This window comes from Psychrobacter sp. FME5, assembly GCF_014861375.1.
Taxonomy (GTDB): Bacteria; Pseudomonadota; Gammaproteobacteria; order Pseudomonadales; family Moraxellaceae; genus Psychrobacter.
Window position 1 is genome coordinate 1 of sequence record NZ_RRYX01000009.1, and the last position, 53,022, is coordinate 53,022.

The following is a 53,022-nucleotide window of genomic DNA, read 5'->3' on the forward strand; positions in this document are numbered from 1 at the left end:
CTATTTGTTCAGGACTCCAGCTGTCTTTTAGCTTATCTGTGACCCAATCCCATACGTCAGCGATGATGCTGGGCGCATTGTTTGACCGTCTGTCACAAGCCTTGTTATTAGCATTCTTTGCTCGGTAACCGCGCAGGCCTTTATTACGCCTTAGCTCTCTTGATATGGTGCTGGGACTTCTGTTTAACGCCCTCGCTATAAATTTAATACTATGTTTTGCCCCTTTAAGGGCATAAATCTGGTATCGTTCACCTAGGCTTAGATGTGTATAGTTCATGGTTGCAATCTCACTTTGGTCGGTGGATAAAAACTTTGATGCTAGCGCATCTAGGTCTTTTTTTCACCTCACATTTGGTATTGCACTTCATGTGTTAATCTAAGAAACTATTAATAATCTAATATAAATACAACTGACTACCTTACTTGCCCCCTCATTCAGCTTTTTTAGCTCTTATCATAATAAATAAAAAGCAGATACTGATTATGGCATCTGCTTTTTATTGACTTGATTTTAAGAGAAGATAACAAGTCAGCATATAAGGATTATGCAGCTCCGACTTTAGCTCTTACATTCTATAAAGCACTTTAACCACATGCCAGCCAAACTTAGTTTTTACTAAATGCGGGGTGAAGAGCTCGCCATTGAAGCAGACTTTATCAAATGCCGGTACCATGGTCGCCTTTTTGAAACTCCCCTAAGCTACCGCCTTTTTTAGCTGATGGGCAGGTTGAGTGTTTTTTAGCCAGCACATCAAACTGGGCGCCTTTTTTAAGCTTGACAATAATGTCGTCAGCCAGTTCTTTGTCTTTTACTAAAATGTGTAATGCGCTAGCGGTACGAGCCATAATGTGAACCTTTCATGAAATATCGATTATCGCGGCATTATATCACTACTTACACAGAGCTAGTCTATTAAGCTGATACATACATTTATAGACTACTTAAAATAGCCCTCTCAAATTTGCACAGAACAGTACTATGACCCCTATTTCATTATTATGTGCACGTACGCGAGCATATTTTCTATAGAAAAACCTATGAACACATTGATAAATAAGGCGTACAAACAATTTTTTATAGCTAACTATGTACTGTAATCATAGATAAAAACAACATTTAGAGTATTTTAAGGCAATAATTGCATCGCCTACGCTTTATTAGTTTATTATGATATATTTATCCCCAAGGTAGCCTTGGGGATGATTATACCTTAAGCCTATTTATTTAAAGGGTTTTATGATTATAATATAATAATCAGTGTCCAATATGGTGTCCAATTATATTTCAATATTCGCAAAAAGTACTCTTCATAAGCTATGACGACTGCGAGAAGTATACTTGTAACTTGAGTATTAAATTAATAGATAAATATGCTTAATTTATCGTACCTACAACGTCCACGGATATAGATAATGGCTGTCAATAATATAAACGATATCAATGTTCTTGAATGTCGAGATAAAGATTACTCTGTCAGTATTTCTGGCATTGCGGGTTTAAGCGTACGCATTTACCCCAATGGTAAAAAGGAATACTACCTCCGTTATCCTCATCCGCATATTGAAGGTAAACGCCCTAGAATGATGCTTGGCCGAGTGGATGAGATTGGTCTGAATGAAGTTAAGTATAAAGCTGACTCTATACTGGCAATGGTTGCTAAGGGTGTTGATCCTAAGGCGACAAGCCAACAAGAAAAAGTAAATAAATATGCTCACTTAAAAAATGCAACGTTTGCCGAGATAGTTCGAGCTTGGAGAGACAATAAAATGGCCAGTCGTCGCACAGCCAAGTCTAATAAACTCTCGTTTAGTGAATCGACGCTAGAATATTGGGATTTATGCTTAGGATATATGTGTCGTGAAATTGGCGACTTAAGAATGAATGATATTACTAGTGAGATTATATTAAATGTCTGTGAGGCCATTCAAAATAATGAAAATCAAGCGGCCTTCGTTGGTGCAAGCACAAGGCTTTATACTGAAAAAGTATTCTCATTTGCTGTCGCAAGAGGACTCTGTGATAGAAATGTGGCTGTTGATACGCGCGGTGAGCTTGCACCTGCCAATTCAGGTAATCACCTGCCAGCCATTACCAAGCCTGAGCAGTTTGCAGTATTATTACGAGATATGGAGTCGTTTAAAGGAGCAAGTGTGATTACTTTAGAGGCAATGAATTTACTACCGTATGTCTTTGTGCGTAGTATCGATTTGCGTTCTATGCGCTGGCAAGATATAGATTGGGATAACAAGCTATGGGAGTTTTCTCCTACTAAAGGCGAAGGTCGTGAAGATATGGTATCGCACTTGGTTGCACCATTGGCTTCTCAGGTTATTACGCGCTTACTAGAAATGCAATCAATTACCGGTCATAAAGAATACGTATTTGCATCGATGCGTGCCTCAAGTAATACTTATATTAGTAAAGCCACGCTAGTACAAATATTTCATAGGCTGGGATATAAGGATATTCAATGCGCTCATGGCTTTCGAGCATCCGCTAAAACCTTACTGATGGAGCAACCTGAACTGCGTTATTCAGATATCGTGACTGAGCTGCAATTAGGCCATAGAGTAAAGGACACGCATGGCGGTGCCTATAATCGATTAGATGAAATAGATACTAGGGTGCAAATGATGCAAGATTGGGCAAACTATATAGATAAGCTCCGGAGTTGCTCCAAAGAGCAATTATAAAGCTCAAGCGGATAACTCTTCTTATCAAATAGCAAAATCTGTTCATAATAGCGCTTTTGTAGCTCCTGCAGCGCGTTTAATCAATAGCTCAACTGGAGCATCAGGGCTCAGTGTTCCAAAGGCTAGCCCGTGTTCGCTTGCGAGCCGTGAAAGACAGAATGCTTTTGCAATTTCCGTATTATCACTTAATAGTAAGATTGAAGCCTGGAGCATTAATGCTAAGCGTTCAATCACGTAGCGACTGCGAAACTCTAAGGTTTCAATGTCATCGAAACGTTCGGATAAAAGACTCAGCTCGTTATCGTAATGAGGGTTCTTGCCAGCGGCTTTCTGCAGTTCCGCAAATAGAGCGTCACGAGTTTCTGGCTCCTTTTTTAAAGCTCGAAGCACATCAAGACATTGCACATTACCACTACCCTCCCAGATTGAGTTTAACGGCGCCTGTCGATAGAGACGCGGCATAATATTCTCTTCAACGTAACCATTTCCTCCTAAGCACTCCTGCGCTTCATTGATAAGAACTGGCGCACGCTTGCATATCCAGTACTTACCAATCGCAGTCGCGATACGAGCAAGGGCGGCTTCATGGGGATCTTTTTCTATCATGCCGACTGCGCGTGCGATACGCATCGTAAGCGCCAATGCCACCTCCGACTCTAACGCTAAGTCAGCAAGCACATTACGCATAATGGGTTGGTCGATTAATAATTTACCAAAGGCCTCACGCTGGCTGGTGTGGTGAATAGCTTGCACAATCGCTTGGCGCATTTGTGCTGAGGAGCCAGTCATACAGTCCAGCCGAGTCAGTGCTACCATCTCAATAATTGTCGGAATACCACGACCTTCTAAGCCCACCAACTCACCAAACGCGGCTTGAAATTCGACTTCCGAAGAGGCGTTCGACCAGTCACCCAGCTTGTCTTTTAGACGTTGAATACGAACGGCATTTTTCGTACCATCAGGACGAAAACGTGGCACTAAGAAACAACTGAGGCCATTTTCAGTCTGTGCCAATACTAAATGGGCGTCACACATCGGGGCTGAAAAAAACCACTTGTGACCAATAAGCTCATAGGTTCCGTCCTCTTGCAGCAGTGCTCGCGTTGTATTGCGGCGTAGGTCGGATCCGCCTTGCTTTTCAGTCATGCCCATACCCATAGTACAACCCAGCTTTTCTTCCATGGGTAGACTACGCGGATCATAGTCCTGCGATAAGAGTTTAGGCAGCCATTTTTCTGCTAGCTCTGGTGAATGCCTTAGGGCAGGAATCGCTGCGTAGCTCATAGACATCGGACAACCAAACCCTGCATCAGCTTGCGAACCAAGATACATCACAGCGGCTCGAGCTACATGAGGGTTTTTATGACTTTCATTACGCCACGCAAAATTACTCATGCCATATTTCATGCCAGCAGTCATCAGCTCATGATAGGCTGGATGAAAATCCACCTCATCTATACGCCGTCCATAACTATCAAAATCTCGTAACTTAGGCGGGTTTTCATTGGCTAAAAACCCGCTAGCAATCATATCACCGCCTGTACGAGCACCGAATTCACTCAGGTGTTCCTCTGCCCACCCTGCTCCTTCTCTCGTTACAGCTTCGATAAGGGCAGCATCTGTTTCCCAAGCGTTGTAGTTAGCTAAGGCAAAGGGTTGATTATTTACTTCATGAGTATTAAATTGATTTATCATTGACATAATTGTTATCTTCCTCGATTTTGACTAACCTCTACTATTTTACAATAGCTAGTATTACATAATAAAAATTATTTCGTCAAGGTGTGTAATATGAATAAACCCAGTCCCCGACTTCTCCTCCTCCGTTTATTAACGGTAGCGGACAACAGTACTCTTACCGCTACTGAAGCTATTTTGGCAGGCTCAGTGTTTGGCATGACAGAGAACAGTATTCGCGTAACCATGGCGCGTTTAACCCAAGCAGAGCTCGCTGAGGCAATCGGGCCTGCTACTTATCAATTGGGGCCAGAAGCACAAAAATTAGGCGATGATGTCGCCTCATGGCATACCTCCGATAGAAAGACCATAAAATCAGACGGCTCATGGATAGCCGTGGCCACGGGTGGTCTACCTCGCAGTAACCGCACAATACTACGCGCACGTGACCGGGCTTTATCGTTATTAGGGTTTCGCGAGCTAGACAAAGGACTCTATATACGCCCGAATAATCTACAGGGCGGTATAGATAGCGTTCGTAAACGTCTATTGAATCTAGGGTTAGGAGCAGAAGCCATCGTATTTAAGGCTTGCGATTTTGATTCTATTCGCCAAAAAAAAGCCTTAGGACTTTGGTCTGACATGCAATTAGAGAGATATTATGAAGACATGTCTTATCAACTGAACAATTGGTTAAAACATATGGATAATTTGAGCCATGACGCGGCTTTACGAGAAGTGTTTACGCTTGGAGATGCAGGTATCCGCAGTGTGATCTTCGATCCATTATTGCCCGAGCCCCTAGTAAATGAGGCGGCACGGCAACAATATTTCAATACGGTGCGGCGCTTTAATGATGAAGGTCGTCGGCTTTGGCTTGATTTTTTTGACGCAAATATCGCAAAATAGATGAATCTTCTTAAGATTTAGTAGGCTTATACGTAAGTGCTGAACTGTAGGTGGTTGCTTATGAATGATTACTTATAAATAATTACTTGGGATTCTAATTCAAAAGCTCTATTGATTTTCATCACGATATAACACCTGCTTAGCTTCTACTCTAAAGTCCTCATTGCTGATGGTTCGGTTCATTGCCATAGCTTGGGTATTTAAGTGGGTATTTAAGTTTGCTGCTTGCATGTCTAGACTTTCTGGATCGCGACGTATTATGTTCTGCGCCTCTTGCCTAAAGTCATTTTCGCTCATGGTAGAACCACTCTTCACAGAGTTTACTGCTGGGTCACCATTTTTTTCTTGCGAGAGTGTAGCGTCGGCTACTAGCGCAATATTGCTTTGATTGGTAGATGCAACATTATTAACAGAAGATACTGGGTGACTCGCCAGCACTATTTGATCGCTCGTCGAAAAGGTTGAAAAAACACCATCGAATATAAAGACGCTTGCCAAGAATAAAGTACAAAGGATGCCTAGCACGCCAACAAACTCTATATTATTCGCTGATCTGCCCTTTGCGAATTTTGCTGATTGCGTCACTGTAGTCTCAATACTGTCTGAGTGTTTCATAGAACAATACCCAATCAATCCATGTCATCAGCAGTATATAACTGCATCCTCTATGTCATGATACGAGCACTCTGGTGTTATGCAATGGTTTTTGGTATGAGCGCTATGATTGACTGATAAGCGGTAAGAAAACTGGTTTTAGACAGTAAAAGTCAGCTTGTCATAGGACAACAGCCGCTTACTCCCTTACTATAATAAAGCCAGATTAATCATCAGTTTCACGATATAGCGTACTTTGCGACTCTTGTCTAAAGTCCTCATAAGTGATGGATGCGTCAGCTGGTTTATCATTGGATGGTTGCGGTGCTGGTTGTGCCTCTGAACCAATAACCTCACCTTGATATTGAGCTGCAGTAGCGTCAGCAGCAGGCTGAGTATCTTGCTCAATGGTTTCTACCACTTCAGCCTCTCTACTGGCATCGGAATTATTCTCTGCTATTACTGGTATTTCTGCACCATTCGCTATATCAGTCTTCGTTGAAGTCGACAGCACACCGGTAAAAACAAGCATCATGACGATGGCAGCGATCAGTAATGAGCCAAAAACCATACCAATGACGAGCGGTTTTTTGCTACTCGCTTGCTTGTCTTTGGATTTTATCGACTTCTTATTTGATATTTTTTCGTTTATGACTTCTTCGTTTATGAATTCATGGTTTTCAGGCTCTTTATTTTCAATTTCTTCTGAACCCCGATCCAAAGACTCGTCGGGGTTGGTTATTGTGACGTGCTTTGACGTTAAATCTTCATCTTCGTCAGAAAAATCTAAGTTGATACCTTTGTCGTTATAGACCTCTAGGGTTTCACCCTCTTGTACTTGAGTAGCAAATAACGCTAGCTCTGCTGCGCTTAATGGCTCATATGAGGACAGTTTGTTGGCATCTTTTACTGGCTTTAAGTCATTTGCTGTGGTGTCTTTTGACTCACCATCTTCATCAACACCGTCGACATTTTCAACACGTGTGATAAAACGTTCATAGATGTTATCTTTACGCATGCGCTTTCGTGGCTTAGTATTAGCAATTTTGGCTAAATTTGCCTCTAAATCTGAATTATGGCTATTTTTTTTATCACTCATGAAGTAATACCAAACCAGTTTGTACCACGAAAAAGAAGATGACTGCTAGAATTAAGGATAAAGATTTTATTGTTTGCTAAAGTGTAACACTATCGTTAACAAACAATATAGTGGGTCACTTCACTCGCTTCAAGCACAATTTTATGGTTACCCCTATTATTGGTATAAAATAGCCAAAAGCGCTCTTTAAAAAAATAACCATAAGCATCGATGACATTATATATAAGTGAGCATAAAATATGGATTTAAAACAGCTCAAGGCTTTTATTGCTATCGCAGATTTGCGTAGTTTCAGCGCCGCTGCTACCAAAACGGGATTGTCACAGCCGAGTCTGAGTCGCTTGCTCAAACAGCTCGAGACCGATATGGGCGTAGAGTTAGTCGACCGCTACAATAGACCATTACATCTCACCGAAGCTGGGGCATTCTTTTACGATAAAATCAGCGCCATACTAACAGAGATTGATACCGTCACCAGTATGACCCAGCGATTGTCTGCGCCCAGCAGCGCATTAAACATTGGTTTTGTACCGTCTGTCCTGTACGGGCTATTGCCAGAAGTCATCGCTAGTTTAAAACAATCCAACCCTGATATTGAGGTCAACCTAAAGGATATCAGCTCCTACCAGCAAATAGATGCGCTAAAATCTGGTGACATTGATGTTGGTTTTGGGCGTTTTGCCCACCAAGACCCTTGGATTCAGCAAATACTATTACGCCATGAGCGTTATGTGGTTGCGCTGCCTAAAGCACACCCATTAGCCAATGTGCGCGAGCAACGCTTGATAGATTTGGCAAATAACCGCCTGATTTTATACCATCAAACGCATTTGCCGATAGCCACGCCAGCAATAACCACGTCCATACCGAAACCAACATCGACCAATAAACTGCCTGCCCATACAAAAAGAACCAACTCAACAGGCCAGCCTCTATCGTTTAGTACGCTTAACGAGCCTGTCACCGAGCCTTTGCTGCATTTATTTGCACAATACGGTATCGCGCCACTGATGACTACCACGGTGAGTGACTTACAAGTAGCATTGGGACTAGTCGCTGCTGGTGAAGGGGTTACGCTTGTACCTGCCAGCCTACAAACGGTGCGTACAGAACAAATCAGCTATCAACGCTTGGTACACGAAAACGTGACCTCCCCTATTTATTTACATACCCTCAAAGACTTTGTCCACCCTAAAATCCCTGACTTACTCACTGCTACTTATCAGGTGTATGAACAGCGCGGTATCACCTATCGAAAACAAAAATTTGCCTCAAAGCTATAAATTATCAGCTATCAGCTGCGGATTATGGTATAAAGAACCGCCAAAAAATACTCAGTACTAACTCTTGATATTAATAATTAATTATGCTAACTATCAAGAATGGCAATGCAAACAAATAGTAATAATAATTAGAATAATCATTCTCCTGAATAGCATCGGTGTGCTAAAGTCGATACAAGATGAATCGTTTTGTATTTAACGTTATAAAATAGGCGTTATATATATTGTATAAAGCGATTTTCTAACGATCATTGGCAGACTGACACAGGTAAGTGATGATTTGCCGTTTTAACCATTTCGAGGTATTCATGTCCACACAACCACTCAACAACCCAAGCGCCACCGACGATACCGTCGCCCCGCAGCAAGAAGGCTTTAGCTGGCGTATTTTTGGTCCCGGTATCTTAATGGCGACAGCTGCTATCGGTGGCTCACATCTGATTTCATCGACACAGGCGGGCGCACTATATGGCTGGCAGCTGGCGATTATGATTATTTTAGCCAATATCTTTAAATACCCGTTCTTTCGATTTGGTACCGATTACGTCTACGACACTGGCGAAAGCTTAATCGCAGGCTATGCCAAACGCTCGAAAGCCTATCTATGGATTTATTTCATCCTATCCGTCTTATCGGCGGTCATTAGTACGGGCGCGGTATCTTTGATTGCGGCAGTTATCCTAGGCTTTATGCTGCCTGCCTCCCTCGGTTTGTCCACCATGACATTGGCTTTGATTATCGTTGCGGTCTCGTGGTTCTTCCTGATTGCTGGTCATTATAAGCTGCTTGATGGCGTGACTAAGTGGATTATGATTGCTCTTACCACTGCAACAGTAGCAGCAGTGATTATTGCCGCTGGCAAGCCGACGGTTATGGCAACCGATTTTGTCGCTGCCTCGCCTTGGAATTTGGCGACCTTAGGTTTTATCGTAGCATTGATGGGCTGGATGCCAGCACCGCTTGAGTTTGCGGCGATTACCTCGATGTGGACATCCGCTAAAGTCAAAGCCGAACACACCACGCACCGTCAGGGATTGCTTGATTTCAATGTGGGTTACTCGGTCTCTGGTGTCTTGGCGTTGTTCTTCTTATCGTTAGGCGTGTTTGTCCAGTATGGCTCAGGACAAGAGATTGAGATTGCAGGCGCCGCTTATATCAATCAGCTGATTAATATGTATACCAGTACCATCGGTGAATGGTCACGACTGCTGGTCGCCTTCGTCGCCTTTATGTGTATGTTTGGCACCACCATTACTTGTGCCGATGGTTATGGCCGTGCCAATGCTGAGTGCTGGCGCTTACTTAAAGGTGACGATGAGATCAATAAAAAGCAAATCGCCTTTTGGACCACTTATGCCATCGGTGGTGGTTTGGTGATTATCACTTTCTTTACCGGACAATTGGGCTCGATGCTAAAATTCGCCATGATATCGGCGTTCGTTTCGGCACCCATCTTTGGTTGGCTCAACTATACCTTGGTCAAAAACCATAAAAAACTGTCAGTAGGTATGAATGCATTGTCTATCGCTGGTTTGATATTCTTAGCTGGTTTTGCACTGTTGTTCTTAGCCAATCTTGCGGGTCTCTTTGGTTAGCTAGCTTAGGTATACATTCAGCTTTATACAAATCTACTTGATGCAAAAAAGCCCTTTTAGCGAAGCTATGAGGGCTTTTTTGTGCAATGGTTTAATCATTTGATGGTAGTAATTGTAAATAAATGTAAATATCTAGCGAGTGATTGGTGGTTGGTTTAAGCGATATGAATACTAATCTCAGTAAACCTCTAGATAATGGATAGTACTATTTACATATCGAATATGTTTATTAAAAATTAACTTTTAATTAAATTCACCTAACTAAAAGTATTGAAAGACCGCTTTGCAAGCATGGATAATTGGGTATAATCAATCACAACGATTCAATCAAATATGATATCCATAATATTAATAGTATCGATAAGATTACCCTCCACGTAAGGATTATGACATGACCTCATCAGCTGGCGCTCGCTTTCGCAGTGCAATGAAACAAAAAAACGATAACAACCAGCCGCTACAGATTGCTGGCGCGATTAACGCTTACACCGCTATGATGGCAACCCAAGTTGGTCACCAAGCGCTATATCTCTCTGGTGCTGGCGTGGCGAATGCCTCATTTGGTCTGCCTGACTTGGGTATGACTAGCCTTGATAACGTCCTAGAAGATGCGCGCCGTATTACTGATGCCGTTGATACGCCGCTATTGGTGGATATCGATACGGGTTTTGGTGGCGCGTTTAACATCGCTCAGACCGTCAAGAAAATGGAAAAAGCAGGTGTGGCAGCAGTACATATCGAGGACCAAGTCGCACAAAAACGCTGTGGCCACCGTCCCAATAAAGAAATCGTTAGTATCTCAGAAATGGTCGACCGCCTAAAAGCAGCACTTGATGCCAAAACCGATAAAGACTTTGTGGTTATGGCTCGTACTGACGCGCTGTCTGTCGAAGGTCTTGACGCAGCGGTTGAGCGCGCAGTTGCCTTTCAAGAAGCTGGCGCCGATATGATTTTTGCCGAAGCATTGACTGATATTGAGATGTACCGTAAATTTACCGATGTGCTGGATATACCGGTACTCGCCAACATGACAGAGTTTGGTCAAACTGACCTTTATACCACAGAGCAATTACACGGTGTGGGTGTCGATATGGTGCTATACCCGCTATCAGCATTCCGTGCGATGAATAAAGCGGCATTAAACGTCTATCAACATCTACTCGATGACGGCACGCAGGACAAAGTTGTCGATACCATGCAAACCCGTATGGAGCTATACGACTTCTTAAACTACCACGAATTCGAGCAAACGTTAGATAAACTGTTTGCTGATAATAAGTAGACTTAAGCAAGCAATACAGTGATTTAAGAAACGATTTATTAAAATTGGCTATCTAATAAACTTTACTACTAAAGCTACCAACAAAAGGAATTTAATCATGGCAGCAAAAAAAGAACTTTCAGGTGCAGGACTACGCGGTCAAGTCGCTGGCAAGACCGCTCTATCAACCGTTGGTAAATCAGGCTCAGGTCTGACTTACCGCGGTTATGATGTCTCAGAGCTTGCGGACAAATGTATCTTTGAAGAAGTGGCTTACTTACTACTTTATGGCAACTTGCCAACCCAAAGCGAACTTGATGCCTATCAAGCCAAGCTCAAAAAATTACGTGGTCTACCACAAGCACTAAAAGATGTACTTGAGCGTATCCCTGCTGACTCACACCCGATGGATGTGCTGCGTACGGGCAACTCAATGCTCGGTAACCTTGAAACGGAAACCGACTTTGAGCAAGAGAATGACAAAGCGGATCGTATGCTAGCGGTATTCCCATCAATTATTAACTACTGGTATCGCTTTACTCATGACAATGAGCGTATCGAAACTGAAACTGATGATGAGACTATCGGCGGTCATTTCTTGCATCTGCTTAAAGGCGAGAAGCCAAACGAGCTACATACTAAAGTCATGAACGTGTCACTTATCTTGTACGCTGAGCACGAGTTTAATGCGTCAACCTTTACCGCGCGCGTGTGTGCCTCTACCCTGTCTGACATCCATTCGTGTATTACTGGCGCGATTGGCACCTTGCGCGGTCCTTTACATGGCGGTGCTAATGAAGCAGCGATGGATATGATTGAAGGCTTTAGCTCACCCGATGAAGCTGAAAAAGAGATGATGGCGATGCTGGCACGTAAAGACAAAATTATGGGCTTTGGTCATGCTATCTACAGCGACTCAGACCCACGTAACGTGGTCATCAAAGGTTGGGCTGAAAAACTGGCCAACGATGTTGGTGATGAAGTGTTATACCCAGTATCAGTACGCTGTGAAGAAGTTATGTGGCGTGAAAAGAAACTGTTCTGTAACGCAGATTTCTTCCATGCTTCAGCGTATCACTTCATGGGCATTCCAACCAAGTTATTCACACCAATCTTTGTGTGTTCACGTCTGACAGGCTGGGCGTCACACGTCTTTGAGCAACGTGGTAATAACCGTATTATTCGACCAAGTGCCGAATATATCGGTGAAGAATTGCGTTCAGTACCAGAGATGAGTGCGCGTTAATTTGTAGCGCTTTCCTCTTCGCTCGAATAAATAAACTTGTAGGGTACGCATGGCGCACCCTACAACTACTCATTAAATGACTGTCAATCAAGGGCTGTTATGTTTAATACAAAAAATCTATCGTTTGCACTAATTGGTACCGGACTCCTATCAATATCTTTGGGTTCAACCTACGCCAGTGCGGCTACAGATTTAACTCCATTATTTAGTGTTTATGAAGAGGCATGCGGTTATATAGATAGCGACAAATCAACGAAGGCTGCCAATACTTATAACACTTTCAAAAATAGCTTTATTACCCACGAAGAATCGACAACCAATGGTGTTTATGACGGTACAGTATTTTCTTTAAAAGAAAACTATGTCATTCCAGCGCCTTACAAAAACGCCATTTCATCCATCACCATGGAAAAAGGCGATGACTATAGTAGTGATAGCGTCACTTACACCGTGAAATTCAATAATGCGACTTATAGAAACAAGCCTATATCGCACCTTGATATTTATGTCGTGCCCAACTCAGACATGTTCTACGATGCCTTATATCTAAAAACATCAATGCAAGGTTTAAAGCCGCATTTTAAATATGAGCAGCTTGATGATGAAAAAATTGGTGCTCATTTAGATCCTGCCAAGAAACTTATTTTATGCGACGGTATTGTCGGTAGTTATAAATAACATCAATGATAACCGCATATTAAAGTAATACTGTCATACAAAAACCATTCCAACCAGCCAACTGCCAAAGGTGACTTATGGACAACGCCCTAGTACAACCGATGAATGACAAGTTTAAAAAACCCTTACCTGATACCGAGCTTTATTACTTCGATACCCGTGAAGCGGTAGAAAGCATCGAAGCGGGCGCGTATGACAAGCTACCGTTTAGCTCAAAAGTTCTATGTGAAAACTTGGTTCGCCGTTGCCCACCAGAGGATTTAACCGCGGCATTGACCCAACATATACAAGGTAGGCAAGACTTAGATTTCCCTTGGTATCCTGCCCGCGTTGTTTGTCATGACATCTTAGGCCAGACTGCCTTTGTTGACTTAGCAGGACTGCGTGATGCCATCGCTGAACAAGGCGGTGATCCTTCTAAGGTTAACCCTATCGTCCCAACTCAGCTCATCGTTGACCATTCATTGGCAGTGGAACACGCAGGCTTTGAAGAAAACGCTTTTGAGAAAAACCGTGCTATCGAAGAACGCCGTAACGATGACCGCTTTCACTTTATCAACTGGTGCGAATATGCCTTTGATAACGTCAACGTCGTACCGCCAGGTAACGGCATTATGCATCAAATCAACCTAGAAAAAATGTCGCCCGTGGTACAGGTAGTAAAAGGTAAAGACGGTCATGAAGTGGCTTTTGCTGACACGTTAGTTGGTACAGATAGCCATACGCCAATGGTTGACGCCCTAGGCGTGATATCTATCGGTGTTGGCGGTCTGGAAGCCGAAAGCGTCATGCTAGGCAATCCATCGTACATGCGTTTGCCAGATTTCGTTGGCGTTAAGCTAACGGGTAAACTGCAAAAAGGCGTTACTGGTACCGATTTGGTACTCGCTATGACCGAGTTTTTACGTGATGAAGGCGTGGTTTCTACTTATATTGAATTCTTCGGTGACGGCGCACGAAATTTAACCGTTGGCGACCGTGCCTCTATCTCTAATATGACGCCTGAATATGGTGCGACGGCAGCGATGTTCTATATCGATGAGCAAACCATCGACTATCTACGCCTCACTGGTCGTTCTGAGGCTCAAATTAAGCTGGTCGAGCAATACGCCAAACAAACTGGCCTATGGGCTGATGGCATGGAAAACGCCGAGTATGCGCGCGTACTTGAGTTTGATTTATCGGCAGTGGTACGTAACCTTGCCGGCCCTTCTCGACCGCATGCCCGTGTCTCAACCACGGACTTGGTCAAAGAAGGTATTGCCCACGGCGCTGATGAGAAAATGCCCGAACCAAAAGATGGCTTGATGCCAGATGGCGCGGTTATTATCGCCGCGATTACCAGCTGTACCAACACCTCTAACCCACGCAATATGGTTGCTGCTGGCTTGGTTGCTCGTAATGCTAATGAAAAAGGCTTATTACGCAAACCTTGGGTCAAATCCTCTTTAGCACCTGGTTCTAAAACGGTCAAAATGTATCTAGAAGAAGCCGGACTGATGCCTGAGCTACAGGAAATTGGCTTTGACGTGGTCGGCTTTGCTTGTACCACCTGTAATGGTATGAGTGGCGCGCTCGATCCTGATATCGAAAAAGAAATCGTTGATAATGATTTATTCACCACTGCGGTGCTATCAGGCAACCGTAACTTTGATGGTCGTATCCATCCATATGCTAAGCAAGCGTTCTTAGCGTCACCACCATTGGTTATCGCTTATGCGATCGCTGGTAACATCCGTTTCGATATCGAAAAAGATGTATTAGGACAAGATAAAGATGGCAATGATGTTTACTTAAAAGATATCTGGTTCGATGATGATGAAGTCGATGCTATCGTTGCCAAAGCGGTGAAGCCTGAGCAATTCAATGCTGTCTATATTCCGATGTTTGATGAAGCCAAAAAGGACGCTGGAAAGGCTCTGAGCCCATTATACAACTGGCGAGAAATGACCACTTATATCCGTCGTCCGCCGTATTGGGAAGGCAAAATGGCCGCAATGAATAAGCTAAAAGGCATGCGCCCGTTAGCAGTATTGGGCGATAACATTACCACCGACCATATGTCACCTTCCAATGCTATTTTGGGTGACTCGGCTGCTGGCGAGTACCTAGATACCATGGGGCTGCCTGCTGAAGATTATAATTCGTATGCAACCCATCGCGGCGATCATTTAACCGCGCAACGTGCGACTTTTGCCAATCCTAAGTTATTAAATGAGATGGTACGTGACGAAAAAGGTGAAGTTATCCAAGGCTCATTAGCTAGGGTTGAACCACAAGGTCAGGTCATGCGCATGTGGGAAGCGATTGAAACCTATATGAACCGCGAGCAACCACTTATCATCATCGCTGGTGACGGCTATGGCCAAGGCTCAAGCCGTGACTGGGCTGCCAAGGGTGTGCGTTTGGCTGGTGTGGAAGTCGTCGTTGCTGAAGATTTTGAACGTATCCACCGTCAAAACCTAGTCGGCATGGGCGCCCTACCGCTACAGTTCGAAGAAGGTACGACTCGCCATACGCTAAATATTGATGGTTCAGAAACCTTTGATGTCACTGGCGAAGTCTCTGCTGGTGGGCTGATGACATTAGTGATTAACCGTGCTGACGGCAGCAAGACTGAAACCCCGATTATCTGCCGCTTAGATACCGCTGATGAGGTCAAAATGTATAACGCGGGTGGTATGCTCCAGCGCTTTGCCAAAGAGTTCATCGATGGCACGCTAGATATTGCTTAAGCATCATGATTATTGATTAATAAGTGAGCCGATGCTGTAGGTTTATATGGTGTCGGCTTTTTTATACTTATTGATATACTTTAATAAATAGCATAACATGTACTATTAATTGTACAAGTATCGGAGTATGTCATGAGAGTAATTAGTTTTTCAGAAGCTAGAAAGCATCTCAAATCGGTTTTAGACACAGTAAATGATGATGCAAATGCAACTATCGTTACTCGTCGTGATGCTGATGATGCCGTAGTCATGTCACTTGATTACTATAATAGCCTGATGGAGACCGTTTACTTATTAAAGTCGCCTGCTAATGCTGCTCATTTAGCAAAATCTATGGCTCAATATCAGGCTGGTAAAACGGTAGTTCGCGGTCTAATTGAACCTACAGACGAAAATTTTAATAAAAACGCTGAAGACGCCTAATATTAAGGGCTACAATTGTAAGTAGAAAGTTATGAGTGAGCAATTGGCTTGGACAGATGAAACTTGGAAAGATTATATATATTGGCAAACCCAAGATAGAAAAACTATAAAACGTATTAATAAACTTCTTACAGAATGTATGCGTAATCCGTTTGAAGGTATAGGTAAGCCTGAACCCTTAAAAGAGAACTTATCAGGATTGTGGTCTCGACGAATTGATGATACTCATCGGCTAGTATATAAAGTTGAAGATGATTATTTGACGGTTATTTCGTGTCGATATCATTATTAGGCTTAGTTTCTAAATTAAATCCTAATCTAACCAAGCTCAAAAGGCTCAACCTTACCAGCGTCCACCTCTGCTTGAGCGACTAGTAATTGACGCACAAACTCATAAGATAAATCAGGATTGTCTTGCATAATCTGCTTAATTTTAGCTGAGCTTTCGTTCAGCTTTTTATCTATTTCCATCATGTTCTCTATTGTTAGCTACTATACATATCTATTTATATTACCAATAAAAGTACAAACATATACTAACTGTAGTTAAAACATTTTAAAAACGCTACGGTACTGCTTGTATGGTTTTTTTGCAGCCTCTGTCTGCGTAGGCACAGCAAGCAAGGAAAAACTATACCAGCAGTATGTGGTGTATCGATATTACTTTTCATAGACTCTATCTCAAGGATTGCCAATAATGACTCAAACAACCTCAAACCAACCAAAATTCGCCCCGCAAATCTCAGTCTCCGCTACCTATATGCGCGGCGGTACTTCAAAAGGCACCTTTTTTAAACTGTCCGACTTACCGGAGCGTTGCCAAGTCGCTGGCGAGTCGCGTGATAATTTTCTATTGCGGGTTATTGGTAGCCCTGACCCTTATGGTAAACAAATTGACGGTTTAGGCAATGGCAGCTCTAGCACCTCTAAGACGGTTATCTTATCTGAAGCGAAACAAGCAGACCACGATGTCAACTATCTGTTTGGGCAGGTCAATATTGCAAAGCCGATGATTGATTGGGCGGGTAACTGTGGTAATTTAACCGCAGCGGTTGGTGCTTGTGCGATTAATATGGGTCTGGTTGCCGCTGATAAAGTTGCTCGTAGCATCAGTGCGGGTACGAACAGTGGCATTTGCGAAGTGCGTATTTGGCAACAGAATATCGGTAAAACCATTATCGCCCATGTGCCTGTCTATACCGACGCGCAAGGCAAGGTACAAGTACAAGAAACAGGCGACTTTGAGTTAGATGGTGTGACCTTCCCTGCTGCTGAGGTCAAAATCGAGTTTATTGATCCCGTTGATGCCTCTAGCGCTATGTTTCCCACCAACAATCTAGTCGATGATTTCGATGTATCAGGCTGTGGTCTAGCTACTGATAGCGTAAAAGCGACCTTTATCAGTGCGGGTATCCCAACGATCTTTATGAAAGCAGAAGACTTGGGTTTTACCGGCACAGAACTACAAGGTGATATCAATAGTGATAGCGAGCTACTTGCCAAACTTGAAAATATCCGCGCCAAAGGCGGCGTGGCGATGGGCTTGTTTAAAGATGTCAGTGAGGCGCAAAGCAGTCAGCATATTCCTAAAATTGCTTGGGTTGGCCCTGCGCAAAGCTATAGCGCCTCTAGTGGCAAAGCCGTTGATGTCAATGAGATTGATTTAGTCGTACGGGCGATGAGTATGGGTCAATTGCATCATGCCATGATGGGTACAGCAGCGGTCGCGATAGCCGCAGCAGCGACGACGCAAGGTACACTGGTCAATGAGGCAGCAGGTGGCGGTGAGTTAGGTGAAGTACGTTTTGGCCATCCCTCTGGAACGCTTTTGGTAGGTGGAAAAACAGAACAAGTCGATGGTCGCTGGCAAGCTAAAAAAGTCTCCATGAGTCGTTCAGCGCGTCGTATTATGGTTGGTGAGGTGTTTGTGCCAGCGGATGCTTTTTAACCGTTAACTTTAGTCTCACCATATATCAATAACATCCCGCCTATGGTAACTAAGGCTAAACCAGCGATTTTATAAATATCTATCGTTTTAACCTCTAAGCCAAACAAGCCAGTTTGGCTTAGAATCAGGGCAAAATACATTTGCCCAAGAAATACCCAAAGCAGGGTATTGCCTGCGCCTATCTTTGGCGCAGCAATAAATATGAATAAGATATAAAAGCTGCCCAGAAATCCTGGTAACCACATCCACCACGTCGCATTTTCAATCATTGGCGGTTTGATACCACCACTCATCACATACGACAGTACTAAAGAAGCTATTGCACCTCCTAAGTATAAATAAAAGGTGGATTGTATTTGAGAGGCTTGTGTACTTTCTCGAAAAGCATTGACAATAGCCAGTTGCAGCGGAACAATCGCACCACCTAAAAGGCTGATTAAGACGTATGGAAGAATTTTCAAATGACTGCCCCAAAAAATAAATAGTGTATATATAAACATTATCAATAATAAATTTTACCTTAATTAGGGCATAATAAGTTTCACCAATTAAATACTCAAACTGTTGGGTTTAATACATGCCAACCACTTCTAATCTCAGAAAACCCCCACTCGATAAGAAACCGCCGGTCGCAAAAAAAGAGCGCAGGGCATTGTTATGGGATATTCTCAAAAAGCTTGCGGTATTTGCTAAGCCCTATCGGCTATTAATCGTTGCTACCTTGATATTGACGGTGCTGGGTTCGTTTACCGCGCAGGTCAACGCCTTTGTGCTGCGCTATACCGTCGATACCTTGACCGAAATCGCTACCCTTGCCGACCCGTGGGAAGCTGGTATACGCATGCTCGGTATCATCAGCGCTGTTTTATTGACTAAAGAGATACTATCGATATTTATCTCATTTGGGCAGCGATTTTTCGGTGAAAAGATTCGTATCAATCTATCGCGTGATTTATCACAAAAAATCATCGAACGTATCTTGACCTATCGCATGGCGTTTTACACCAGTAGCGAAAACGATAGTGGTAAATTGCAAACCCGTATCGATTATGGTGTGAGTAGCCTTACCAGCTTGGTGCAAAACTTCTTTATCGATATGCTGCCGCTATTTGCCAGTGCCATCGTCTCACTGATTATTATGTTTTCGACCAATTTTTGGATAGGCTTGGTTGGTCTGGTTATCATACCGATTTACTTTTTTATTAGCCAAAAACAAGCGCGGCGTTTGCAAGGTTTTCGGCGGCAGATGCGCGGCTTTCGAGAAGCCAAAAGCGGGCTGGTTATCTCGCTGATTAATTCAATCAGCGTGGTTAAATCTTTTGTCCGTGAGCCTATCGAGGCGAAAAAGCACTTAACCATTCAAAAAGACATGACTGATAATCAGCTGCGTATTCGTAGCATTGGTTTTATTTATGATGCGGTAAAAACCTTTATTGAACAAATCGGTGTGGTAGCGATTATCTTACTGACCGCCTACTTTGTGCTAAACGGTCAGATGACCATTGGGATGATCTTATTTCATGTCATGCTGTTTCAAAACGTCGCTGCGCCTATCCGTCAATTGCATCGTATTTATGACCAAATTAACAATGCCCTGACTTACGCTGAAGGTTTTTTTGAGATTTTAGAGGCTGACGAACAAGTTGAAAAAATATCGGGTTTGAGTAGTAAACACTTAAAAGGTCATATTGAGCTCAAAAATGTCGATTTTACCTATCCGAATGGCACCCAAGCGCTAAAAGATGTCAGCTTCACTATTAAACCCAATCGTATTACCGCGCTGGTGGGTCTAAGTGGTGCTGGCAAGAGTACGATTATCAATCTATTGGTGAGGTTTTACGAGCCAGATGCTGGCATGATATGCCTAGATAGGCACAATCTGGCCGACTATGATACTCATGAGCTGCGTCAGAATATCGGCTTAGTGCTACAAAGCAATCATATCTTTTCAGGTACCATCAGTGAAAACATCCGTTATGGGGATATGAATGCGAGCGATGAAGATATTATCATTGCTGCCAAAAAAGCCTCGATTCATGAGCAAGTCGTGGCGTTATCAGAAGGCTATGAAAGTACCGCTAAATCACTATCGGGTGGTCAACAGCAACGTATTGCGCTGGCACGAATGTTCTTAAAAGACCCACCGATTGTGTTTTTGGATGAACCAACCGCCAGCCTTGATGCCATTGCCAGTCAACAGGTGAAAAAGAGCCTAGATTTGATTAAAAAAGACCGTACGGTGATTATGGTCTCGCATAACATTGCCCAGATCATCGATGCTGATGATTTGGTGGTGATAGAAAATGGGCGTGTGGTCGAGACAGGTACTCACGAGGATTTATATGAGCAGCGCGGTAAATACTTTGAGATATTTAGTGCCATGTCTGATAGCTTAAATTTGGATAAAATCAGTCAAACCTTAAATAGTTAATACAGGGCGAAATCGTTATAATGCTCACACTATTACCTCGATTGTCCTTTAAATTGTTAGAAGCTACTGAATTATGACCTGTAATTTCTCTATAAAAACTTTTGATGAGCTGACCACAGTTGATCTATATCATATTTTAAAAGCGCGCTCGCAAGTATTTGTGGTTGAGCAAAACTGCCCATATCAAGATATGGATGAGCTAGACTTTGATTGCTTGCATCTTATCGCCCATCAGAACGAAGCGTTGGTGGGCTATTGCCGCATCATTCCACCTGAATTTAATCAATTAAAATCCAATCTATCGGTCGCTGACCCTGCCATCAAGTCCAATCATACTTCTATGCCTGCCATTGGTCGCGTGCTGGTACTATCAGAGCACAGAGGCGACGGCCTAGCACGGCAGATGATGACGCAAGCCATTGCCCACTGCCGTAAAAAGTACGGCAAAAAGCGACCGATTATCATCTCTGCACAAACCTACTTGCTCAGCTTTTATGAATCCTTGGGCTTTGTACCCGAAGGGGATTATTATCTCGAAGATGGCATTGAGCATGTAAAGATGGTTTTATACGTGATTAAAAAAACCAAGGTTAAGAAAGAAAGTGCAAATACCGCCTCTACAACGACCAAAATATTAAGTTTTTTGCTATTTATAATGGCGGCTTTATTTGTGTTAGGTTTGCTGTATTTAATGATTTAAGCGGCGTGCAAGGTTTTAATTCTTAACATAATTCAATTTGGTTGTTCCATATTGAGTATGCTACTTTTAAATGATGACCGAGATAGTTGGTCAATGAAGCAGCAAACCCAAGGAAGAGGAGACAACCATGTCAACCATATTAGATGGTTCAAATGACCAAAATGCGACGGTAGAGAGCAATGTCCGTCCAGAGTACGACGTTGAGATTCAAAAAATCGCCGATTATGTGCTCAGTTACTCTATAGATAATGACTCCCCAGATAGTGAGGAAGCTTGGAGTACGGCGCGTTACTGCCTGATGGATACCCTCGGCTGTGGACTACTCGCGCTACGTTTTCCTGAATGTACCAAGCATTTAGGTCCTGATTGCGCCGATCAAATCACCCCTAATGGTGCGCGTGTTCCGGGCACCTCCTACCGACTAGATCCTATCAAAGCCGCCTTTGATATCGGCTGTATGGTACGCTGGCTTGATTATAATGATACCTGGCTTGCGGCTGAATGGGGTCATCCCTCAGACAACTTGGGTGGTATCCTAGCGGTCGCAGACTATATCAGTCAGCAAAATATCAGCCAAGGCGATGCTGCGCTTACCATGAAGGAGGTGTTAGAAGCCATGATTATGGCGCACGAGATTCAAGGGGTGCTGGCATTAGACAATTCATTCAACCGTGTCGGGCTGGATCACGTGTTTTTGGTGAAACTGGCCTCAACCGCTGTCGTTGCAAAACTATACAAGCTGCCCCGTGAGCGTATTATGGCGGCCCTCTCACAAGCGATTGTCGACGGACAAGCACTACGTACCTACCGTCATGCACCCAATGCTGGTAGCCGTAAGTCATGGGCCGCAGGAGATGCGACCAGTCGTGCGGTACGCTTAGTCGATATTACTCGGCGCGGGGAAATGGGTATCCCTGGGGCTTTAACCGCCTCGCAGTGGGGGTTTTATGACGTGCTATTTAGCCACACCAATAAAGACCTAGCTCTCAAGCCCGAGGATGAACGCAAATTTACCTTCCAGCGCGAATTTGGTAGTTATGTGATGGAAAATATCTTATTTAAATTAAGTTTCCCTGCTGAGTTTCATGCGCAGACTGCATGCGAGGCTGCGGTTATTCTACATCCACGAATTGATGACAGAATTGATGAGATTGAAAAAATTGTTTTGACCACCCATGATTCAGCCATTCGGATCATCTCCAAGGAAGGGGCTCTGGCCAATCCTGCTGATCGCGATCATTGTTTACAGTATATGGTTGCGGTGCCTTTACTCACGGGTGATTTGATGGCGGAGAATTATGAAGACGATTACCACGCTCAGCATCATATTATGATTGATGGCTTACGCCGAAAGATGGTGGTAGAGGAAGACGAAAGTTATTCAAAAGATTACCACGATCCAAGTAAGCGCTCGATTGCCAATGCCATTCAGGTATTCTTTAAGGATGGTAGTAGTACCGATAAGGTGGCTGTCGAATATCCTATCGGTCATAAACGCCGCCGTGAAGAAGGCATCCCTGTGTTAGAAGCCAAGTTTCGAGCGAGTCTGGCAACACGGTTTATAGACAGTCGTTGCGCGGATATTTTTGCCCTTTGTAGCGACCAAGCGCGCTTAGAGCAAACACCGGTCAATGAATTTATGGATTTGTTTGTGGTGAACTAGGTATTTTAACCACTATCTGATTATCCAATAAAAGGGCGTGTCATTAATTTAACGACACGCCCTTTTCTTATCTATTCTATTAACAGTAACGGCTTCTAAAAACCCTACCAAGGTATTGACTCCCCTGCCCAATCCACAAAACTGCCTGATTGTTCTGCGGTCATTTTGCTTAACACGTCCAATAAGCAGTCGGCACTAAAGGCTGGCGAGAATAAATTTTCGTTAGCCACGTTACCCTGAAAAGGTGCTGATAATTGTGTGTTGACGGTTCCAGGTTGCATGACGACCACGCACACATCTTTAAGTGACCTACTCCATTCGATGCTGAGGTTTTTCATACCCATATTAAGCGCCGCTTTACTCATACGATAGCTATACCAACCGCCCAGCTGATTGTCGCTGATACTACCAACGCGTGCCGATATCGTCGCAAAAATTGCTGGCTGGTTATTAGTTCGTTTAGCGTTAGCCAAAAGTGGCTTTAAATGCTTCGCAATGAGCAGACTAGCCAAGGCGTTCACTTGCATATTCTGTAAGAAAAAATCAGCCTCAACTTGTTTAAGTGCTTTTTCTGGTTGCGATTGCTCAGTATGCAACAGCCCCACACAGTTAATCACCCAGTCTATATGAGTGGTTTGCTGCTTGATGATATCAGCTGCTTGTTTGATATTCTGCTCATCACAGATATTCATGGGTAACCAATGTAAGTTTTCCGCTTCATAATCAGGAAGGCTTTTATGGTAAGTGGCAAAGACCTGAATGCCGTTTTTTGCACTATCACTTTGATCGCCATCTTTATCACCATCTTTATCACTACTGGCATCAGAAATACCACTCAATAATTGCTCGATCATGGCCTTGCCGATGCCGCCTGTACCGCCAATAATTAGATAGTTTTTAGGGCTCATAAGAAACTCCTCCTTTTTTATTAAAATAGATTTCAGATTGCTTTTTTATATCTTGACTGAGTTTTTATGTTTTTACCATGATATCGGTGTGTCATTTGTCGAACAATATTTAATATCTTTAATAAAACACAAGATGAAAGACAATAAAAAAGCCACCGTCGAAGGTGGCTTTTTATACGTTAATATATTTTATTCTGGAGTTTGTAGCGTTGTGACTTTCTAAACACTCTAAATAATTAGTTTAGTGAGGAGGCGGTTGCTCAGCATCAACTGTTTCAACAGCCACAACAGGTACCTCATTATGGTCTATATCAAACAATTTACCTTCACTAAAGTAATCACCTTCAGTTAAATCGATGATCACTGCAGGGCGTACAGAGCGATCTTGGGTACCAGCGACAAATACCGACTGGTTCTCTGAGTTACCAACCTTTAAATGGTTGAATAGTAAGTTTAGAGCAATGGCCATAATAGCAGCAGAGCTGATGCCCGAATGGAAAATAGTGGCAAACCAGTCTGGAAATTGGTCATAAAACGCTGGTGCAGCGATAGGCAGCATACCAAAGCCGATAGAGGTCGCCACAATGATTAGGTTCATGTTGTTTTCATAGCTGACCTGTGCAAGGGTACGAATACCACTGGCAGCAACCGTACCGAACAATACGATACCCGCGCCGCCTAATACTGCAGTCGGAACGGTAGCAATAACGCGGCCCATGATTGGCATCAAGCCTAACACGACTAAGATAATACCGGCAAAAGCTACTACAAAACGACTCTTAACACCCGTAACTGCAACCAGACCAACGTTTTGCGCAAAGGCACTTTGGGTAAATGAACCAAAAATTGGTGCAACGATACTGGCAGCCATATCAGCACGAAGACCATCGCCTAAACGTTTTGAGTCCACTTCGGTATCGATAATATCGCCAACCGCTAAAATATCTGCTGAGGTTTCGACTAAAATAACCAATACGACGATGAACATGGAGATGATGGCTGCAAGCTCAAATTTAGGAGCGCCAAAATGGAATGGGCTTGGGAATGCGAAGATATCGCCAGTCAAGATGCCAGAGAAATCAACCAAACCAAACGCCCAAGCAGCAAAGGTACCGATGACCATAGCGAGCAGAATCGATAAACGGCTGATAGCGGCGTTACCAAGCTTACTTAATAGCAATACCACTGCCAATGTAAACGCGGCAAGGCCGATATTGGTCATACTACCAAAGCTTGGCAAGTTGCTATTACCGCCCATTGCCCAGCGTGCAGCTACTGGCATCAAGGTTAGACCAATGGTTGTGATGACCGTACCAGTGACCAGTGGCGGAAAAAATCTAATAATTTGGGAGAAAATGGGCGTGATTAAAAACCCAAGAGCAGCAGCTGCTATTACCGCACCAAATACTGCTGGTAGCCCACCCCCCGAGGTTACGATTGCTACAATAGTTGCAACACTTGCAAAAGATACACCTTGTACCAAAGGCAGCTGACAACCAAAGAAAGGTACACCCATGGTCTGCAATAAGGTTGCCAGACCACCAATAAATAAAGAAGCGGCAATCAACAAACCAATTTCAGAAGGTCCTAGACCGGCGGCCTGACCAACAATTAGTGGAACAGCAATAATGCCGCCATACATAGTAAGGACGTGTTGAAAGCCATAAGCAATATTTGCTACAAGACCCAGGTTTTCATCTTCTGGGCGCGCAAGTGTTGATTGAGAAGTAGATTTAATATCCATATTAAATAGTATCCTACATATTCTATTGTTAATATATTCTAGACTTGTTCTTTGACAACTTCTAGATTGGAATTCATGAGAATTACAAAAAAAACTTTTATCTATCTAAGATTTCACACACACAGCCCACGAAAAGGAGTATCAACCTCCCTTTCAATTAATCTCAATCAGTTTTAAGCTATAACTTTACGTTATATAGCGCTAGGTATTAGCTGAGTTTGACATTAGAATGTACATGAGTGTTTGAGCTAGATATTTAGAGTAAATTGCTGGTTCGATTTTAGCATACCGCGTATTTATCATAACTGCCAGTGATTATTGACCATATGGTCAGGATTTTTTGTCATTGGAAAGTATTTACCCAATATTAGTAACGATAATAACACCTATTTTTACACTATAATTGTTTATATGGACATCTAATCATGCTAGCACCCCAAGATCAGTTGACTGAGCTGGTACGTACGCTTGAGACTCAGCAGCATGTTTTTGCTACTGACCCACTTCTCATCACTGAAAAGCTGCAAGGGGAAGACGGCAAACCTCTGCAAAAGTTGCACCGCCGTGCCTCACGCATCGATAGTAATGGTGCGCTGGCACGAGTACTCGGTAAGATTGATGGTCGTATTAAAGGCATCATGGCGGTCATGAGCGTGGTCTGGTGTGTATCTGGTTTTTTGGGGTTGTTTACCCTTTTACAGACCAATGTCGTTAATTTCTTTTATGTGTTGGTCTGCTTATTAGGTTTTCATACGATCATGCTGTTAGGCTGGCTGGTGATGACTTTGATTAATCAAGGGAAGCATTCATCAAATTGGTTTGCCAGTTTTGTGAGCCCCAGTTATCTAATCCGTGGAAAAGATGATGTGACTAAGGCAGCAGTCGATTTATACGAACGTCAATTACAACACAGTGGGATGCGCTGGTATTTGGGACGATTTAGCCACCAGTTATGGCTTGCTACATTGACTGGTATGCTGCTGGCGATTATTTTTTTATTGATTGTGCGTCAGTATAGCTTTAGCTGGGAGTCCACATTATTATCAGATCAGGCGCTAATTACCCTCACCCAAGTACTCGGCTGGTTGCCAAGCATAGTTGGGTTTACGGTGCCAGACAGTACTGCTATCGTACAGAGCCGCTTGGTGACGGATGCGATGCCGTTAACTGTCGCGCGGCAATGGGCAGGCTTGTTGGTAGGTAGCTTGCTGATGTACGGCATTGTACCGCGAGCGATTGCTTGGGCGTTTTGTGCATTGATGTTCCGTCGTAAAAAAATGCGTTTGGATATCAAACTACCTTATTATCAAAAGATTTTAAATTTTTGGCAGCGTCATGTGGTTGATGCTGATGATTTTAATGAAGCACCTGCGCCTATCGCACCCAAAGCGACTGTCAGCGTCGGCAAGAAACTGGTAGCGTTACTTGAATATCCATCAGAGCAGAATAACTGGTGGCAGTTGGGTCTTGATACCGAGATGAATAACCATAGCGAGATTGAAGACTTTGGCATCCTTGATGACCGTGATGATTTGGCACGGCTGATAACTTATTTAGAAGGTCATCCGGTACAAGTGTTACTCGGCATTCACAGCAAAGCGTTGCCTGACCGTGGCACATTGCGTAAACTCGATCAAATTGCTAGTCACGCAAAAGACGGACTTATTGTACAGCTGCTTAGTGATAACCGTATTACTAAGGATGTTATTGATAATAATATGGTTACGGATGAATTGGGTTCAGCTCAAGCACAAGAGCAGTACTTAGCGAAAAAGGATGTTCGTTATCAACAATGGCAAACCGCCCTTGCCGCCCGAAAAATCGGTTTAGTTCGCCTTAGCGACAATGCGTAATTAACAATCCTTATAGGTATTAATACCGATACTCAACCAGATTGTTTTGATAATTTGTCATAATCAGCTAAGACATTTCTTGGATATTAATAATAACGATAAGATTTTATTATGAATAACGATGATAACAATCAAAATAATGCTCGGAGCGGTAGTCATGCTGATAGCCTTTTTGCGGATAAAGCTTATCCTGCTGATGCAACAAACCCACCAATGCCTCAGAATCAAGAAAACCACCAATCAGATCAAGTCATTGTTAATAACGAGGAACTGTCTTTAAGCAAACAAGCAGCGCCCATTAATACACCCCCTCATAAAAAAACAATTGCCAGTGGCGAAGCGCTTAAATTAGCAGTCGTTGGTCATACTAATACCGGTAAAACCTCACTATTACGCACGCTACTACGCGATGTATATTTTGGTGAAGTTAAAAATGAGGCCGCAACCACACGCCATGTAGAGCAAGCCCAGCTAACGGATAGCCAAACTGGTGAGGTTCTGGTGGCGTTATATGATACACCTGGTCTAGAAGATGCATCAGGGTTGATGGATTGGCTTGAAGACAATACGGCCAGTCGCCGGGATGGTATTGAACGCCTACAACAGTTTTTGGCCGCAGATATCGCTCAAAGCAACGGTAGTGATGTTTCGTATAATAGTCGCTCGAGTAAAGATAATCCACCAGGCTATGACTCGCAGAATTACGACTATAGCCAAGAAGCCAAAGTTATCCGTCAGCTGCTGGCTAGCGATATGGCAATCTACGTCGTCGATGCGCGTGAACCAGTATTGGGCAAATATAAAGACGAGTTAGCTATCTTATCTTGGGCCGCGATACCCGTTATGCCAGTGTTTAACTTCACGGACAGTCAGGATGCCAATATCGATGAATGGCAGACCATGCTGGCAAGACGTAATCTGCACATCTCTACGCGCTTCGATTCAGTTGCTTTCGAGTTTGAGGATGAGATGCGTCTGTGGCAAAACCTTGCCACCATGTTGACTCATTCTGAGCTGCTTGAACAGTTAATGGTGCGCCGGACTGAAAACTGGGAACAGCTGTATGACGAGGCGCATATTATCATCGCTGACTTTTTGCTCAATGTGGCCGCTTTCGTCCGTGATATTAATGAAGATGACGATCCGTTGCCTGTATTAGAGCAAATGCAAGAGGCTGTTAGGCAAAGCGAACGTACAATGCAAAACAACTTATTCAATTTATATAAATTTTATGATAATGCAGTAGCAGCAACACCGCTTGAGCTAAAAGCGTACCAACAAGATCCCTTTGACCCTGAACTGCTCAAAAGTTACGGTATTCGCACGACGTCTGGTGCGGCAGCTGGTGCATTATTAGGGTTAGGTATTGATGCAGCCGCGCTAGGCACTACCTTAGGCTTGGGCGCTGCCATTGGTGGTATTGCAGGCGGGTTACTATCTAATACCAGCAGTATCGCCGATAGAATTACCGGGGTAAAACGCTTATATATTGACCCTGCTACTTTGACTCTACTGGCTACTCGGGCAATCGATTTACTAACGGCGTTACGCCACCGTGGTCATGCTGCCACCGATGCTACCCAGCTGATTTATAATGGTGAGAAAGATAAGACTAAATCGGACACTGAAGGTGAGAGTTTAGTGACGTTATGGCCTGTACATAAACTACCAAGTGAGTTAAAAAAAGCGCGTGGTAAACCGCAATGGTCATCACTCAGTAGCGGTAAGTCCGAACAAGCTCAGCTACTACGTGCAGATATGGCATGGGCGCTGGCAAGTAAGCTCCAAGCACATAAATAATAGCAACGAGTGTTCTTAATCTGAACAAAATTTTTAAATGGGCCGCAAATAAAAATACGCCCTAAGCACTTTTGAGTGAGTTGAATATATTAAGTGGCAATTAAACCTAAGGAAAATTAATGACATACTATTTTGGATTCGTCCCTTCAGATAAGTTAAAAGAGCTAATCATTGAGGCCGAGCAAGTCATCACATCAGATGAACAAGTAGACTACTACCCTTATCGCGATGCGTTAACCCATCAAACGGCGCGTGACCTTATCGACAACTTATTGGTTGGGTTGGTTGAGATTATTCCGAACCCTGAACGCCAGGCATCTATGCGTAAAGTTGTGGCTACGGTTGAACGGGCGACAGATACATTGTTAAATATCTTACTGGGTAAAGAAAATAATGAGGAAGTACTGCCAAGCTTTCATTTCTTAAGAGATCAAGCAACTTTTACTGATAATGAAGGTGTAAAACGTGTGGGTTTTAAGTTATCTGAAGCAGATGCTCAAACCATCAATAAAGGCTTTGCTGCTATTACCCCTGAACACGTAGATATGAAGATATTCAAAACAGCGCTTGAAACAATGAATGAAGAGACCCTGACTCACTTTATCAGTCGCTATGCTGATACTCTCAAGTTAGGCATGATTAAACGTAAGTCTGTCCCAGTCGCTAAAGCTGCTATTGATAAAGGGATGGGTATGGCGCTGAATAAACTACTGCCTGACTTACCTGACAATTCATTGAATCGTTTAGCAAACTATTACCGTCCTTTCATCGTAGAAAAACCAGAATAAAACAAGAGTCTTTGGGTTTATTAGAAATGTAATGTTGGGCAAGTTTGCTAAAATTTGCTAAAATAGGCGGCACTTTTATCGAAGGCGCAACTCATGACCCAAATTAGTAACCAAGAAATCGAAAAAACCCTGCGTAACTCAGACTGCCTTATCAGCAGTATCGAAGTCGCCGCTGCTTATGAGCGCCTTGCCGCCCAGCTCAACTTACACTATGCTGGCTTGAATCCAATTGTTATGGTCGTTATGAACGGTGGACTTATTCCCGCTGGTCAATTACTGACTCATCTGACCTTCTACCATCGTATGCACTACATCCATGCGTCACGCTATCGTGATAACGAAGGTACTAATGATCTTGATTGGAAGTTTAAACCTGATGTCAGTATCGCTGGTGAACACGTATTGTTGATTGATGATATTTTTGATGAAGGCATTACTCTAAAAGCCATCGTTGAAGAGCTGGGTAAAGAAAAGCCATTATCTATTGAGTCTTGTGTACTACTTAACAAAGAACACGACCGTAAAGTTGCAGACTTTGCAGTGGATTTTGTGGGTATCAATGTCGCAGATCGTTATGTTTATGGCTGCGGTATGGATTTTCATGGTTACTTACGTCATCTGCCTGGTATCTACGCTATCAAAGAAGACAAAGTTTAAATCTACGGATTTGAATTTAAAAAAAGCATCCGTTTGGATGCTTTTTTCTTTTTTGGTGAAATGTTCATACTTTTACTCGTACAACTCTAGTATTTTTGCAGACGGCAATACGCGTGTATCGGCAACGGTAAAGAAGTAATCCAGTTGCCAATTTTGGGTTCTTATGGCGGTCTTACTAGTTGGTTTGTCCCAGCTAGGATAAACCCTTATCCCCATCTTACCTTTGGTAGAATGAGATTTAAGAATATTGTTTTTAAGTAGAATATCTTTTGGGAAAACAAACTGTCCAAGTGTATTATCATCTTTAAAGGTAGTTATAACTAATAAATCTGGTGATTCATTATACTGAAAAGGTTGGTTAGCACCTTCATCATCTTTTTCCCAGAAAGTAACAAACTGCCCTACTTTGCTAGGTGTTTGTTTGGCAACTCTAAATCGAACGGTTCTAATCGCTGATTTACAGGATAACTCAAACCTACCAGCTGCGTATTCTGAATTTTGCTTCTCCTCTACAGCCGAAGCTGCAGTCAACTGATTAGGCTTGTATATGAATTCATTTATATACTCTAGCACAGTAGAAAAAACATGCATTTTAATCCTTTTTCTATCTTTCTTTTTAAGACTTATCTATCAGTCTTTCAAACTGTAAACTTAGCCCAGTTTGACGCATCGTTGGCGTTGATAATGCGCGGGTGAATGCAGATGCTGTACTAAAAATAGAAACCTGCTTTTTAGCACGTGTTACAGCGGTATATATTAACTCTTGACTCAGCAAGCGCGCATTATTATCGTCAAAGCTGATAGCCACATGATCAAACTCTGACCCTTGCGATTTATGGATAGTCATCGCATAAGCAGTCGCAATCATCTCATCACTTAGCATATTAATATTAATACCTTGCTTTTTGTTTTCAAAAAATACTTGCAAACGTCCTTTCTCAGTTTGCAAACAAATACCAATATCGCCATTAAATAGCCCTAGTTCATAATTGTTTTGTAGAACCATCACTGGACGACCGTGATACCAAGGTGATTTTGATAGTGGTAATTTTAGTTGGGTTTTGTGCTGCTCACTTAAGTAGCTATTAATTTTATGATCGCCACAACGTCCATGATGTCCAGCCGTTAATACTCGAAACTGATTTAATATGTTTATAAGTTCAACAAAGTTATTAAGGTATTCCTTTGTTGGTATAGATTTCGCTTTTTTTATTTTTGTTAGTATTTTTTGGGTTTTTTTAAAGTATTGAAAGTATTTATTTGAGATTTCTTTTAAGAATTTATAATTGCTTAGGCTATTTTTCATCTTATCAGTTGTTATACTATTATTAATATCTTCATCCGTCGTAGTAGATGTTTCTAAATGATAAAAATCTAAGGTGTCGTCGTCTTGAAGGAGCTGCCAAACGGCTGACATATTGCGAGCGCTTATTTGGTCTTCATCGGCTTGGTTAATCAATTTGGCAAGCTTGCCTATACCTGAATCTTCTGTAAAACGCCGACTGGCTACTAAGCACTGATGTACGTCCTGTAGCACAGGTATACGGCACAAATCTGCCAGTACCGCCCCTGCATCGACTGCTGCCAGTTGGTTGGCATCACCAAGTAGTATCAACCGCGCATTGGGCTTAATAGCACTCACTAAATGATTGGCCAACTCCACCCCAAGCATAGAAGCTTCATCAACGATGATAATGTCTTCACTGAGCGGATTGTCTTTATTGTAGCGAGGGCGACCACCCCGCCCGATGCCAAGCAAGCGGTGAATGGTCTTCGCTTCTGGTAGCTGTATAGAGACGCCGGCTTGCTGTATAGCGTCCTGTAATGATTCCTGCATGCGCTGAGCAGCTTTACCCGTTGGAGCTGCCAATGCTAAATTGGCTTTTGACTCGTGGCTTTCATTGTCTTCAGCGCTCTCTGGCTGCAGTGCCATGACTAGCTGGGCTACGGTAAAGGTCTTACCGGTCCCTGGCCCACCGGTGATGATACTGAACGCCGATCGGTTTGCCATATGGATAGCATCCTGTTGTTCGGTATTTAATAGCGGGTTGAGCGTTATTGGTAATTCTATAAGAGCTTGGTCTTTGATACGCATAACATGCTGTGCCAATGCGTATTCTGCTTGCCAAGTACGATGCAGCCATAAGGTAGTTTTGGTTATGTTGTTATTTGAGGTTTTGTCCATTTGAAAAATAATTGGGCTGGCAATTTCACTTTCCTCTTTTTTAGTATTGGTAAATAGTGTGTTTTTTTCTAATAGCTGGATAAATTTGCTTAGGCTATTTTCTATTGAAGTAGAACTCTTTGCTATGTCTACCAAAGCTTTATAAAGCTCGGCGCATACTTTGTGGCGTTGTCCTAATACCTGCCTCTCATACACTGGCAATGTTGATTGACGCATTGCCGTAACCCATATTAATTCGTTTTCTAATAGCTCAGTAACCGATATATCCGGCGTCGCACTCACTAATGCCGACCATAGTGGCTGTAATAAAGGTTGCAGTAACTGTTGCTGCCAAGCAAATAAGCCAGTATCTATATTAAGTGTATTATTGCTTGCTTTATCATTAGATACATCGAGTACCAATACGGTATGCCCTTCTTCTAAGCGCTGTATCAGCACTTCAAATAATACCTCAAACAACCAGCCTTGTGCGTCTTTAGCCTGCTCAGACGTATTAAGTACCAACTGACTCTGATAAGCCACTTGCGTTTGTGCGCGTCGCTGCAATAGATACTGGCTAACAGTCGTCGCCCAGCTACTGCCGATATCATTACTCATAATATTTTGATCATTAGTCTTGTGACCCGCGTTGGTTGTTTTCTCTTGCTTGATACCGCTAGCTGTACTTTTAATGTCACTCATTATCTATCCATTTTTATCATTGTTTTAATCTGTTAATCGGCTAGACACTGGGGCTACCGAACATCTCATCCAATGCGTTGACCAGCTCAAACGGTATTTGCCACTGAATACGTCCGTAGTTCTCTCTACCTGTTGAGTCAATACCACGCAAAAATACATATTCTACAGCGCCTAAATATTGCATCTCATTGCCTTCATAGTTTTTTAGACGTAAACGTAAAAAACGATGCAATGCCACTTGATAAATGGCGGCTTGTAACCAGTAGCCTGCTTTATTCATGGCTGCACTTAGATTGTCGCCATTATAATTGCTTAGGCTATTTCCTAAATAGTTACTTTTATAATCAACTACATAAAACTTGCCAGCGCACTCGTATACAAGATCAATCTCACCACGTAAATAACGATAAATATGGTTAGAAAACTGCGGGGAAAGCTCAATGTGTTTTTCTGGCTCGTCGGGTAAATACTGTGTAAATATTTGATTGATATGTTCAGGCGTAAAATCTTCTGACAGCCCCATATTAAAGCCAAGCTCTGCAATACGCTGCCTAGCCGGTATTTCCTGCAAAGCCTGACCAGAGGCTAATAACGGTGCTGCCAACACATCTTCTACCCATGATATTAATTGATCATGGGCAACACCTAACTGACGGGCTTCATCTGACTCTGACTGAACACCATCGGCACCCAACTCTAAAGACATCGTATTGTCTGGCTGTAGGCGTTGTTGCGAAGTGGCGCTGGCATAGCTTATCGGCAACTGATACTGACGAATGCTTTGATCAATAATCACTGACCATTTGCTGTTATCTGTAAAGTCTATCCTTTCAAAAACTTCATGCAAAAATGTACCAGCATTAGCACCTTTGACAAAACGAAATCGAATGTCATCGCTGGTGATTGGATTAATAGCATTACCGCCATTCTGTGAATCCTGCTGCGACTCGCTACCATCTAGATACTTAGATGCTAAGTTCATACTATCAGTCAGGTCTAAATCATCCTCTACCCCATCATCGAAAACAGCCAATGCTTGGCTCTGCTCATTCAGCTGACGCGATAGTGCGGTAAAGCTGGTCTTAGCCCAACCTTTAAATGAGTTGCGTTGTAACTGTGCATACGCACCTTGATAATCGATGCGTAACCCCGTATCAGCAATCAAAGTAGGTTCATTAATATCGGATTTCTTAGAAGCTTTGCTATTCACAACCTCTTCGGCAGCGGGCTCAACAGCGGCATATTCTAGCCAGCCAATATAGGGCTTTAGTCTGTCTGGTAGTACAAACTTATGATCTTCACAGCTTAGCCATTGTAAGCTTGGCTTACGCTCAGCATCCGTTTTATTATAGCTGTCCTTGAGTACCATATATAACTGCTCACTGGCACGTGTAAAGGCAACGTAACCCAGCCGTCTGAGCTCTTCATAGTTTTCAGTGGTTTCAAATTGGGCGTAATAGTCTGTGGGTGTTTCACCCTTAGCAGACTTACTATGCGGCTTGCCTTTACTGGCAGATAAACAGCGCTCTGTCTTATCTGCCTCAATGTCATGAACGTCATGGTCGTATAAAAACAAATTATGATTGCTACGACCACCAGCTTTGGGACTGGCGCCATCCATACCAACGACATAGACAATTGGGAACTCAAGCCCTTTAGACTTATGAATGGTCATCAGCTGCACACCTGACTCAGTCGGTAATGGCTGCTGCTGTGCCCATTCAGGCGTGCGACTGCTATGCATGTTCTTCTTATACCATGCCAGTAGCTCATACTCTCCGATATGCATGCCGTGCTGCGCCAAAATGTCGAGCAAATGACGCAAATCCATCAAATAGCGCGCACCGTCTTCTAGGTCAGCTAGACCGACCCAAACGTTTTGATTCTTTGCTTGTCTATCAGCTTGTCGAGTATTTTGGCTAACCATAGGATTGCGACCAAACAGGTAATGCAATGCCGATAAAATCCCGTTGTGCTGCCAATATGATGCGGCGGTCTTTAAGTACAGCTGGAAGTCTTGATAACGCTGTTTTAATTCTGCTTGCTCTGTATCTATTTCTTTTTCTATGCTCGCTCTGTCATCTTCTATCTCTGCTTGGTCAGCATCAGCTTCATCACTTGACATCAATACCTGTACGTCATTCAAACTCATCTGATAAAAGTTACTGGTCAATACACGATTAATGATGTCTCGGCGATGGGGCCGTAGCATTGCTTCTAATAAAGCCGCCAAATCAGCGGCGATAGGCGTATCAAAGACGTTTTTTTCTGCAGTCTCTAAAGTCGGTACGCCAAGCTTACTGAGCATGACCTCGACTTGTTTTAGCTCATGCTTACGTCGTCCCAATACGCCTATATCATTTGGTTTAATCGGTCGCCCTTCGATGGTTTGCTGACTTGCCAGCAACGCGGCGATATGTAAGGCAGTGAGCTCACACGCATCGTACTTGGCTTGTTTATCATACGGCAGATGAATCACACTAACAGGGCTGCTAGATAAAACATCCGAATTTGCTGATGACGCCTTTACTCGTCTTTCTGCAGATATTTGCCATGAGAGTCGCGGATTGGTATTTGCCGCTGTAATATGCTGGTAGTAGATACTCTTACCCAACTGCGCTAACTGACTGGCTTTGTCAAAACCAACATCTTGTGAATCCGCTACAGGAGCTGGTCTACCAAACCAATGGTTTAAGGCGGTAATCAAACGCTCATTAGAGCGCCGATTGATATCCAAGCTCATAATAGTATCTTTAGCAAACTTGGCTTTCATGGCGTTATAGTTGGCAACATCACCACCACGAAAACCATAAATCGCTTGTTTTGGATCACCGACGAGCAATAAGAAGCCGCGACTGCCTCTTTGATTAGCATTATCTTTATTACTGTCAGCATTTTTAGACAAGTAAATGCGCTCAATCATGCGCGCTTGCTCACCATTGATATCTTGCGACTCATCAATCAAGGCCACAGGATAATGATGACGAATATAACGTGCCAGCCGCTCACCTTGCTTACCTGCTAGCGCTTGATTTAGGCGTACCATTTGTAAGGCAAAAGTCGTCTCACGGCGTGCTTCTAATATCGATGGGAGTTTTTGGCGCACCTTCAATGCGATGTCACGATTAAGGTTTTCTATAAGCGCGTCAAGATACATCTCTATCTGATTGGCATATTCTTGTATCGCTCTTAATGCCTGCATGCTTTCAAGATTAATAAAAGCAAGACGCTGCTCTTCTTTACCTGTATTAAAGCCTTTACCGCCATCATCCTTACTCAAAAAAACATAAGGCACTGCCTCATAAAACTTTTGCGCATCTTCATCTAAATTGGCAAAGAAAGCGTTATCATACTGTTCGACAGCAGACCTGATACTGAATATCGTCTCTGCTCTTGTGCCAATGCTAGCTCGGGCATTGAAGCCTTGTGCTTTACGATAATCTTTATCAAAATACGGTTCGATATCCTTTAAGTCACACTGCTTAAAAGCTTCTAGTGCCTGCTGATAAGCAACAAAGTCTATCTCCTCACCCATTTCGACATCTTCGATGGGCGTTGAGATAAATTGGAGTGATTTTTGGGCAACGCCAATATGATCGGCAGGCGCCGTCAAGCGGTTGGTATGCTGCAATAATTGATAAATCTCAGGCTGGTGGTTATACAAATAGCTGTGATGGGCACGTACAGCATCATGAATAATGCTTTCTATCACTATCTGCTCTTGGTCGCTGATTTGCATGCCTTGCTGGTGCCCGGTCTCAGCACTATACTCAGACAGCCATTTTTGTGACAAGCTATCTAAAGTACCAACAAACAGCTTATCGAGTGTGGTTAGCACCAGAGCGCAGCGTCTCATGGCATCAGCCAATGGGTAATCTTCGGTATGGTCTAATAGATAGGTCAACAAGTAACTATTGATAGGGTCAGCCATTAGATCTGCATTACCTGACAACTGAGCCTTTTTTTCTAACCACTCTTTACGTAGCTGCCTTTGCTCTGGGCTTACTTTTTTGTCCGCTGGCTTTTTATCCAACGACTCTTTGATTAATGATTCTTTGATTAATAACTCTTGGTCTAACGGCTCTGCATTCGCCGCTCGAGTATCATTTTTAGTATGAGTTACCGTAAGCTGCGGGTAGAGAATGTGATGAGTCTCTGGATTTGCCTGGACGTTATTGAGCCACTGTAAAAGCTGATAAAAATCAACCAAACGGTCGTGGATACGCTGGCGCATCTCAGCAGCAGCGGCACGAGTAAAGGTGGTGGCAATAATATGCTCAGGCGCACGTTTGGCTTCGATTAATAATCGCAGCACAATACCGGTTAAGGTCCATGTCTTACCTGTACCTGCCGACGCTTCTATCAGATACTGACCGTTTAATTTGATACGAATCGCAGGTGGTTCTTCCGACTTATTAGCATTGTTTTGAGTTAAATCATTCGCTAAATTAGCAGGGCTAGTATGGCCATAATCATTATTATAATCCCCACTATAGGTATGACCGACATTCTCTAAGTCATGAGCAGTATTGTTAGCGTTGTTATATTGATCCATAAAAAATCACTTGTTCAAAATCTTACTATTAACATCATTATTATTTACTAATAAAAACAGACTGCCTTATAGCGCTTGTAAGGATTCATCCATTGCACCAAATAAAGGCTGGGCTAATGCTGGCAGAGCGTCTTTTAATTTAGTAAAGGCGTCTTGCTTATAAAGGATATATTGCCATATCTCATGCTGTGAGCAGCTATCATATATAACGTCGCTGTTATAACTTGGCCATAACCAATTTTCAAAATCACTGGGTTTAGGCTGATAATCTAAATCTTTTGCTTTGGCATCATTGACCTTGTCAAGGTAAGAAAGCGCATGAACAGGTAATACAGTCATGGGTATCTTGCCAGCCATATGCGCAAACCTCACCCATTTAAGAAGCTCAGCCAAGGCAATGTCATAGGCAATAGGTGCAAGCTCAAACGTGGTTTTTCCCTTGAATTTCTTGTACTCATCGCTGCCTTTATTAAAACGCCAAATGCTTCTACCATCGCCAGCAGCAACTTGCACCTCGGTAGTACGCCGCGCGACCTGCCAGTAGACATGTGACAACCAAAAGCGCAGTAAATACTGGGTACGCGCACTATTGGGCAAGATGTTTAGCCACAGCTCAGGTGAGGAGGAGCCGTCTTCCGAGTTATAATTAGTAGTAAGCGCCTCTACTGGTATCATACCTTTCACTTGCAGCCTCCCTTGCAGATTGATATCTGGTGCGGCAACCGTGGTCATAATCTCAGTACAAGGAGTTAGTAGGGCATTATTACCACTACGATGAGTATCTATACCTAATGCTGATAGTTGTTCGGCAAACTCTCGACACTGCTGTTGTAATTTAAGCTGTTGATACTGCAGAGTTGACTGACGTGCCACACCAGCTGGCATCACTGGATCGTATAATAGCTTGCTTACAGAGTGCGTGGTGTGATTGTCTGCGCTGCTACCTTCAACGTCACTGTCTTTATTTAACTCATCGAGTAGCTGCTTATTTACCTCATAAGCGCTTAGGCCTGACAACGATAATGGCTCTTGGTGCACCATCTCATCTTCAGGCAATACCACATGTACTTGCTGTTCTCGTAAAAAATGCTTAGCGGGATGACGCACTTGGTAGTGCAGATACTGCATATCTACTTGGCTGATTTCAAAGCGCTCATCTATCCCTTGTACAGTTGCATTGTCTAATACATTGTCTAATACAATACGCTGAGCAATATTGGCATAGTCCTCTTGACTGGGCAGATTAACTTTAACAGTTGATATGGCACCGTCATCTTGAGACTGCAAACGCTCAAACACTTCATGCCACACCCGTGCTGGAGCATTGGTACTTTGCTGATAGGCTTTTTCTTTTTGCATAGCACGCGTAAGTAAGTTTATTAGTGCTTGACCAGCATCTTCATCAGCCGTTGAGCCAGATGAAACACCATCAAATGAACCACTCGCTGCTTGCTCATTAAGCGTTTCTGACTGCACAAACACTTCTTGGGCAAAGGGTAGCGCTGGATGATGAGTGACCAACCACTGCTCGATAAGCTTGGGCAGGTAACGCTGTACTTGCGCTGCCAATGCTGATTGTTGCTCTTCAATAATCGTTGATGATTGATTTTTAAGTTGTTCGGTTTTTAAAGGGTCCCACTGCCACTGAACCTCACCTTTTAAAAACTGTAGTAACTCACTCACTGGGTTGGCGGGTAAGTGTTCGTGAGTATCGGTAAGACGCTGGCCATTATAAAAAATCCAGCAGGCATTGCGAGCACACAGCAGCGCATCTAAAAACGCGCCATTATCGTCATCTTCACTAAATCTATCACCGCGACGTGCCAGCCCAGATTTCATCAAATCATAACGGTTGTCATGGTCACGATTGGGAAACTCCGCCAAGTCCATATTGAGCATAACAACCAACCCAAACGGTACGTTACGCAGTGCACCAAAACGCCCGAAGGTAATCACGCCTGTCGGTTCCGCACTGACCTGCTGACTCTCAAGTTCGTCTTCAATACTATCGAGCATAAAGCTGAGCTTTAAAGGCAAATTACTGACTTGCGATAGTTTTGATTCAACTTGGCTGGCTTCAAGTTCTAATGGAGTCGCTGTACTATCTATCGTCGTAGAATTCATATCCTCAGCATGATAGCGCTGATAATGACGGTTGGCGCGCAAACTACTCTTAAAACCATTCATCGCATTAAAAATAGCACGCATCGGACGCGTCTGATCAAGGACACCAAAGTACGGATGAATAATATGGTTCTCAATATTATTGAGCCAATTCTCAGCATTATAGCGGGCTTGAAACTCGTAACGGCAATGATGTAAGCCGCTATAGACACGACATAGTGCTTCAATAATCGCAGCATCCGCCAAGCTGATGGCAGATATGGGCACGGTTTTTTCTGCCAGTACATTATCTTGCCAATGTTCAGGATACAGACAATCGCTGATACTCGCTTCTGGCATGATCAAACCTAGCGCGACTTTATCCAAAGCATGGGCAAAGCTAAAGCGGTAATCATAGTCATCTGTATCAAGTGTTTGCTGCAAGTGAGCTTCATCAAAGCCACGTACAAATCCTGCTTGTTCTAATAAGTCACAGGCTCGGCTCATCTGCTCATGCGTTAAGCCAAGGCTTTCATAAAGTGGTGGCAGCATCAGCCAATCAAAAACTTCAGCCGCTTCAAAACGTGCGCTTTCACTGCCTAATAACCCATAAAAGCCGCGTATTGCTTCCCATAGCTGGCGAATCGACTTATCAACCACACCCGTGACTTTAGCCGGTAGCGTCAGACCATCCTGCCCTTCTCCATTAACAAACACTGAGTTAATCAGCTCGTGATGACGATCGACATCAGGGAGAAGTACAACGATATCAGACAAATGGCGTGTGCTACCATCTTCATTTGCCTCGTTTAGCCAGCGTCCAATCATGCCGCGCAGCACTTCAAGCTGGCGCTGTAAATTATGGCAAGAATGAATACTTAGGCTATTATCGTATTGCGAGAGTTGCCAATGACGCGGCTGCTCATAGCGTTTGCCTTTTAGAGTATTGTCGCTAAACCATAAGTCGGAATCATTACTATTACCTAGGCTATTATTATCGTTAATAGCTTTATTTTCTGAAGCGTTATGACTATCCGATTGCACTTGCGTACCAAGCGCGGCACTTAAGCGCCCAGCAGTGGTTTTTTGTGTCGCGCTTTCATCGAGCATCAATACATCTTGCTGCAAGTGCGCAAGCAGGCTTAAGGGCTGTCCGGATTGAGTTCTTTCTGCCTGCGGATAATCGACATCAAACTTATCTTGCCAATCGAGCTTAAAGTTATCTGACTCTTCATTACCTGATAAGCTCGCCAGCATGGCAAAAGTCTCACGCGATTGCTTACCCAAACGTGACAATAGCGTGTGCCCATAATCTCGTAAAAACACACTGTCAGGGTTGATCACTTGCTGACGTTGTAACCACTGCTTATCAACGATATCTGCCCAAAACAGTTGCGACGGATTGTAATGTAATAAAGTGATATCAAGGTAAGTTGATAAACGTTGCAAGAAATTGAGCTCGTTTTGGGGTAATTGCTGAATGGTAAAAATATGCAGTTGCGTTGGCAGTATCGCCTTGATATCTACCCCGCTATTGGCTTTATCTTTGGCCATAATTTGCCAGAAACGCGTCTCAATCGAGGCGCGATGCTCATATACCGAGGCAAATAACAAACGCCATAAGTGACGTTGGGCGACTTCAAGCTCCGTATAATGCGCCACCAACCAATCAGGCGTGATGCCAGCGTATTTATCAAACTCCATCGTTAGCTTGTCTTTTTCGGCCACAAGCAGCTCTACATCAACCGATTTATTATCAGACCATAACGTCAACCAATCCTCACGATGGGTCAAATAACGGCTGAATACTCGTGAAAAGTCTGTCGCTAATGACCACAACCGCACATCTTGCTGACTACGATCTGCTTCTTCATCCAGTAATGCCGATAATAATGGGTATAAAGGGTGCTTATCATCCGCCATAATTTGTGCTTGATAATAAGTGAAGTAACCAAACAGTCGCCATTGCATCACAGCCCCAGTCAATACCGCTACTTCTGGCACGGTCAAAACCTCTTGCGAACGTTGATTGGCTTCTAACCAAACATTGTGCTCAGCCAATACCTTTTGCATCAACGTCCATTGATACTGCCCCCAAAACTTTGTGGTAACCAAGGTGCTAATGCCTGCTTGGCTGGCAATGGATTTATCTAACCAATCGCCCAGCACCATCGATGGCACAATGACAATAAACTCTTCAAATATAGGCAGGTTTTTAGATTGATAAGCGTTAAGTAACTGCTCAACTAGGTGCTCGGTGCGGTGCGACTGAATAATGGTAAACATAAATAGTGATCTGATTAATGGTCTGATTGAGGTAGTGAAAGAGTGTCATCAATAAATATTGGTTTGATAAATTAAAAATTAGTAAAACTCATCTATGCACATGCGCTATAAATAAAAAAGACGACAGACAACACTGAGCAATCCATGTTTCGCGGTCGTGACTGCTATGCGTTTCTGCTAGGATAATGAATCTAAGTCTGTAATAGCAATGATAAGCGGTGCTCCCCCTTCAATAACAATTATCAGTGTGCCACCGATAAGAATCGTTTACTAGTATAGATACTAGCATGACAATACCTTGCGACAATTACTGTCGTCTTGATTCATCATTTAAAAAAACAGTGACGATTTTTATTTAACCATTGCCTCTTTTTTATTCTTTTATCAACGAGATACTTAAACACTATGCCCTTGCGTCCCATTGATGCCATCTTTGTTCATCCGAAACGACGTTTATATGTTGTATACTATCGTGGTGAGCTGTGGCAATTGCCACGTATGAAAATCGATGATCGATCATGGCAAAACAGAAAGCCTTATACGGATGATAGCAGTGGACTCTACCTCAGTATTCACCAAGCCATTAGCGATCCTGTTTTAGCACAGAAATTACGGACGTTGAACCTGCCTGCCGCCGTACGTGGCAGCACGTTACCTCGGTTTGAGGCATGGTGGGAAGCACATGGTTTTAAATGGCTCAAAGACAAGCTGACGACCAATCAATCGCCCTTAGCAGCGCATCAAGCGGCAAAAGCGATTGACATTCAACCTATCTCGCCCTCAAACTACCCAGCTACTCCTATAAATAACAATGATACCAATAATCGTAAAAGTGCTAAGCAAAAAGCCATGCCTGTCGCAACCGGCGCAACCGATATTTTTGCAGATATGCTGGCAGATTTAGCCGATGAAGTCTTGCATCGAAAGTTGTAAAGCAAGCTCTAGCTCTAATACAATAACTGACTCCCATATCAAGTAAACCAAAAAAAGAACGGTAATATATGAAAGACTACAAGCTGCTACTGGCTGGGCTAATTTTACTACTATTAGTAATCTTTATCGCTATCTTTACTTGGTTATGGAGTAGCAATCGTAAAAATGCAGATCCGTTACCTATTATGGCGAGTGAAAATGACAGTGCAACTGCTGGAATGAACGATGATAAAAGCACCGACTCTAAAAGCACCCTACATATTCAAGCGGAAGAAAACCTACAAGGTCCGTTGGATGATGTAATCGTCGGTTTCGAATCTCGTTATCCTCATGTGGACGTTATAACAAACTATGTAGCCTCTACTGCCCTTTTGACATTATCAAGTGATGCTTTCACTAATAATGAGCGCTCTGAGTTTCTGGTTAGTACAGACATGATTATCGCTGACGGCAACCTATCTACTGAACGTCTTGCACCACTACAAACAAAGCTAACAGCCGCTCAAGATAAAAACCATCAAACCAAAGCAAATAACAATGACCGTGCTGCCGAGGGCTCTACTGTTGATGAAAGTAATAGTGATATCAATGATAAGACGCAGGATACCGAGCGCGATAACACAGAATCTCGTACCCTAAACTCTTTCAACTATGCTTTGAAGGACGAACAAGCACTGGAAGGTGTTATTCTGACAGACAATACTATCGCCGTTAATTTTCGCAACTTTCTCCTTTCAAGTACAGGACAAAGCATATTGAAAAAGTATAATTACCATAATATTGATGGCTACCAAAACAGTGTAGATGACCTATTTAATCCGACATCACGTACAAAAAAAGCACCAGATGATGACTCAGTCAATATCGCTGATGCCCTGAGCAATGGTAAGTAAACCAAAACCTCTTTATTTATTTATCTATTACTGATTGCTTTTATAAGTGCTTTTTTTTACAATAGCACTCCATTATGCGCCTATAGCTCAACAGGATAGAGCAGTTGCCTCCTAAGCGATCGATCCGAGTTCGAGTCTTGGTGGGCGCGCCAATCATTGTATTTATACATAACCTCGCATTACCTCAAGCCCTTTAAACCCATGTCATACCTAGTTTTTAGTCTTTGTTAAATAATTGTCATTATCTACTACAGGCTTTTATCAGCTTAGCCTTTTACCGCGTTTTTTGACTGTTGCTTATCATGAGCGGTGAGAGTATGAGAGTCTGTAGGACGGGAGCTAATATCAGCCTCATGATGGCCATAGTTTTGAGTTTGCGTGTATTTACTCAGCGGGTCGGTTTCAGAGAGACCATCAGCAAATAAGCTTAAGATATTGCGGCGTTTGATATTGAGCTGATTAAGAATGAAGTTGGTGACAAAATCATTGGCAGGGTTGTGTATGGTTTCAGCGGGTTCAGCAAATTGCGCCACCTTGCCTTCTGATAGCAGTAGGATACGATCCGATAACGTCATCGCCTCTTCGGGGTCATGGGTGACGATCAAGGTAGTCAGCTGATAGCGCACGGCAATCTCACGAATGCGCGCTTTGACGGTTTCCTTAATTACTCCATCTAGTGCCGATAACGGCTCGTCTAATAACAGTATCTTTGGCTTCATCACCAATGTACGTGCCAGCGCGACACGCTGCTTTTGACCACCAGATAACTGATGAATACGCTTATTTAGATGGGCTTTGATGTCGAGCAAGTCGACCAGTTCATCGACTTCTTGTTGTGTGCTCATATTCAGATTGTTACGCAGACCATATTCGATATTTTGTTTGACACTCAGGTTGGGGAATAACGCATAGTCCTGAAAGACGATATTAAAGCCTCTTTGCCTCATGGAGACGCGGGTAATGTCCTCGCCGTTATAGGCGATGCGGCCGCCATTGATGTCGGTCAACCCCAAAATCATATGCAATAAAGTGGTCTTACCACAGCCAGATGGCCCTAAGATGGACACTATCTCACCCTTATTTATCCTGAGTGAAAGATCCTCAAATATTACCTTGTCCTCATATTTTTTTGTCACTTGTCTCAGCTCTAACATATTCACTCACCTAGTCACTTACTGTCTATTTAAATGACTGTCTATTTAATCGTCATTTATTAAATTACTTGTCTTGTGCAGCTCAGCAGTGTATCGGTCAGTTATGACACTTCGATGAAAAAGCCTTGATAATAATCTCAATAAGGGCAGTATTTACATTACCGCTTTATTATTGTTCTCTTTTTTTTGACAAAAAAATAGCGCCCTTGTAGGCGCTATTTTTAGATAGTAATAACAAGAGATATTGAAGACTCAAACAGTATCGGTGGCTAGATTTTTAAAACTAGCGTAAATCATCGACGACTGCCAACATCGCAACCAACGATGCCTCACCCAGCCTCATAGAACGCTCAGGCGACCAGCCTGTCACTGCATCAGGGCTATTATCATTGTCTTTAAAAGGCATCTCCAACGTATTGGCCAGACAATCGAAATGCTCGGCTACCCAATTGGTAGCGACGGTCATATTTGCGGTGCCTGGTGCGTCGATCTCATAGCCATATTCAGACTGAAAATCTGCACAAGCAAGCTTTAACACCTCTGAGAATCTATCACGCAAATGTGCCAGACGATCATTATAGCTTGGCGTACCCTGTGAGCCGGCTAAAAACACATATGGCAACGCTTCATCGCCGTGCACATCATAAAAGAGGTCAACGCCAGTCTCCTCCATCTTATTGATTACATAAAAGACCTCAGGGCTTTTGTCCAAGCTTGGGTTAAACCATTCGCGGTTTAAGTTGGTACCAGCAGCATTGGTCCGTAGATGTCCACGCACACTACCATCGGGGTTCATATTTGGCACGATATAGACATCGGCTTTTTCTAATAGCTGCTTGGCAGTGGCATTATCGCTGTCTAGCAACGCATATATCAGCCCCTCAACCAACCACTCTGCCATCGTCTCGCCGGGATGCTGGCGAGCGGTAATCCAAATGCTGTGTTTATGCGTTTCACTACTGCTATCACCATTACCGATTTTTACTAACGTCAAATCACGCTTATCAAGGGTCTCGCCCAGATGCTCCAACGCTACCAATGGGTGCGTTTGGACAGCCGCCAGCAGGTCTTGATGACGCTCATAACTGTATGGAGCAGAATAGGCAATTTGAATACTGTCATATTCCAAGTCTGCCACTATAGTCAACTTGCCGTCTTTATAAGTGGTAGGCAGACGGAACCAATACTCCCTATCATACGAAGCAACTGCTTGGTAGTTCTCCCACCCTGCAACGTATGAGGCCTCCCCTGCGTTGACGATATTTAAAGTGTACTGCTCACCTGCCTGACCTGTTAGGCGAAAATTAAACCACTGAAAAAATTCGCCCCCCTCGTCTGGTCGAATCGCCAATTGAATGTCGTCTTTATTTTGTGTATTGATAATATCGATATTACCTGCATCGAAATTTGCCGTGATATGCATAATTTATCCTTTATAAGTTTTATGACGGTGTTCAAACATGCAGAGCACCTTGACTTCCTCCCCTCCCTAAACGGAGGGGATTCCTACTAAAGACGGCCAAGCCCGACCGCGAGAATGTTTTTTGCTCCATTAACATCTCTATTATGGGTCGTTTTACAAGAACGACAAAACCACTCTCTTATACCAAGACCTTCTCTACCTTTCGGACTGTCTTGGCGGGAGCCGCAATTTGATCAGGTTTGGGTGCTGTACGCTTCATTGACTTCGATATAGTGGCAACCTGCGTTCGCGCATTTATAATCCAGTTGCCGCTTAATCTCAAACCAACCAGCATCATAGACGGATTTGGCCAGTTTGGATGAAGTGAATGATGTTGATTTAATCTTTCCAACAACGATTAGGCTGTTGGCTTTGACTAATTTATTGGTAAATTTATGGATTAAGTCTTGACGGGTGTTTTTAATCTTGGATTGTTTTTTGCGGTCAGCAAATATTGCAAAAGCAAGACGTTATCTGTCAAGCGACAACATATCATCACATTGCCTCAAAACGGCCAAACGATCTGGCTTTCGCTATATAGGTTATGGCAAAAATATTGAAATATGTGCCTGTTCTTTGTTTTCTTGAATGACTTGACTGTAGGCTACTATTTGATTGTTTGTCGTTTGGTTGGATAAGTACCACATTGTAGAAAAAATTGCCGTCAACAATGTGACCAACACAGCCACGATCACCCATAAGGGTGTCTCACTTGTCAAAGTATGTTTGATTTGATCAGGAATCGCCCAAAACGGAGAAAACTCGTTTTTATTACCACGTAAATGCTCAATCTCATCGCCTAGTCTAGAAATGAGATAGCGAATTTTTTCAGGGGCTTCTAACCGATACTTACCTTGAAAGCCAAGCAACATGGCATAATGATATACCTCTAATGATGCCAGTCTTTTCTCACCTTGCTCTCTCAGATGATCTAGGCGTTCAAAAAACTCATTACCTGCTACTTGCGAACCAAATAAATCTAACTGTAAAGGGTTTAGCTCCCATGCATTTTTTAAGGACTGAAACTCAGGCTCTTGTGAGGTCATGATGGTCTCATCAATTAAAGCACAATATGCATATTTTGCCTCATAGACATCCTCAGACAAAAACCCTTTTTTTCTTGCACTACTCTCAAACTTGTTCAAAAAATCATATATCTTTTGACGAAAACCTGTAGGCTCGTTACTAAAATAGCCATTGCGTAGCAAAAAAACCAAGTAAAACCCGTCATACATTATATCAATTAATGACTGACTACTGAGACGTTTGTCTAGACCATCTGTTGAAACAGTAGACGCAACCTCACCGGAGTCGAGCAAAGAAGGAACAGCTGGAGGGAATTGGTTTGTTGACATAGTGCTTTAGCCTTATAAAGTGTATCTGAATAATAGAGCTATCAAATGATAAAGTTAGGCTAAATAATAGCCATCAGTTCAATTTTTAGATCATCAAAACCATTGGGCACATAAATACAAATCGATTCAGATTTCATCATCTCATCATACAACTCTCCTGATGGCTCAATCATAAAATAACTAAAACCTGGCCTGACAGGTATGGCACTTGGCACTTGAGTAATATGAGAAATCGGCAATCCGGGCAATGCTGATAAGACTCGCTTTTCTACAGCATCAGGCGTGGCAACCTTAAAGCGTCTTGGGACCAAATTAATCAGCTCATGCATAGGTATAGAGGAACTGATTGACAAATAAAGCTGAGCACTGCGTGTGATCTTATCGCCGCTAAGCTCACCAGTATAGTAAGAAGGTCGGGTTTGCTGTAGTGGAATTGAGACAAAATTACTGGCAATAACGGTGTTTAGCAGCTCACGGATAATCGTGATAATACTCGTAAAAGCCTCATGAGCATTATCGTGCTGGTATTGTGGTAGGCTACTCACTTTATACAATGAACTAAATGTAGCAAGCTGACTGGCCACATTTAACAGTGCTTCATAGAGACGTTCTGGATGTAGCTTTGGCTGGTTATACAGATGGCTAAGCTGAGAGTAGGACGTATTGAGCGCATGCAACAACCAAAAAGAAGCAATATCAGCAGCACGAAACTCTAGCAAATCATTACTGGTCTGCCGATGGTGATCATATAAGGCAGTTGATTTAGTGTTTATCATGGTCATCAAGCGATACAGCTGACTGAGCAAAGCAGGGTTGCTCTTGATATGTAGACTTGGCACGATATAGTCGGAATCCACTTGATACATGCCTTGTGTGGTTCTCTCAAGCTTGGCTATCAGTAGCGAGATCGTGTCTTGGCTTGGCGGCTGGTTAGTACCGTTTATTTGCAAGCTTGGTGAGAGCTTGACCACATCAATCATGGCGGGTGCGGCCTGAGTATATAAATCCGACGCCTCAATGGTCTCTTTGCTGTATCTTGTCGGATTGTCATTACTTGAGCCTTGGATATTACTGCCATTGTTTTGTATGATCTCTAAGCTTAAATAGACATATAGCTCATCACCAAGGTCTTGACCTTCAAGCGTAAGTGGCTTTGGCAGCAAATCAGTACGCGGTGCTTGATATATCGTACCATCTGGCAGTATGCAGAATATATGCTCAGCCGCTAGTATATTACTATCTAATAACTGCTCGTCCATCTGTATACCTACGATACCATAAGTATAAGGGTGCGTAATTGACATAGTAAGCGCACGCTGAGCATGGTGATAACTGTCCTGCATTTGAAAGTGCTGAGGACGTAAAAACAAACCCTCGCCCCACAATACATTATGTTTGCTCACAATAATCTCCTACAAACAGCTGACCAATGGTTGCTGATAATAATTAAGTTTTTGGGTAAAGTCAGGTGCAAGCTCAGGATTGACTCCTGAGGTAATATTCACATCACACGCACCAATATTGAGAGTCAGGGGGGTATCAAAATCTAGACTACTTAACGGGATCACAAACTGTGAACGCTTTTTTGTGTATCTTAGATTGAGCTTAATAGCAATAAAATCCATGCCCTGGGGAATAGACAACGTTACATTATTCTGACGATTAGGAATTACGCTAAACTCTTTAGAAGCAAGTGTTTCTATATCTGCCAATTGCTCTTTGTTTTCTAAAAAAGCAATGTACGCTGTACTTGCGGTAGCGCTATTTGATCGCCCTGCATTGGCATCAGCCAGTGGGTGAACCTCAACTGTAATACGCTGACGTTTGAGCGCTTCTTGCAAAGACTGCTGCTCTTCACTCATAGCCTCAAGACGCTGTTGCTGCATTTTTAGCTGTGCCTTAAGCGCTGCTAGCTCCGCTTTAGAATCAGAGTCCGCTATTATATTTTTTAAGCTACCCGCTAATGTCGATGCTCCATCTGATGGCGCCTCTCCTGTAGCAGTTATCTCAGGCTTGGCACTACAGCCAACCAACATTACCCCCGACAATGCACTCATAATCGCGATTGCGCCTGCCAGCCTTTTTGCTTGATTCATATTAATTATCTGCCCTACTACGTTATTTAATGGTTAAAACAATGGATGGTTGTTTCTTTTATCAATGAGTTATCATGACTGCTGCTCTGGTAACAACGTAATGCTATTGACTGGTTAAAATCTCGGCCATATCAGGACGACCAAGTACGCCTTTTTTACGTAGTTCAACATGACCTAAGTCCATCATCTTCCAGTCACCACCCCAAACCAAGCCAGCAGATTTCGCTACTTCGCCGTACAGCCTATAACCTTGCATGGCCCAAGGATCTTTTTCACTAATGACAATTTTTCCATTTCTGATAAACGCACTATCCCCTGCCAGCCCAAACTGATGATAGCTTTTGTAAGAGCCAGCTTTGGTAACATGACTGCCTTTTTTTAGTAGCCTTGCTTGACGCACAGGACTGCGATACCCCTCAAGCAGCACCATATCGTAACCATACTGCTCGCTCATGACTTTGTAAACTGTCAGTAACCGCTGAACAAAGTCTGAATTCATTTTTTTCCAATTGCGGTCGGCATTCTTAATATTAATATGCCCATTGATAAGATGAGATGACAAGATATCGTCTGAGTAGACTGCTGTGTCATCCATTGTCTGAATATCCATGTTTGGTTCTGCCCTCAGTAGAGACGAGCCAGATTGTGACATAGTAGAGTTAGTATTGGACCAATAACCTATATCTACCTGTTCTGCTCGATAACTGGCAATTTCGGCATCTAACTGTTCAAACAAATCTTCAGGTGGTGGAGGTGGAGGTCTCAACCGCTCACCCAACAGTATTTGATTAACCTGTAGATTCGCATTAGAAGCGACAGTATCAGCATGATAGACAGCCAATGAATGGGTGTTTAACAGCAAATAACATAGGCCCACTGTCGTTATAATTATCAATGATGAGAGCAGCGTTACCACTGAACTCTTTTTTCGATAGGAGGTCAAACTCTTATTAATATGACGATAGCCACTCATTACAGCTTTATTAAGCGTCGATAAATTTGGATATCTATAACAACCGGAGACAGCACGCACGCGACCTTTTAGTGTGTACCGAAGACGGCTATATAGCTGCGGATCAAATAAGGTGATTATCACAACGATAGAAAGCACAGTGAACAGCACAGCAATCAGGTAGACCATAATGTAAATGACAAAAACCAAAAAAAATAATAAACAATTGCAGGATAAGTTAGGGCGTTATTGTAGCAACGATGCTCTAAATATCATAGAATACCCTGCAATAATACCTATCAGTTGTTCGTTAGTTCCACAAGCTGAGTTGAGAATAATCGATGAATATAAAAAAAACGGTCGTTAAATATAGTCGACAAATCTTAGGCGCCATACTAGTCATTCATCTATTATTGGCTTGGATGTATTTTTCAGACAACACTCAGCAGCTAACTATAGTCAACATTGTCTTATGGTTTATCGCAGTGCCTGTATTATTGATGGGCTTTATTTTTGCGCTCAATACATGGAAAAAAAGCGCTCAAAACCCATCCAGTAATGCCGATAAGTCTGAAGAAAATGTTCCGCCTATCCAACCACCTTTATCTTATCACCTGTATATTCAAAGTAGCGTGTGCCTACCAGAAGGCAGTAACTGGCTCGATATCAGTAATGACCAACAAGACCTGACTGTCTTAAGCGACCAACTATCTGATATCGACGGTATGCCAGTATTAACCAAACCCATTCCTGATATTGATCATCCTATTCGAACAACATATGATGACGAGGTCCCATCTGATGCTACTTTACGAGTAAAAACCATCATGCAGGCCTTATTACATGCTCACAGTGAGACTATCTTTTTAATCGCAGAGCATCTATCAGCAACACTATCGACTGAAAACGAGCATAACGCTGCAATAGAGGCACATCCAAAGTGGCAGCAACACTACATCGTCAAAAACACCCCATCGGCAACGGAGCCAGCTCTGCCTGATAGCAGGCCTTCTATCGATCTATCGGTATTTTTATGTCTCCCTAAAGAGGCAGATGCGTCAATACTCAAAAGCGTTTTGAGCGAGCAGCTTTACGAGTTCACCTTGCCTACAGAAGCTTTTACTATCGATAGCATAATCATAGAAGACAACACTCCTGATCACGAATCAGATGGCAGTTTGACCGATAGTAGTGGCAGTCCTGATCACTTCATCAACAGTTATCTTGCAGCCTTATCCATGTCTGACACTCCCAAGGTCTGCATGCTGCTCATCGCAGACTCACAGATCAGTGAGGACTGGATAGCGCTAAATACAGTCAATGTAGTGGCATAATAAAATTGGACAGCTTCTAAGAGGTTATAATAACCCAAAGAAGGAAACTAGTATGACCAACAATCGCAATCAATATACCCGAGAATTCAAGCTTGAAGCCATCAGCTTAGTGACTGAGCATAAGCGTAAAATACCTGATGTAGCAAGCTCACTTGGCATTGGCAAATCCACCCTGCAGAAATGGCTGAGTCAGTATCGACAAGAAACGAATGGCCAAGCACCTAAAGTCGGCAACGCTTTAACGGATGAACAACGCGAGCTACAAGAATTGCGTAAGCAGGTTAAGCGACTCACTATGGAGCGCGACATATTAAAAAAGGCTTCTGCTCTGCTGGCCTTGGACAGCC

Annotated in this window: 40 protein-coding genes, 1 tRNA gene and 2 pseudogenes; 23 read left to right on the plus strand and 20 right to left on the minus strand. The window is 43.0% G+C overall.

The annotated features are described in order from the left end of the window. The coding region (locus EI161_RS02610) for a helix-turn-helix domain-containing protein (protein WP_192528923.1) at nucleotides 1–277 on the minus strand (277 nt) is incomplete at its 3' end. Between the two features lie 289 nt (nucleotides 278–566). Beyond that, a pseudogene (locus tag EI161_RS02615) lies at nucleotides 567–846 on the minus strand (peptidylprolyl isomerase). 567 nt (nucleotides 847–1,413) lie between these two features. Between EI161_RS02615 and EI161_RS02620 the strand changes: the two are divergent. Further along, nucleotides 1,414–2,694, plus strand: coding sequence for a tyrosine-type recombinase/integrase (locus tag EI161_RS02620; protein WP_192523112.1), 1,281 nt, complete (start codon nucleotides 1,414–1,416; stop codon nucleotides 2,692–2,694). A 42-nt stretch (nucleotides 2,695–2,736) separates the two neighbouring features. Here EI161_RS02620 and EI161_RS02625 read toward each other — a convergent pair whose 3' ends face one another. Beyond that, a complete protein-coding gene (locus EI161_RS02625; RefSeq protein WP_263973700.1) occupies nucleotides 2,737–4,395 on the minus strand; it encodes an isovaleryl-CoA dehydrogenase in 1,659 nt (552 codons plus the stop codon). A 90-nt stretch (nucleotides 4,396–4,485) separates the two neighbouring features. Between EI161_RS02625 and EI161_RS02630 the strand changes: the two genes are divergently transcribed. Further along, entirely contained in the window at nucleotides 4,486–5,280 is a 795-nt protein-coding gene (locus EI161_RS02630; RefSeq protein WP_192523113.1) for a PaaX family transcriptional regulator, read from the plus strand. A gap of 108 nt (nucleotides 5,281–5,388) precedes the next feature. Here the strand turns inward: EI161_RS02630 and EI161_RS02635 are convergent, their stop codons facing one another. Both EI161_RS02635 and EI161_RS02640 read right to left on the minus strand, forming a co-directional pair. Next, a complete protein-coding gene (locus tag EI161_RS02635; RefSeq protein ID WP_192523114.1) occupies nucleotides 5,389–5,895 on the minus strand; it encodes a hypothetical protein in 507 nt (168 codons plus the stop codon). Nucleotides 5,896–6,100: 205 nt separating this feature from the next. Beyond that, nucleotides 6,101–6,973, minus strand: a complete 873-nt coding sequence (locus tag EI161_RS02640) for a hypothetical protein (protein WP_192528924.1) — start codon at nucleotides 6,971–6,973, stop codon at nucleotides 6,101–6,103. A 239-nt stretch (nucleotides 6,974–7,212) separates the two neighbouring features. On the opposite strand from EI161_RS02640, the gene EI161_RS02645 reads away from it, so the two are divergent. The 8 genes from EI161_RS02645 to EI161_RS02680 all read left to right on the plus strand — a co-directional run bounded on the left by EI161_RS02645 (nucleotide 7,213) and on the right by EI161_RS02680 (nucleotide 16,486). Next, on the plus strand, nucleotides 7,213–8,256 hold the full coding sequence (locus EI161_RS02645; protein ID WP_192528925.1) for a LysR family transcriptional regulator: 1,044 nt from the start codon (nucleotides 7,213–7,215) through the stop codon (nucleotides 8,254–8,256). A 308-nt stretch (nucleotides 8,257–8,564) separates the two neighbouring features. Next, nucleotides 8,565–9,851 (plus strand): NRAMP family divalent metal transporter, encoded by a 1,287-nt coding sequence (locus tag EI161_RS02650; RefSeq protein WP_192523117.1) that lies wholly within the window; start codon nucleotides 8,565–8,567, stop codon nucleotides 9,849–9,851. Nucleotides 9,852–10,242: 391 nt separating this feature from the next. Continuing rightward, on the plus strand, nucleotides 10,243–11,133 hold the full coding sequence (prpB, locus tag EI161_RS02655; protein WP_192528926.1) for a methylisocitrate lyase: 891 nt from the start codon (nucleotides 10,243–10,245) through the stop codon (nucleotides 11,131–11,133). A gap of 97 nt (nucleotides 11,134–11,230) precedes the next feature. Beyond that, nucleotides 11,231–12,358 carry a 2-methylcitrate synthase gene (gene prpC, locus EI161_RS02660; RefSeq protein ID WP_192523119.1) on the plus strand — a complete coding sequence of 376 codons (1,128 nt, stop codon included), beginning with the start codon at nucleotides 11,231–11,233 and terminating at the stop codon, nucleotides 12,356–12,358. A gap of 99 nt (nucleotides 12,359–12,457) precedes the next feature. After that, complete coding sequence (locus EI161_RS02665; protein ID WP_192523120.1) at nucleotides 12,458–13,036, plus strand: hypothetical protein; 579 nt, start codon at nucleotides 12,458–12,460, stop codon at nucleotides 13,034–13,036. A 77-nt stretch (nucleotides 13,037–13,113) separates the two neighbouring features. After that, nucleotides 13,114–15,771, plus strand: coding sequence for a Fe/S-dependent 2-methylisocitrate dehydratase AcnD (gene acnD / locus EI161_RS02670; RefSeq protein WP_263972254.1), 2,658 nt, complete (start codon nucleotides 13,114–13,116; stop codon nucleotides 15,769–15,771). A gap of 132 nt (nucleotides 15,772–15,903) precedes the next feature. Beyond that, a complete protein-coding gene (locus EI161_RS02675) occupies nucleotides 15,904–16,194 on the plus strand; it encodes a type II toxin-antitoxin system Phd/YefM family antitoxin (protein ID WP_192523121.1) in 291 nt (96 codons plus the stop codon). 31 nt (nucleotides 16,195–16,225) lie between these two features. Continuing rightward, nucleotides 16,226–16,486, plus strand: coding sequence for a Txe/YoeB family addiction module toxin (locus EI161_RS02680; RefSeq protein ID WP_192523122.1), 261 nt, complete (start codon nucleotides 16,226–16,228; stop codon nucleotides 16,484–16,486). 26 nt (nucleotides 16,487–16,512) lie between these two features. On the opposite strand, the gene EI161_RS02685 is transcribed toward EI161_RS02680, so the two are convergent. After that, nucleotides 16,513–16,665 carry a hypothetical protein gene (locus EI161_RS02685; RefSeq protein ID WP_192528940.1) on the minus strand — a complete coding sequence of 51 codons (153 nt, stop codon included), beginning with the start codon at nucleotides 16,663–16,665 and terminating at the stop codon, nucleotides 16,513–16,515. A 226-nt stretch (nucleotides 16,666–16,891) separates the two neighbouring features. On the opposite strand from EI161_RS02685, the gene prpF reads away from it, so the two are divergent. Continuing rightward, a complete protein-coding gene (gene prpF, locus EI161_RS02690; protein ID WP_192523123.1) occupies nucleotides 16,892–18,142 on the plus strand; it encodes a 2-methylaconitate cis-trans isomerase PrpF in 1,251 nt (416 codons plus the stop codon). Here prpF and EI161_RS02695 read toward each other — a convergent pair. Next, nucleotides 18,139–18,603, minus strand: coding sequence for a DMT family transporter (locus EI161_RS02695; RefSeq protein WP_192523143.1), 465 nt, complete (start codon nucleotides 18,601–18,603; stop codon nucleotides 18,139–18,141). The genes prpF and EI161_RS02695 overlap by 4 nt on opposite strands. A gap of 116 nt (nucleotides 18,604–18,719) precedes the next feature. On the opposite strand from EI161_RS02695, the gene EI161_RS02700 reads away from it, so the two are divergent. The 3 genes from EI161_RS02700 to EI161_RS02710 all read left to right on the plus strand — a co-directional run bounded on the left by EI161_RS02700 (nucleotide 18,720) and on the right by EI161_RS02710 (nucleotide 22,936). Further along, nucleotides 18,720–20,573 (plus strand): ABC transporter ATP-binding protein, encoded by a 1,854-nt coding sequence (locus EI161_RS02700; RefSeq protein ID WP_192528927.1) that lies wholly within the window; start codon nucleotides 18,720–18,722, stop codon nucleotides 20,571–20,573. A gap of 73 nt (nucleotides 20,574–20,646) precedes the next feature. Further along, a complete protein-coding gene (locus EI161_RS02705) occupies nucleotides 20,647–21,273 on the plus strand; it encodes a GNAT family N-acetyltransferase (RefSeq protein ID WP_192528928.1) in 627 nt (208 codons plus the stop codon). A 127-nt stretch (nucleotides 21,274–21,400) separates the two neighbouring features. Then, a complete protein-coding gene (locus tag EI161_RS02710) occupies nucleotides 21,401–22,936 on the plus strand; it encodes a bifunctional 2-methylcitrate dehydratase/aconitate hydratase (RefSeq protein WP_192523126.1) in 1,536 nt (511 codons plus the stop codon). Nucleotides 22,937–23,040: 104 nt separating this feature from the next. Here the strand turns inward: EI161_RS02710 and EI161_RS02715 are convergent, their stop codons facing one another. Continuing rightward, nucleotides 23,041–23,844 carry an SDR family oxidoreductase gene (locus tag EI161_RS02715; protein WP_192523127.1) on the minus strand — a complete coding sequence of 268 codons (804 nt, stop codon included), beginning with the start codon at nucleotides 23,842–23,844 and terminating at the stop codon, nucleotides 23,041–23,043. 241 nt (nucleotides 23,845–24,085) lie between these two features. Then, nucleotides 24,086–25,588 carry a nucleobase:cation symporter-2 family protein gene (locus EI161_RS02720; protein WP_192528929.1) on the minus strand — a complete coding sequence of 501 codons (1,503 nt, stop codon included), beginning with the start codon at nucleotides 25,586–25,588 and terminating at the stop codon, nucleotides 24,086–24,088. 425 nt (nucleotides 25,589–26,013) lie between these two features. On the opposite strand from EI161_RS02720, the gene EI161_RS02725 reads away from it, so the two are divergent. From EI161_RS02725 to EI161_RS02740, 4 genes are all read left to right on the plus strand, one after another. Beyond that, nucleotides 26,014–27,441 (plus strand): DUF2868 domain-containing protein, encoded by a 1,428-nt coding sequence (locus EI161_RS02725; RefSeq protein ID WP_192523129.1) that lies wholly within the window; start codon nucleotides 26,014–26,016, stop codon nucleotides 27,439–27,441. A gap of 111 nt (nucleotides 27,442–27,552) precedes the next feature. Then, a complete protein-coding gene (locus EI161_RS02730; protein WP_192523130.1) occupies nucleotides 27,553–29,241 on the plus strand; it encodes a DUF3482 domain-containing protein in 1,689 nt (562 codons plus the stop codon). A gap of 119 nt (nucleotides 29,242–29,360) precedes the next feature. Continuing rightward, nucleotides 29,361–30,029, plus strand: coding sequence for a hypothetical protein (locus EI161_RS02735; protein WP_192523131.1), 669 nt, complete (start codon nucleotides 29,361–29,363; stop codon nucleotides 30,027–30,029). 93 nt (nucleotides 30,030–30,122) lie between these two features. After that, on the plus strand, nucleotides 30,123–30,686 hold the full coding sequence (locus tag EI161_RS02740; protein WP_192523132.1) for a hypoxanthine-guanine phosphoribosyltransferase: 564 nt from the start codon (nucleotides 30,123–30,125) through the stop codon (nucleotides 30,684–30,686). A 72-nt stretch (nucleotides 30,687–30,758) separates the two neighbouring features. Here the strand turns inward: EI161_RS02740 and EI161_RS02745 are convergent, their stop codons facing one another. The 4 genes from EI161_RS02745 to EI161_RS02760 all read right to left on the minus strand — a co-directional run bounded on the left by EI161_RS02745 (nucleotide 30,759) and on the right by EI161_RS02760 (nucleotide 42,496). Beyond that, nucleotides 30,759–31,277 (minus strand): MepB family protein, encoded by a 519-nt coding sequence (locus tag EI161_RS02745; protein ID WP_192523133.1) that lies wholly within the window; start codon nucleotides 31,275–31,277, stop codon nucleotides 30,759–30,761. Between the two features lie 25 nt (nucleotides 31,278–31,302). Then, nucleotides 31,303–33,552, minus strand: coding sequence for an exodeoxyribonuclease V subunit alpha (gene recD, locus EI161_RS02750; protein WP_225735193.1), 2,250 nt, complete (start codon nucleotides 33,550–33,552; stop codon nucleotides 31,303–31,305). Nucleotides 33,553–33,592: 40 nt separating this feature from the next. Next, nucleotides 33,593–38,107, minus strand: coding sequence for a UvrD-helicase domain-containing protein (locus tag EI161_RS02755; RefSeq protein ID WP_192523134.1), 4,515 nt, complete (start codon nucleotides 38,105–38,107; stop codon nucleotides 33,593–33,595). 66 nt (nucleotides 38,108–38,173) lie between these two features. Next, nucleotides 38,174–42,496 (minus strand): exodeoxyribonuclease V subunit gamma, encoded by a 4,323-nt coding sequence (locus EI161_RS02760; RefSeq protein ID WP_192523135.1) that lies wholly within the window; start codon nucleotides 42,494–42,496, stop codon nucleotides 38,174–38,176. A 405-nt stretch (nucleotides 42,497–42,901) separates the two neighbouring features. Here EI161_RS02760 and EI161_RS02765 point away from each other — a divergent pair, with 405 nt between their 5' ends. From EI161_RS02765 to EI161_RS02775, 3 genes are all read left to right on the plus strand, one after another. Further along, nucleotides 42,902–43,429 carry a hypothetical protein gene (locus tag EI161_RS02765; RefSeq protein WP_192528930.1) on the plus strand — a complete coding sequence of 176 codons (528 nt, stop codon included), beginning with the start codon at nucleotides 42,902–42,904 and terminating at the stop codon, nucleotides 43,427–43,429. A gap of 68 nt (nucleotides 43,430–43,497) precedes the next feature. Then, entirely contained in the window at nucleotides 43,498–44,322 is an 825-nt protein-coding gene (locus EI161_RS02770; RefSeq protein ID WP_192523137.1) for a hypothetical protein, read from the plus strand. 76 nt (nucleotides 44,323–44,398) lie between these two features. Further along, a tRNA-Arg gene (locus tag EI161_RS02775) sits at nucleotides 44,399–44,474 on the plus strand. A 114-nt stretch (nucleotides 44,475–44,588) separates the two neighbouring features. Here EI161_RS02775 and EI161_RS02780 read toward each other — a convergent pair. The 7 genes and pseudogenes from EI161_RS02780 to EI161_RS02810 form a co-directional block, all read right to left on the minus strand. Then, nucleotides 44,589–45,476: an ABC transporter ATP-binding protein gene (locus tag EI161_RS02780; RefSeq protein ID WP_192528931.1), complete on the minus strand. Its 888-nt coding sequence runs from the start codon at nucleotides 45,474–45,476 to the stop codon at nucleotides 44,589–44,591. Nucleotides 45,477–45,759: 283 nt separating this feature from the next. Further along, nucleotides 45,760–46,899: a M14-type cytosolic carboxypeptidase gene (locus tag EI161_RS02785; protein ID WP_192528932.1), complete on the minus strand. Its 1,140-nt coding sequence runs from the start codon at nucleotides 46,897–46,899 to the stop codon at nucleotides 45,760–45,762. Between the two features lie 66 nt (nucleotides 46,900–46,965). Continuing rightward, nucleotides 46,966–47,408: pseudogene (locus EI161_RS02790) on the minus strand (RNA-guided endonuclease InsQ/TnpB family protein); the annotation flags it as partial. A gap of 72 nt (nucleotides 47,409–47,480) precedes the next feature. Beyond that, nucleotides 47,481–48,293, minus strand: a complete 813-nt coding sequence (icmH, locus tag EI161_RS02795; protein WP_192528933.1) for a type IVB secretion system protein IcmH/DotU — start codon at nucleotides 48,291–48,293, stop codon at nucleotides 47,481–47,483. A gap of 59 nt (nucleotides 48,294–48,352) precedes the next feature. After that, the gene (tssK, locus tag EI161_RS02800) at nucleotides 48,353–49,696 is read right to left on the minus strand and encodes a type VI secretion system baseplate subunit TssK (protein WP_192528934.1); all 1,344 of its coding nucleotides are present in this window, start codon (nucleotides 49,694–49,696) and stop codon (nucleotides 48,353–48,355) included. Between the two features lie 9 nt (nucleotides 49,697–49,705). Next, nucleotides 49,706–50,389, minus strand: a complete 684-nt coding sequence (locus tag EI161_RS02805; RefSeq protein WP_192528935.1) for a hypothetical protein — start codon at nucleotides 50,387–50,389, stop codon at nucleotides 49,706–49,708. Between the two features lie 103 nt (nucleotides 50,390–50,492). Then, nucleotides 50,493–51,155, minus strand: a complete 663-nt coding sequence (locus EI161_RS02810) for a M15 family metallopeptidase (protein ID WP_225735194.1) — start codon at nucleotides 51,153–51,155, stop codon at nucleotides 50,493–50,495. 527 nt (nucleotides 51,156–51,682) lie between these two features. On the opposite strand from EI161_RS02810, the gene EI161_RS02815 reads away from it, so the two are divergent. Both EI161_RS02815 and EI161_RS02820 read left to right on the plus strand, forming a co-directional pair. Next, nucleotides 51,683–52,675 (plus strand): hypothetical protein, encoded by a 993-nt coding sequence (locus EI161_RS02815; RefSeq protein WP_192528936.1) that lies wholly within the window; start codon nucleotides 51,683–51,685, stop codon nucleotides 52,673–52,675. Nucleotides 52,676–52,727: 52 nt separating this feature from the next. Further along, the coding region (locus tag EI161_RS02820; protein ID WP_192528937.1) for a transposase at nucleotides 52,728–53,022 on the plus strand (295 nt) is incomplete at its 3' end.

What these genes read in the sequence shown, in the direction of transcription:
- EI161_RS02620 (WP_192523112.1), top strand. Translation starts at nt 1,414, where the DNA reads ATGGCTGTCAATAATATAAACGATATCAATGTTCTTGAATGTCGAGAT.
- EI161_RS02625 (WP_263973700.1), bottom strand. Translation starts at nt 4,395, where the DNA reads ATGTCAATGATAAATCAATTTAATACTCATGAAGTAAATAATCAACCC.
- EI161_RS02630 (WP_192523113.1), top strand. Translation starts at nt 4,486, where the DNA reads ATGAATAAACCCAGTCCCCGACTTCTCCTCCTCCGTTTATTAACGGTA.
- EI161_RS02635 (WP_192523114.1), bottom strand. Translation starts at nt 5,895, where the DNA reads ATGAAACACTCAGACAGTATTGAGACTACAGTGACGCAATCAGCAAAA.
- EI161_RS02640 (WP_192528924.1), bottom strand. Translation starts at nt 6,973, where the DNA reads ATGAGTGATAAAAAAAATAGCCATAATTCAGATTTAGAGGCAAATTTA.
- EI161_RS02645 (WP_192528925.1), top strand. Translation starts at nt 7,213, where the DNA reads ATGGATTTAAAACAGCTCAAGGCTTTTATTGCTATCGCAGATTTGCGT.
- EI161_RS02650 (WP_192523117.1), top strand. Translation starts at nt 8,565, where the DNA reads ATGTCCACACAACCACTCAACAACCCAAGCGCCACCGACGATACCGTC.
- prpB (WP_192528926.1), top strand. Translation starts at nt 10,243, where the DNA reads ATGACCTCATCAGCTGGCGCTCGCTTTCGCAGTGCAATGAAACAAAAA.
- prpC (WP_192523119.1), top strand. Translation starts at nt 11,231, where the DNA reads ATGGCAGCAAAAAAAGAACTTTCAGGTGCAGGACTACGCGGTCAAGTC.
- EI161_RS02665 (WP_192523120.1), top strand. Translation starts at nt 12,458, where the DNA reads ATGTTTAATACAAAAAATCTATCGTTTGCACTAATTGGTACCGGACTC.
- acnD (WP_263972254.1), top strand. Translation starts at nt 13,114, where the DNA reads ATGGACAACGCCCTAGTACAACCGATGAATGACAAGTTTAAAAAACCC.
- EI161_RS02675 (WP_192523121.1), top strand. Translation starts at nt 15,904, where the DNA reads ATGAGAGTAATTAGTTTTTCAGAAGCTAGAAAGCATCTCAAATCGGTT.
- EI161_RS02680 (WP_192523122.1), top strand. Translation starts at nt 16,226, where the DNA reads ATGAGTGAGCAATTGGCTTGGACAGATGAAACTTGGAAAGATTATATA.
- EI161_RS02685 (WP_192528940.1), bottom strand. Translation starts at nt 16,665, where the DNA reads ATGGAAATAGATAAAAAGCTGAACGAAAGCTCAGCTAAAATTAAGCAG.
- prpF (WP_192523123.1), top strand. Translation starts at nt 16,892, where the DNA reads ATGACTCAAACAACCTCAAACCAACCAAAATTCGCCCCGCAAATCTCA.
- EI161_RS02700 (WP_192528927.1), top strand. Translation starts at nt 18,720, where the DNA reads ATGCCAACCACTTCTAATCTCAGAAAACCCCCACTCGATAAGAAACCG.
- EI161_RS02705 (WP_192528928.1), top strand. Translation starts at nt 20,647, where the DNA reads ATGACCTGTAATTTCTCTATAAAAACTTTTGATGAGCTGACCACAGTT.
- EI161_RS02710 (WP_192523126.1), top strand. Translation starts at nt 21,401, where the DNA reads ATGTCAACCATATTAGATGGTTCAAATGACCAAAATGCGACGGTAGAG.
- EI161_RS02715 (WP_192523127.1), bottom strand. Translation starts at nt 23,844, where the DNA reads ATGAGCCCTAAAAACTATCTAATTATTGGCGGTACAGGCGGCATCGGC.
- EI161_RS02720 (WP_192528929.1), bottom strand. Translation starts at nt 25,588, where the DNA reads ATGGATATTAAATCTACTTCTCAATCAACACTTGCGCGCCCAGAAGAT.
- EI161_RS02725 (WP_192523129.1), top strand. Translation starts at nt 26,014, where the DNA reads ATGCTAGCACCCCAAGATCAGTTGACTGAGCTGGTACGTACGCTTGAG.
- EI161_RS02730 (WP_192523130.1), top strand. Translation starts at nt 27,553, where the DNA reads ATGAATAACGATGATAACAATCAAAATAATGCTCGGAGCGGTAGTCAT.
- EI161_RS02735 (WP_192523131.1), top strand. Translation starts at nt 29,361, where the DNA reads ATGACATACTATTTTGGATTCGTCCCTTCAGATAAGTTAAAAGAGCTA.
- EI161_RS02740 (WP_192523132.1), top strand. Translation starts at nt 30,123, where the DNA reads ATGACCCAAATTAGTAACCAAGAAATCGAAAAAACCCTGCGTAACTCA.
- EI161_RS02745 (WP_192523133.1), bottom strand. Translation starts at nt 31,277, where the DNA reads ATGCATGTTTTTTCTACTGTGCTAGAGTATATAAATGAATTCATATAC.
- recD (WP_225735193.1), bottom strand. Translation starts at nt 33,552, where the DNA reads ATGAGTGACATTAAAAGTACAGCTAGCGGTATCAAGCAAGAGAAAACA.
- EI161_RS02755 (WP_192523134.1), bottom strand. Translation starts at nt 38,107, where the DNA reads ATGGATCAATATAACAACGCTAACAATACTGCTCATGACTTAGAGAAT.
- EI161_RS02760 (WP_192523135.1), bottom strand. Translation starts at nt 42,496, where the DNA reads ATGTTTACCATTATTCAGTCGCACCGCACCGAGCACCTAGTTGAGCAG.
- EI161_RS02765 (WP_192528930.1), top strand. Translation starts at nt 42,902, where the DNA reads ATGCCCTTGCGTCCCATTGATGCCATCTTTGTTCATCCGAAACGACGT.
- EI161_RS02770 (WP_192523137.1), top strand. Translation starts at nt 43,498, where the DNA reads ATGAAAGACTACAAGCTGCTACTGGCTGGGCTAATTTTACTACTATTA.
- EI161_RS02780 (WP_192528931.1), bottom strand. Translation starts at nt 45,476, where the DNA reads ATGTTAGAGCTGAGACAAGTGACAAAAAAATATGAGGACAAGGTAATA.
- EI161_RS02785 (WP_192528932.1), bottom strand. Translation starts at nt 46,899, where the DNA reads ATGCATATCACGGCAAATTTCGATGCAGGTAATATCGATATTATCAAT.
- icmH (WP_192528933.1), bottom strand. Translation starts at nt 48,293, where the DNA reads ATGTCAACAAACCAATTCCCTCCAGCTGTTCCTTCTTTGCTCGACTCC.
- EI161_RS02805 (WP_192528935.1), bottom strand. Translation starts at nt 50,389, where the DNA reads ATGAATCAAGCAAAAAGGCTGGCAGGCGCAATCGCGATTATGAGTGCA.
- EI161_RS02815 (WP_192528936.1), top strand. Translation starts at nt 51,683, where the DNA reads ATGAATATAAAAAAAACGGTCGTTAAATATAGTCGACAAATCTTAGGC.